Here is a 56,049-nt window from a genome sequence, read left to right on the forward strand (position 1 = left end):
ATCTCACCGCCGATGAGTAGCAGTGCACTCGCGGTCGCGAGCGCGCTGTAGGTCGTGAAACCGCCGAGCAGACCGGTGCCGAGCAGGAGTCGCAGGCTGCGGCGGCCACCGGCATCGTGTCCGCTGCGCACGAGGGCCTCGAGCAGGAGGCCAAGCAACAGGGCACCGAGTAGGTTGATTCCGAGCGTGGTCAGCGGTAGGCGACCGTCAGGAAGCACGAGCGAGAGAGCTTCGCGCAGGGCGGTGCCCGCCGTCCCGCCGAGAAACACCAGGCCGAGGTAGCGCCAGCGCAGATGCGCGGCGCGCGGCGTGATTTCGTCGATGGTGTCCTGCCCGGTGTGATTCCGTCGCAATGAGTAGGAACCATCAGCGCGGGCAGTTTGAGCGGATGCTCCGGCGGGATCCATCGCCGAGGCCAGAATACACGCCTGCACCCGGGTAGGCCTCCGGCACGTGGCGACTGCGGCAGGTAATCGCTGCGGCGCGAGATACCCGCGCGGCTGGACGGCTACCGCTCCGACTCCCACGGCAGCTCGTCGCGGAACGCTACCGGGGCGAGCGGAACGACGACGACCGGCCGGTGCTGCCGGTGGGCGAGGTGTACGGCCACGGAGCCGCCGAAGAATTCCTGCACGCTGGCCCGCACGCCGGATTCGCGGGTACCGACCACGATCATCGCGGCGTCGAGCGTGTCGGCGAGGTGGGCGAGGGCACGGGCCGGATCGCCCGCCACCGCCCGGGCAGACCAGACCAGGTTGCTGCCATCGAGCAGGGTCGTCAGATGAGCGCGGAGGGCCACGCTGAATCCGTCGTCATCGGTGTCGTCAAGGTCGGGGTCGACCGGCAGGGAGATAACGCCTCCATCGGCGAACTCATCCACGAAATATCGGCCAGCATCGACCGTGGCGCAGACCAGCTCGGCCTGAAACCGGGCCGCAAAGGCAGCGGCCTCCAGCACAACGGCGTCGGGCTGGCCCGGAATCACGCCGATGATCACATAGGTGCTCACGGGTGGCTCCTCTCCCCTGGCGTCAGCTTGACAGCAATTGCGCCGAGCGCATAGGGCCAGAACAAACCGAACAATTCGAAAAACGACACACGACACAAACGGATGCCCCGGCGCCGGCCATCAGCACGAACGGCGGCCTGACAGGACGGCTCAGGTCCCGGACGCGATCAGGCGGCCGACCTCAGACGGCGGCGAGCACGCCCGCGACGGAGTCGAGCGAGCCGGGCACCAAACTGTAATACGACCAGGTTCCCCGCTTGGCCCGACTGAGAAAACCCGCGTCGACGAGCACCTTCAGGTGGTGCGAGATGGTTGGCTGGCTCAGCGTGAGCTGGTCGGTGAGGTCGCAGACACAGGCCTCGGCGTCGGCGTGGGCTGCCACGATCGAGATGATGCGCAGTCGGGCGGGGTCAGCGAGGGCCTTGAGCGAGCGGGCCAGGGAGTCTGCATGGTCCGGGGCGATGGCTGCGCGCGCCAGCGGGGAGGAGCAGGCATCCGCTTGAGAAATGTCGGTCAGGGGCAGGGTCCGGGTAAACGCCATCTGAACAGATCCTCCTTAGATTGACATTGGTCAATGTATTGATCTAGCGTGGACATCGACAACGATCAATGTTACCGCGAATCGCTGTCGTCAAGACTTGGAGATTCGTGAGCATTACGGCACCTGCCCCCACCCGACTCGGCGCGATGGACCGGCTGTTGCCAGTCTGGATCCTCGCCGCCATGGGCCTCGGCCTGCTGCTCGCCGTGTTCGTTCCGGCCGTCGGCGATCTGCTGCACGCGTTCACGATCGGCTCGATCAGCGTGCCGATCGCCATCGGGTTACTGATCATGATGTACCCGGTGCTCGCCAAGGTGCGTTACACGGATGCCCGTTCCGTCGCCTCCGACAAGCGCCTGCTGATCTCTTCTCTGCTGTTGAACTGGCTGGTCGGTCCAGCGCTCATGTTCGCCCTGGCCTGGATCTTTCTGCCCGACCTGCCCGAATACCGCACCGGACTGATCATCGTCGGCCTCGCCCGCTGCATCGCCATGGTGCTGATCTGGAACGACCTCGCCTGCGGCGACCGCGAAGCCGCAGCATTTCTCGTGGCCGTGAACTCGGTGTTCCAGGTCGTCGCGTTCGGTGCCCTTGGCTGGTTTTACCTGCAGGTACTGCCGGCCTGGCTCGGTCTGCCCACCACGAGCGCCGAGTTCTCGATCTGGGCGATCACAGCGAGCGTGCTGGTGTTCCTCGGAATTCCCCTGCTGGCCGGGTATTTGTCTCGCCGCATCGGTGAGGCCCGCCGCGGCCGCGACTGGTACGAGGCGCGCTTTCTGCCCCGGGTCGGCCCGTTCGCGCTCTGGGGACTGCTGTTCACGATCGTCATGCTGTTCGCCCTGCAGGGCCAGCAGGTCATCGACCACCCCGGCGACGTGGCCCGCATCGCACTGCCTATGCTGGTCTACTTCGCGATGATGTTCCTCGCCGGTTTCCTCACCGGGCGCCTGCTGCGCCTGAGCTACGAACGCACCACGACGCTGGCCTTCACCGCCGCCGGCAACAACTTCGAGCTTGCGATCGCCGTCGCGATCGGAACCTTCGGCGCCCTCAGTGGCCAGGCCCTCGCCGGCATCGTCGGCCCGCTGATCGAAGTGCCGGCGCTCGTCGCGCTCGTTTACGTCGCGCTCTGGCTGAAACCGCGACTCTTTCCCGAACGGATGCCGGCGGCCGACTCTGCGCCGGCCGCAGCATCCACTCGTACCCTCGTCTAACTGAAGGAACTTAGAAATGAAACCCTCCGTACTGTTTGTCTGCGTACACAACGCCGGACGCTCGCAGATGGCCGCTGGCTTTCTGACCGCACTGTCGCAGGGCCGCGTCGAGGTGCTCTCGGCCGGCTCGGAGCCGAAGGATCAGATCAACCCGGTCGCGATCGCCGCGATGGCCGAAGAGGGCATCGACATCGCCGGCAACGTGCCGAAGATCCTCACGACCGAGGCCGTCAAGCAGTCCGACGTCGTCATCACAATGGGCTGCGGCGACGCCTGCCCGATCTTTCCGGGCAAGCGTTACGAGGACTGGAAGCTGGACGATCCGGCCGGCCAGGGCATCGAAAGCGTGCGCCCCATTCGCGATGAGATCAAGGCGCGCATCGAGGCGCTGCTCGCCGAGATTCTGCCGGTCGAGGCTTAGGCATGCTTCCCGGCCTGACCTACCCGGAAGAGTCGCTCAAGCGCCTCGCCGGTGAGCTCGCCGAGCAGTTTCAGGGCATCTTCGCCGCCGAGACCGTCGAACGTTACGTGCTCGAGTCTTATACCGGGCTGCTGCGCACGTCGAGCGTGAAGGCTCATTTGACGACCCGCACGGCACGCTTTGCTCGCGAACGCCTGAACGCGCTGGGCCAGGCCAAGGGTGCGATCGAGCGACCGGTGCCCGAGGTTCTGTTCGTCTGCGAGCAGAATGCCGGCCGCTCGCAGATGGCCGCGGTGTTCACCAATGCCCTGTCGGGCGGTGCCGTGCACGTGCGTTCGGCCGGATCGATGCCCCTGCCCGAGCTGAACCCGACCATGGTCGCGGTCATGGCCGAACTGGGCCTGTCGCTCGACGAGTCATTTCCGAAGCCGCTCACGGACGACGTGGTGCAGGCGGCGGACGTCGTGATCACCATGGGCTGCGGCGATGCCTGCCCGATCTACCCGGGCAAACGCTACGTCGATTGGGAGCTCGTCGATCCGGCCGGCCAGCCGATCGAGGAGGTGCGGCGCATCCGCGACCAGATCCGGGCGAACGTCACGGAGATGCTGGCCGGTCTCGGAGTGACCCCCGCCGTCTGAGTCCCCTTCTGGCCCGGGCCGAGAAACGGGGCCCCGGACAGATCCCGGGGCCCGTTTTTTTCAGGTGGCCCCGGCGAGCTGAACCCAGCCCGCACGCCCTACGCGAGCGTCAGGAACAACTTCTCAAGCTCGGGGACCGTCAGCGAGTTCTCGTTGTCGGGGTTCGCGATGCAGTCGCGCATCGCGGTCGACACGATGACGAAGCCGGCCTTGTCGAGGGCACTCGACACGGCAGCCAGTTGGGTCACGACGTCGCGGCAATTGCCGCCGCCCTCGACCGCGGCGATGACGGCGGTCAGCTGCCCCTGCGCCCGGCGCAACCGGTTCAGGATCTTTTTCTGCTCGGCGGCGCGAACGTCGTCCATCTCAGGCCCCCTGCTCGGTCGCCAGACCGGCCTGCTGCCAGGCGGTGGTGCCGCCGGCAATGTTCACGGCGTCGTGGCCGTGCGCGGCCAGATACTCCGCCACCTGCGCGCTGCGTCCGCCGAGGGCGCAGATGACGTGCACCGGAACATCCGCTGGAATCTCGCTGATTCGCCCGACGACCTCGCCCATCGGAATGTGGATCACGCCGGGAACGTGGGCGGCTTCGTACTCCCACGGTTCGCGCACGTCGATGACAACGGGTGCGGTGAGCGCGGACAGCTCGGTGACGGTGATTTCTTTCATGCGAGGGCTCTTTCCAAAATGGGTGAAGTGACGGTTCCGGCCAGCCAGGTGCGGTAGCCGCCGTCGAGGTTGCGCACGTCGAATCCGTGCTGGGTGAGAATGCGCGCGGCGGTGTGGCCGCGCTGACCGACCTGGCAGTGCACGATCAGCGGCACCGGCGGAAGGTCAGCGAGTCGGGCTCGCAACTCGTCGAGTGACACGTTGAGTGCGCCCGGAATGCTGCCGGCGGCAAATTCGCCCGCCGACCGCACGTCCACGAGCACAGCGCCGGCCGCGCGCGCCGCCTCCAGCTCGTGCCACTGCAGGTTCACGCTCGTTCCCTGCGCGAGGTTGTCGGCGACATATCCAAGCTGGTTGATCGGGTCTTTTGCCGAGGCATACTGCGGCGCGTAGGCGAGTTCCAGACGCGTCAAAGCGGATGCCGTCATCCCGGCCGCCATCGCGACCGCGAGTACGTCGATGCGCTTGTCCACCCCCGCACCGCCCACGATCTGCGCGCCGAGAATTGCATCGGTCGCGGCATCGATGAGCAGCTTGATCGACATCCCCTCCGCGCCCGGGAAGTAGCCGGCGTGGTTGGCGGGGTGCGTGTGTGCGATGCGGTGGGCGCGCCCAGCGGCGATCAGGTGCTTCTCGTTCCAGCCGACGGTGGCCACGGTGAGGCCGAAGATGGCGACGATTCCGGCGCCGACGGCCGGCTCCGCCTGCTCGGGAGTGCCGGCGATGCTGTCGGCGACGGAGCGGCCGTGGCGGTTCGCGAGGCCGGCCATGGTGACGAGCGTGCCGGAGCCGTCGACGGCATCCGTTTTCTCGACGCCGTCGCCGACCGCGAAGATGAGTGGATCGCTGGTGGCCTGGGTGCCGTCGACCCAGACGCCGCCGCTCTCGCCGATGCGCAGACCAGCCTGCTCGGCGAGGGTCACGTCGGGGCTCACGCCGCTCGCGTCGATCACGAGGTCGGCGGGTACGGTCGTTCCGTCACTGAGCGTGACGCTCTGCCCCGACGCTCCAGTCACGACGGTGCCCAGGCGCACGTCGACGCCGCGTTCGCGCAGCCGGTCAAGCACGGGCGCGGCCATTTCGGGGTCGAGGGGGGTGAAGATCTGGCTGCCGCGCTGCACGAGGGTCACCTGCACCCCGCGGTGCACGAGGTTTTCGATGGCTTCGAGGCCGATGAATCCGCCGCCGATGACCACAGCGGATGCCGTTTCGACGCCCGCGAGCACCGCGGTGATGTGGTCGACGTCATCGACCGTGCGCAGCGTGTGGGTGGGAATGGTGCTGTCGGTCGCACCGGAACGCGCCGAGGCGCCGGCGGCGAGCACGAGGCGGTCGTAGCTCTCGATGCTTTCTTCGCCGGTGAGCAGATTACGCACCGAAACGGTCTGTTCGACGCGGTCGATCTGCACGACCTCGGTGTCGATGCGCACGTCGAGCGCGAAACGACTTCCGAGAGATTCGGGGGTCTGCAGCAGCAGATCACTGCGCTTACGGATGATTCCCCCGACGAAATACGGCAGGCCACAGTTCGCGAACGAGACGTAGTGTCCGCGCTCGAACACGATGATCTCGGCGCTCTCGTCGAGCCGGCGCAACCTGGTAGCCGCCGACATTCCGCCGGCGACGCCGCCCACAATGATGATTTTCACGTTTGCCTCCATTCAAATTAAACCCTAGAGGGTATCCAGGGCACAAGCCTGCGGGCGCGGCGGCGGCATCCGCTTGCCCGGGCCCACCTTGCGGAAGCGGGCCCATGATCGATCATGGGCCCAGCGACCGGGCCCGGGCCCGGAAACAAGAAACCCGAAAGCCCGAACCCGGAAACACAGGAGGTCCGGAAGGAAATACTCAGGCGACCGGCAGCGCGCGGAAGCCGCGCAACCGCAGACTGTTGGTCACCACGAACACCGAAGACAGGGCCATCGCAGCGCCGGCGATCAGCGGATTCAGCAGCCCGGCCATCGCGAGCGGAATCGCCGCGACGTTGTAGGCGAAGGCCCAGAACAGGTTCGCCTTGATCGTCGTGAGGGTGCGCCGAGACAAGCGGATGGCATCCGCTGCGGCGAGCAGATCACTGCGCATGAGCGTGAGGTCACTCGCCTCGATCGCGACATCGGTGCCCGAGCCCATCGCAATGCCGAGGTCAGCGGTCGCCAGGGCGACGGCGTCATTCACGCCGTCACCGACCATCGCCACCACGTGCCCCTCCGCCTGCAACCGCGCAATCACCCGGGCCTTGTCGGCGGGCAGCACCCCGGCGGTCACGTCGGTAATGCCGACCGAGGCGGCGACATTCTGCGCCGCCGCGAGATTGTCGCCCGTGACCAGCATCGGCGTCAGCCCGAGCGCCCGAAAGCGCTCGACCGCCCCAGCGCTCGTCGGCTTCACTGTGTCGGCGACGGTCAGCACGCCGCGCACCTGGCCCTCCCAGGCCACCATGACGGCGGTCTGGCCGAGCCCCTCGGCGGTGCCCAGCACGGCCTGCAGCTCAATCGGCACCCTAAGCCCCCACCGCTCAACCAGCCACGCGGGCCGGCCGACCAGCACCAGGCGGCCGTCTACCTCGGCCTGCACCCCGAGCCCCTGCTCCGACAGAAACGCCGACGACGGCAACAAAGGGCCGAGCTTCGACACCGCACCCGCCGTGATGGCGCGGGCGATCGGATGCTCCGACCCGCTTTCCGCCGCCCCCGCCAGAGCCAGCAACTCATCGACAGAGCCGCACTCGTGTGGCACAACGCTCGACAGCGTCATACGCCCGGTCGTGATCGTGCCGGTCTTATCGAGAACAATGGTGTCGACCCGGCGGGTGGATTCCAGAACCTGCGGCCCCTTGATCAGAATGCCCAGTTGCGCGCCGCGCCCGGTTCCCACGAGCAGCGCGGTCGGCGTGGCGAGCCCGAGGGCACACGGGCAGGCGATGATGAGCGTCGCGACGGCCGCGGTGAACGCCATCGTCGCGCCGGCACCGACCAGCAGCCAGCCGGCCAGGGTCGCCAGGGCGAGCCCGATCACGATCGGCACGAACACGGCGGAGACCCGGTCCGCCAGACGCTGCACCTCGGCCTTGCCGGTCTGCGCCTGCTCCACCAGTCGGCCGATATGGGCCAGCTCGGTGTCAGCGCCGACCCGGACGGCCCGCACCACGAGGCGCCCGCCGGAATTCAGGGTTGCCCCCACAACGTTGTCGCCCGGTCCGACTTCGATCGGCACCGATTCGCCGGTGAGCAGGCTCGCGTCAATCGCACTCGAACCGTCCACGATCAGGCCGTCGGTCGCGATCTTCTCCCCCGGCCGCACCACAAACTCGTCGCCGACCACGAGCAGCGCGGTGCTGATCCGGCTCTCCACGCCATCCTTCAGCAGCGTAGTTTCCTTCGCGCCGAGTTCGAGCAGCGCCTGCAGCGCCGCCCCGGAGTTGCGTTTGGCCCGCGCCTCCGCGTAGCGCCCGGCCAGAATGAACACCGTGACAGCGGATGCCACCTCGAGATAGATTTCATCGGCGCCGCCTCCCGGGGTGGCCGAGAAAGTGAAGCTCATGGTCATGCCGGCCATCCCGGCCATGCCGAAGAACAGGGCATAGAGCGACCAGCCGAGGGCGGCGAGCACGCCGACGCTGACCAGGGTATCCATGGTCGCGGCGCCATGGCGGGCGTTCACCCAGGCGGCGCGGTGGAACGGCCAGGCTCCCCAGATGGCGACCGGGGCGGCGAGGGTCAGGGCCAGCCATTGCCAGTTCGTAAACTGCAACACCGGAATCATCGACAGGGCGGCGACCGGCACGGTCAGCGCGGCCGAGACGAGCAGGCGCTGGCGCAGGGTGGCCAGCTCGGGGTCGCCGGTGTCCGCCACGGGCGCGGCTGCGGGCCGCACGGCCGTGTAGCCGGTGGCTTCAATCGTCTTGATGGCGTCGTCGACGCTCGTGCCGGCCGGCACGAAAACGCTCGCCTTTTCGGTGGCGTAATTAACCGTGGCGGCGACCCCGGGCATCCGGTTGAGCTTCTTCTCGATGCGGGCAGCGCACGAGGTGCAGGTCATCCCACCGACGAGGAGGTCTACCTGTTGACCATCCGACATCAGGCCTCGGACACCAGCTGGTAGCCCGCCTCCTCAACGGCTGCGGCAACCAGAGCACGGTCGAGCGGGGCGGCGCTCGTGACGGTCACCTGCGAGGTGCCACCCTTAACCAGTTCCACGGTGACGTTCTCAGCCCCTTCGAGAGCTGCAATCTCTTCGGTCACGCTCGCGACGCAGTGACCGCAGGTCATTCCGTCAACGCCGTAGGCGGTGGTCGTGCTGTTCATGGTCAGAACCTTTCTGTCTCCCCGCGAAGGGGTCTCATTCGAGCATACCCCTTGGGGGTACTCAGAGCACTACTATACCCCGAGGGGGTACACTGGGACACTAACGACGACGCAGAGGATAACCGTATGAACGAGTCAGAGTCGACCCACGACGGGCCGCACGGCTACATCTCCAACAAGGATGCCTACCTCAAACGTCTGCGCCGCATCGAAGGTCAGGCCCGCGGGCTGCAGGGAATGGTCACCGACGACAAGTACTGCATCGACATCCTCACCCAGATCTCCGCCATGACGAGCGCCCTCGAATCGGTCGCACTCGGCTTGCTCGACGATCACCTGAATCACTGCGTGCTGCACGCCGCTGTCGCTGGCGGCGCCGAAGCCGAGGCCAAGCTCCGCGAGGCTTCCGCCGCCATCGCACGTCTGGTGCGTTCCTAAAGGACCGGACCTTTGGCCCTAGTCCCCGAGTGCAGCCCGGCGCGACACTTAACAGTCAGCAATACGCACCGGCCAGCATCCGTGCCGACAGCATCCGTGCCGATTGAAGAGGGACCCCCATGAACAGCAATGCCGCCACGGCCGCTCCCGTGCGGGTCTTCATTCTCGACGATCACGAGCTGGTCCGGCGCGGACTGCGTGAGCTGCTCGAGGGCGAGGGGTTCGAGGTCGTGGCCGACTGCGGCCTGGCCGCCGAGGCAACCCCGCTCATTCTCGAGCTGCGTCCCGACGTGGCCATTCTCGATGCCCGTCTGCCCGACGGCACCGGCATCGAGGTCTGCCGGGACGTGCGTTCGGTCGACGAGGCCCAGCAGTGCCTCATTCTCACCAGTTACGACGACGAGCAGGCGCTGCGCGGTGCGGTTCTGGCCGGCGCGGCCGGCTATCTGCTCAAGGAGATTCGCAGCACCGACCTGCTCGGCAAGATTCGGCGCGCGGCGGCGGGCGAATCCCTCTTCGACCCGGCGATCAAGGCGGGCATCATCGCCGGCCTGGCCGACCCCCAGGATGCCCGGCTCGCCACGCTCACCGCGCAGGAACGCAAGGTGCTCGACCTCATCGGCGCGGGGCTGACCAATCGCGAAATCGGCCAGACCATGTTTTTGGCGGAGAAGACCGTCAAGAACTACGTGTCGTCGATGCTCGCGAAGCTGGACTTTCAGCGCCGAACCCAGGCTGCCGTGTTCGTTGCGAAACGTGGAGACGAACACCGACTGTAATTTCCGGCACCGGCACAGACCAGCGCAGCCGGGTTCCCTCGCCGAGGGTGCTGCGCACCGAGAATTTACCGTCGAGCAGCGCCGCGCGTTCCTTGAGGTTGTCCAGGCCGCTGCGCCGCGCCGGCTTGCTGAAACCGATGCCGTTGTCGGCGATGACGAGCTTGATCCGCTCGTCCTGGGCGTCCACCGAAATGTCAATGCTGGTCGCCTGCGCGTGGCGAGCAGCATTGCTCAGCCCCTCCGAGATCACAGCGAGCAGGCTGCCGCTGAGGTCATCGGCGAGCGGTCCGTCAATCGGCCCGGACAGGCGGATGCGCGGGGCGAACGGCAGACCCTGCGCGCCCTCCTTGATCACGGCGAGAATGCGACTGCTCAGCGTGCCGGTGTCCTGAGCCATTCCGCGCAGGGAATAGATCGTGTCACGCAGTTCACGAATGGTCTCATCGAGCTCGGTCGTCACCGCGTTGATGCGGTCCAGCGCAACCGGATCGTTCGTGAACCGGCGCAGGCTCTGCATGCTCAGCCCGGCGGCGAACAGCCGCTGAATGACGAGGTCGTGCAGGTCGCGCGCGATCCGGTCGCGGTCGCCGAGCACCGCCTGCTCCTCGCGCATCCGGTGCACCGTGGCCAGCTCGAGCGCGAGCGATACCTGGGTGCCGAACACCGCGCTCATCTCCACATCGGTGCGGCTATAGGCAGCGGATGCCGGTGCTCGCGACAGCAGAATCACGCCCTGCCCGTCGCCGGCCGGCCCCAGTGCGGCCACCAGTGTGGGACCCAGGAGCGACCACTGCGCCGCGGAGGCCGGGGACGCTGCATCCTGTCTCAGAATAGGCGGATTGCCGAGGGCTGAGGACGCACCGGTGTCGTGCAGTTCGTCGAGCGTGCCGGGGCGCAGCAGTACCGTGCCGCCGACCAGGCGGACGGCGACTTCGGCCGAGGCGTCCACGCCGGCAGCGGCCGCACAGTACAGGCTGTCGTCGGTGGGAAACCCGATCACGGCCAATTCGGCACCGGAAGCGACGAGGACGCGCTGCACCACCAGATCGAGGCCGTTGTTCTCGTCACCGTCGTCCGGGCGCAGCAGGTCGCGGCCCATCGCCGCGACCGCCTCCAACCAGCGGCTGCGGCGGCGGGCCTCGTCGTAGAGACGGGCGTTTTCGATCGTCACGCCGGCGGCCGCGGCGAGCGCGACGGCCAGTTCCTGATCTTCGTCGGTGAAGTCGCCGCCGCCTTCTTTTTCGGTGAGGTAGAGATTGCCGAACACCGTGTCGCGCACCCGAACCGGAACGCCGAGGAACGACTTCATCGGCGGGTGATGGGCCGGAAACCCGAAGGAGTCGGCGTGCTCGTGCAGATCGTGCAGCCGGATCGGGCGCGGTTCGCGAATGAGCAGGCCGAGGACGCCGTGGCCGGTCGGCAGCGCCCCGATCCGGTGAACGGTTTCCTCATCGAAACCGACGGTGACGAAGTGGCTCAGGACGGGACCACTGCCGATCACTCCGAGGGCACCGTACCGGGCCTGCACTAGCTGGCAGGCCGCGGTCACCACACGCTCGAGCACCGCTTCGAGGCTGAGGTCCTCAGCAACCGACACGACGGCATCAAGCAGGCCACGCATGCGGTCCTGGGTGAGCGCCAATTCGGCGATACTCTGATCCGACACCGTGTTCCCCCCACCCAGTCAGCGATCTGTGCTCTTACCTTGGCACGGTTTGGTGGGAGGTGATCTTACTTGTGGGTGGTTCTCGTCACAATTGTCGGGCAGGTGATGTGCAGCAGCACCTCGTGGCTGACCGATCCCATCAGCAGACGGGTCAGCGACCCGCGGCCACGGCTGCCGACCACGAGAAGTTGGGCGCGCCTGGCGGCAGCGACAAGCGCCCGGGCCGGCGACTCATCGGTCTCCAGAACCTGGTGCACGGTGAGGTCGGGGTAACGTGCGGTCAGGCCGGCCACCGACTCGGCAAGCACAATGCGTTCCTCTTCCATGCGCTCGGTCACGGCGTCTGCCGGGATGCTGCGCAGCACGCGGCGGTTCGGCAGGTGCACCGCGTACAGGGCGTAGAGCTCCTGGCCGGTGCGGTCGGCCTCGGCGGCGGCGAACGCGACGGCCGCCACGGAATCGGCTGAGCCATCCACGCCGACGTACACGCCCGAGCGCTCAATTTCGGGCAGGGAGGGGATGACGGCGACGGGGCAGGTGGCGAGCGCGGCAATCTGCAGGCTCACGCTGCCGAACAGTTCGCCCTCGACCCGGCCCTTTCGATCAGTGCCGACCACGATGAGCTCGGCTTCCTTGGACAACTCGCTGAGTACGCGCGGCGCGCTGCCGGTGCGCAACTCGGTGTGGGTGGTGACGGTGGGGGCCAGGGCGGCGGCGCGGGTGCCGGCGTCGGTGAGCAGCTTCTTCTCGGCGTCGAGAATGGAATCGTAGTAGCCGTAGCCATCGGCCAGCCAGGTTTCGTACACGGTGTGCATGAGGGTCACCGGGCTCTTCACGTTCTCGGCTCGCTGCATGGCCCACGCGAGGGCGGTCTCGCCGGCGGCAGAATCATCAATGCCAACCACAATCATCCGGTTCATTGCTCTACCTCTTCTGATAGCTCAGGTCACAGCGGTGTAGTGCACCACCTACGCCTCATCCTCCCAGTGCGCGCAGAATAATAGAAGGGCCGGAAGTCCCGATTAGGTGGGTTTTTCCCAACGGGACTTTCGGCCCTGTTGGGCGCAGGAGCTCCAGAACTAGCGTGGCTCTGACGGGTCGTTTGCCCGCCCACGAACCAAGGAGATACCCCGTGAAGGCACTTGTCTATGGCGGCCCCGGCCTGAAGAGCTGGACCGACGTTCCGGATCCGACGCTGCACAGCCCGACCGATGCGATCGTGCGCGTGGACACCACCACGATCTGCGGCACCGACCTGCACATTCTCAAGGGCGACGTTCCCGCCGTCACCGTCGGCCGCATCCTCGGCCATGAGGGCGTCGGCACAATCACCGAGGTCGGTTCAGCCGTCAGCAATCTGAAGGTCGGCGACCGGGTCATCATCTCCTGCATCAAGAGCTGCGGCCACTGCAGCAACTGCAGCAACGGGCTCTACTCGCACTGTCTCGGCGATGAGGGCGCCTCCGGCATCGGCTGGGTCTTCGGCCACCTCATCGACGGCACCCAGGCCGAGTTCGTGCGCGTTCCCTACGCCGACAATTCCCTGCACAAGCTGCCGGAAGGCGTCAGCGACGACCAGGGCGTCATGCTCAGCGACATCCTGCCGACCGGTTTCGAGATCGGCGTGCAGTACGGCCGGGTCAAGCCCGGCGATGTCGTCGCCGTGATCGGTGCCGGCCCGGTCGGCCTCGCCGCCATCGCGACCGCGGGCCTGTACGGCGCCGCGACCATCATCGCGATCGACCTCGACGAGAACCGCCTCGAGCAGGCCCGCTCCTTTGGCGCGACCGACACGGTCGTCTCCGGTGCCGCCGACTGGAAGGAGCAGGTTCTGGCCCTCACCGACGGCGCCGGCGTCGACGTGGCCATCGAGGCCGTCGGCATTCCGCAGACCTTCACCATGGCCACCGAAATCGTGCGCCCGGGCGGCAACGTCGCCAACGTCGGCGTGCACGGCAAGCCGGTCGACCTGCACCTGGAGAACCTCTGGATTCAGAACATCAACATCAGCATGGGGCTGGTCAACGCCAACACCACGAAGATGCTGCTCAAGCTCGTCGCGAGCAAGAAGCTGCCGGCGGAGAAACTGGCCACGCACCACTTCAACTTCGACCAGTTCCTCGAGGCCTACGACACCTTTGCTCGCGCCGCCGAAACCAAGGCCCTCAAGGTCGTCATCACCCGCTAACAACGTTTCCCCGGGAGGTTTCATGCGCGCCCTGATCGTCTACGAATCGATGTACGGCAACACCCGTCTCGTCGCGGAGGCGATCGGGAATGGCCTGGCCCCGGCCGAGGCGTGCGGGAATGGTTCGGCTCCCTGCCCGATCTGGCTCCGCCCCAATCGCGACGTGTCCCGAAATCTACCGGCGTTGCGTACCGTGCTGAGCGGATGTCGTCGCTAATCTCGTGACTTTCGGCCCTACTTGGGGATGATCGCCGTGGCTAACCTAAAAAGTAGAAGTCGGCGACGGTCACCCGAGCATCCACTCACGGCCCAGCACCGCAGAAAGGGTTGGGCTCATGACTGACACGCTCACTACCGCCAAGATGGTGGTTGCCTGGGACGGAACGGAGCCGGCCCGAGCGGCCCTGAACTGGTCGCTGGCCCGTGCAACCGGCGGGGACCTCACGCTGGTACAGGTGCTCGATCGCACGGTGTCGTCGGCGGACTATTTCGCGCTGGAGTCCACGACAGCACGCGCCCGCGAGGTACTCAGCGATGATGCGGAGCGGGTCAGCGCGAAGTACCCGGCGCTGACGGTGCACTCCGAATTGCTCTCCGGAGACCCGATCTCCGAACTGCGCGCGCTGAGCGGAACGAACACCCTCGTCGTCGTCGGAACCCACCGTCGCCGCGGGTCGACCCTGCGCTACGAATGGTCGTTGGGGGCACGCCTGGCCGGTTCGGCCAACGGACCCGTCGCGATCATTCCGGAGGGCGACAGCGCTGTGCCGTTCAACACCGGGCACACCGGCGTTGTGGTCGGCGTCGACGGTTCGGCTGCTTCCAACGCCGCCATCGAATTCGCGGCGGCCGAAGCCGAGCGTTCCGGCGAAGACCTCATCGCGATCCATGCCTGGCAGGAACCGCTGGTCTGGCGCGACACGACCGAACCTGACGCCCGGTTTCTGGAGACCCTGGAGACCTCGCACCGGCGCATCCTGGACGAGTCGCTGCGTATCGTCGCCGCGCGCTACCCGATGGTGCGTATCCGTCCGTCGCTGGTGCGCGGCCCGGCCCAGTCGGTGCTGCTCAACGCAGCCCGCGGGGCTGCGCTGCTGGTCGTCGGCGACCACGGCTTCACAGGCCTGTCGAAATTGCTGCTCGGCTCCGTGAGCCACTCGATCGTGCTGAACATCCAGTCGCCGATGGTGGTCATCCCGGCTCCGACGGCCTGACCCGCACAGGGCAGCGCCTCGCGGCACTCGTGCGAGACGCTGGCACCCCTGGGAACGAGTGCCCGCTTCCGTCCTGAGTGCCGCGAGCTGGCCGCCCGCGGTTAGGGTTTTGGTATGAGCACATTTGCGCTGCCCCCTCGCCGACTGCGCATTTTGGCGACCGGCGTAGCTCTGCTGGGGCTGCTGGCGACCCTGGTCACCTCTCCGACGCCACCGGTTACCGCAGCCCCGCTGCCGACCGCGGTGACGGAACCCGCTCCGTTCGACCCCGGCCTCATCATCAGCGACTACAACTTCTTCAACCCGGATGCCCTCACCGAGAGCGAGATCCAGGATTTTCTCGAAGACCGCTCCTGCGCCCCGAGCGACGGCGTGCCGTGCCTCTGGGAGTACCGCGAGACGACGACCAGCCAACCGGCCAAGGGCGCCGGGCACTGCCTGCCCTATACCGGCGGCGCGAACGAGACCGCCGCCCGCATTATCGCGAAGATTGCGGCGGCCTGCACGATCAGCCCCGAGGTGCTGCTGGTGCTGCTGCAAAAGGAGCAGTCCCTGCTGACCCGGCCGAGCGAATCGGGCTACCTGCGCGCCACCGGCTACGGGTGCCCGGACACCGCCGACTGCGACGCCCAGTACTTCGGGTTCTTCAACCAGGTCTACAACGCGGCCTGGCAGTTTCGGCAGTACACCCAGGAACCCGACCGGGCATTCAAAGTCGGCACGGTCGACGTGGGTTTCAACCCCAACGCCGAGTGCGGTTCAACCCCAGTCGCCATCGAAAACCAGGCCACGGCTAACCTGTACAACTACACGCCTTACCAGCCCAACCCGGTGGCCGTGCAAAACGCTGGTGACGAGGGCGATGCCTGCTCGACCTACGGCAACCTCAATTTCTGGCTGTTCTACAACGCCTGGTTCAGAGATTCCGCGTTCGTACCGTTCTCCGTCGTGTTCGACGAGTGCTTGAACTTCGTCGGAGGCCAGAACTGCCGCGTGCCGTCGCTGATCCCCGTCGGCCCGGCCGCCTGACCCGGGCGCCTTACCCGGGCGTCCGAGCGTTCCGTTCAGCAAGCGCTCAAATCGAACGGCCAGACGAGCGGCTGAGGCGTTACGCCCGATCGCTCGCCGTGTACACCCACGGGACCTGGCCGATCTCCAGCCGATGCCGGCCCCCTTCCTGCTCGATGTGGGCCTGGTCGTCGTAGGCCACATCGCCCGCCCAGAACAGCACTTGCCCACGCTCGCTCGCTCCGAGTCGGGTCTCGTAGTGCGCCAACCCACGCCCGGTGAAATGCGCCACGATCGCGGCCACCGACTCGAACCCCTGCAGCCCGTGCAGCGTCACCCAGGTCGGTGCCACGAGCGTCATCACAGCGGATGCGTGCCGCTCCAGCGCGATCGCGGGCCGAAGCCAGGCGTAGTCGATGACCTCATCTTCGGCGAGCACAATGATGCCGGCCGGTGCGGTCGTGAGGTAGAACCAGGTGCGCATGCGCTTCGGCGCGATCGAGGGCGGAATCCACAGCGCGGTCGAGACGAGCGCATCCGCCGACACCGTAAGCCCGGTCTCCTCCCGCACCTCGCGCACGGCGGCCCGGCGGGCGGCGAGCTGTTCGACGGCCTCGGCTGCCGCCGGGGCGATAGGGTCGTCCGAGTCAGCAGAACCACCAGCATCCGCGCCGCCGATCATACCCTCGGTACCCGCAGCGGCGGTCGCTGCGCTGCCACCCGACGCCGCGACGTCCGTTAGTAATCGGTCCTCCGGATCAACGCCACCACCGGGAAACACCCAGGCACCGGCAAACGACCCGCGATGGCGCGGACGTTCGAGCAGCAACACCTCGGGCCCCTCGGCACCGTCACGCAGCAACACCACCGTCGCGGCCACCCCGAGAGGCGCAGCCGGGCTCGCACCATCCCCGATCAAAACCGGGCCGGTCTGTGCATCTCGCGTCATCGCGTCGTCCTCATCGATCGGGTTCCCCCACCCTAACGCCGACCCCCGACATCGGCACCGACACCGACACCGACACTAAGCTGCGAGCTATGCCCGACCACGACGCACAACCGCAGCGCACGAGCCCATTCACCCGCAGCCTGCTCGCTCCGAACGCGGGGCCGATGACCCTCGACGGCACCAATTCGTACATCATTGCCGCGCCCGGCACGACCGACATCGTCGTGGTTGACCCCGGTCCCCTCGACGATGGCCACCTCGCTGCCCTCGCCGCGGCTGGGCGGGTCACACTCGTGCTCGCGACCCATCGGCACGCCGACCACACGGCCGCGAGCGCACGGTTCGCCGAACTGACCGGAGCCCCGGTGCGGGCGTTCGATCCGGCGTATTGCCTGGGCGGCGACCCCCTCGTCGACGGTGAACTGATCGACGCTGGCGGCACCAGCATCCACATCGTGCACACCCCCGGGCACACCGACGATTCCGTCTGCCTGCACCTGCCGGACGACGGCCCGACCGGCTCGGTGCTCACCGGCGACACCATTCTCGGCCGCGGAACCTCCATCATCGACGGCACCCTCGCCGACTACCTCGCCTCACTCGAATGTCTGCGCGCGCTCGGCCCGGCCATTGTGCTGCCGGCCCACGGCCCGGTGCTGCCCGACCTCGCCGCCAGCTGCGACACCTACCTCGCCCACCGGCGCGAGCGTCTCGACCAGGTGCGTGCCGCCCTGCGAGAGCTTGGCGACGATGCGAGCACGGCTCATGTTACCGACGTGGTCTACGCCCAAACGGATGCCGCGGTGCGGTTCGCCGCCGAGGCATCCGTTCGCGCGCAGCTGGCCTACCTGCGCGGCAGCAGCTGACCCGCAAAGCTACTTGCCGGGCTTCTTTTTCTCCAGGTGGCTGGCCCTCAGGGCGCGGGCTCTTGCCGCGGCGGTATCCGCTTCAGCGCTGAACCGTGCGTTCCGCATGCCTGAGCTTGCCGCTCGGGCAACCTTGTTGCTCTGTTTGGGATTTTGGGCCATGGTGCTGTTTCCAATCACGTGTAACCGGGAGGCGACTCCTTTCTGCCCACCATATCCGCCCGAAGCACGCCGCGGCTGTGTGGCGCACGCGCCGAGATCGACGAGTCGAGTTTCGACCCGGCAGCAGAAGAGGCCTGCACGCGCAAAACTGAGGCCTTGGCCGCAAACAAGACGCAACCCACCGAAACCTCCGTCGAGGATTTCCTCGACGCGGCAACGCCCGCCCGCCGCCGCGACGACGGCAAGACCCTCGACGTGCAGCGCCGGCTCATTGCCATCGCGTGGACCCGCGGCGATGACCCGGCGGCCCCCGCGGGGTAGCGCCCAAACGCTCGAGGTCGGCTGCGCCCGAAAACCCACGTTGCGCGAACGGATGCCGCCGCACCCGCCCGCACCGCAGCATCCGTTCGCCCGCAGCTGGCCCAGCCTGCACTCCGTACGCAGCTCGCCATCCCTTCCCTGACTTTGCGTACAAAACAGACCGAGCGGTATGGTTCTTGTACTGCTGCAAAGCGGCGTTCACCCCCAAGCGGCCACAGCAATGCGGTACCTTATGGGGAAACGGGCATCGTCGCCATCGTATTAAAAGGGGAAATTCATGCGCCAACGCTCGCTGTTCACGGTCATCGCCGCTGCCGCCCTACTCTCGCTGACCCTCGCCGGGTGCAGCTCCGAGAAGGCGGCCGCCAAGCTCGACCCGGCCGAGAGCCCGCTGTCGAAGTACATGTCGGGGGCGTACGGGGACTACGACGAAGACTCGATGCTTGCCCAGCAGAACGAGCAGGAAGAGCTCGTCGCCACCTGCATGGCCGACGAGGGCTTCGACTACCTCCCCGTCGACAACTCGCAGTACAGCGGCATGATGAGCGACAGCGGCGATCAAAACACCGAGAAGTGGGTGGCCGAAAACGGTTACGGCATGAGCCAGTCCCCCGAGCAGCTCGCCGAACAGCAGGAGCAGAGCGAAGAGTTCGTCGATCCGAACCAGGACTACGTCATGTCCCTCTCGGAGGGTGAGCAGGCCGCGTACTACGAGGTGCTCTACGGCGTTCAACCCACCGAGGAAGAGATGGGCGAGGACGGCTCCTACGAGTACACCTGGGAGACGTCGGGCTGCCAGGGATTTGCCAGCCACGAGATCACCGGCGACCAGCCGTCTCAGGAAGACCACGCGGCGCTGTACGAGGCAATGAGTGCGCTCTACGAAGACGCCCAGAAGTCCCCCGAGCTCGTGGCGCTCGACGCCGAGTGGGCCACCTGCATGGCCGACGCCGGCTACGCAGACTTCACGAAGAAGGCCGAAGCCGTCGATTCGATCATGAACGCGCAGAATGCGCTCTACGAAGAAGGCTCCGAGACCGGCCCCGACGAGAAGGCGCTCGCCGACATGCGCGAGAAGGAACTCGCCCTCGCCATGGTCGACTTCACCTGCTCCGAAGACCTCGACTACACCGACGCATCGATGAAGGTGCAATTCGACCTCGAAGAGCAGTTCATCATCGACCACAAGTCCGAGCTCGACGCGCTCATCGCGGACTACGAGCAAGGCAAGTAGGTGTCGCGCCGGTTCGGTCGACGACAGAGCGCGCCCGACGCGACCGAGGTGCTCGACGTGGTGAGCGGCGATGTCACTGACAGCGACGCCACCCCGAAAACACACTCGCGCAGCCAGGGTTGGCGCCGCCTGTTCGCCGGCAACCGGGTGATCTGGGTTATGGCCACGGTGGCCATCGTCGCGCTCGTGGCCGGCCTCGGGCTCGGCCAGCTGATCGTCTCGCCCGGGCAGGCGGCAGCGGATGCCGACGCTCCCGCCGCCGGCCTGATCACCGTTCCGGTCGAAAACCGGCAGCTGGCCAACGATGTCACCATGCGCGGCGACGCGACCTATGCCGATTCGGTCGAGGTTTCCATCGAAACCGGCGAACTCGCCGGCGCGCCCATCGTCACCGGGCAGGTTCCCGAGGTGGCGGCCATCTTCGACACCGCCTCGATCGCGCTCGAGGTCACCGGTCGCCCGGTGATCGTGCTGCCCGGCGACCTGCCGGTCTACCGCACCCTGCGCGTCGGCGTCTCCGGCCCCGATGTGCTGCAGTTCAAGCAGGGCCTGAGCGCGGCCGGAATCGACGCCGGCGCGCTCGACTCCGACGTGTTCGACGCGCAAACCGCGAGCGCGGTCACGGCGCTCTACGCCAAGGTCGGCTACCCGGCCCCCACCGGCGGCGACGAGGTCGCCGGCGCAGTGAGCAGCGCCGAAGCCGGAGTCACGAGCGCGCAGGCATCCGTTGACAGCGCCACCGGCGCGCTCACCGTCGTGCAGGGCGCCGCGTCGAACGTCGACGTGGTCGAGCAAGGCAACCTCGTGCGCAGCGCCCAGCGGGCGCTCACCCTGGCCCGAGCCGAAGGAACCCCGAACGAGATAGCGGATGCCGAGGATGCCGTCACCCTGGCCGTGGCGCGCCAGGCCCAGGCGCTGGCGCCGCGGGACTCGAGTGCCGAGAAGGCAGCGGTCACCGCGGCCAAGGCCGAACTGACCCGCGCCGGCGAAACCCTGAGCGACGCCCGCGACGGCGCCCTGGCCTACCTGCCGGCCGGCGAGGTGCTCTACCTGCCGGGCCTTCCCCGCCGGGTCGACGAGATCAGTGTGAAACGCGGATCGAGCATCACCGGCCCGGTCATGCGCGTCTCCGGCGCGACCCTGGTCATCTCCGGTTCGGCGACCGCGAGCGATGCCGCGCTGCTCGAAGTCGGAGCCCCGGCCATTCTCGCCATGCCTGACGGAGACCAGCCAGCCACGATCAGCTCGATCCTGCCCGCCGAACCGGCCAGCGGAGAGACCGCGAGCGGCCGCTTCACCGTTCTGTTCGCCCCCGACGCGCTCACTGACGAGCAGATCCAGGCCGTGCAGGGCAGTAACGTGCGCGTGCGCATCCCGGTCAGTTCGACCGAGGGCGAGGTGCTCGCCGTTCCGCTCGCCGCGCTCACCGCCGGTCCCGGCGGCGAATCCCGGGTCGAATTCGACCCCGGCGAGGGCGCGGAAACCGTGCTGGTCGAGGTCACCACCGGGCTCGCCGCCGAAGGATTCGTTGAGATTACCGCCGTCGACGGCTCGCTGGCGGTCGGGGATCTCGTCGTGGTGGGCCGGTGATCGCGGCCCCGGTCGTCGAACTGGTCAACGTCACGAGGTCGTTTCCCGGCCCGCCCGAGGTGCAGGCGCTCAAATCGGTCAACCTGCGGGTTGAACGCGGCGACTACCTGTCGATCGTCGGTCCGAGCGGATCCGGCAAGTCCACCATGCTCAACCTGCTCGGACTGCTCGACCGGCCGAGCGTCGGCGAATACCACCTCGACGGCACCTCTACCAGCCTGCTCGACGAAAAGCAGCGCGCCATCGTGCGCGGCGGCACCATCGGCTTCGTCTTTCAGGCCTTCCACCTGCTGCCACACCGCACCGTGCTCGACAACGTACTCCTCGCCACGCTCTACAGCGGAGTTCCGCGCGGCGAGCGCGAAGACCGGGCCCGAGCCGCCCTCGATCGGGTGGGGCTCAATCATCGGCTGGACTTTCTGCCCGGCACCCTCTCCGGCGGCGAGCGCCAGCGGGTCGCCGTGGCGCGCGCCGTGGTCGCGTCGCCCGAGCTGCTGCTCGCCGACGAACCCACCGGAAACCTCGACGAAACCACCGGTAGCGAGGTCATGGACCTGTTCGAAGAGCTGCACGCCGACGGCCTCACCCTCATCGTCATCACCCACGACCAGGCCGTCAGCGATCGGGCCGACCGCCGCGTGCGCATCACCGACGGTCGCTTGAGCGAGCTGTCATGACGTTCTCCTTTAAGCGGATGCTGCGCCGCCGTTCCGCAGGCACCGTCGCGGTCGACGCGGCGGTCGCCGCGCCCCTCGCCGACGAGTCCCCCGGCCCCCTCAGCGCGGACCTACCCGCGGGCTCGGCTTCCACCGCGGTCGACCGCGCCAACGTGGCGTCCACTGGAGTAGCGCGCACCGAATCGCAGCCCGCCGGCTCAGCTTCCACCCCCACCGGACTCGCCAACGCAACCGGCACCCCGACCGCCGCCGCATCCGCTGCCCCCGGCCCTACCGCCGACGAACAGGCCGCCGCAGAGGTCGCCGCACCATCCGGCACCCCGAGCATCGTGCCGGTCATTCGCCGGACCGACCGGTTCTCGGTGCAGGACCTGCTGGTCGAGGCGAGCTACGGCGTCGGCGCCCGGCCCAGCCGGCTCGTCATGACGACCCTCGGTACCGTGCTCGGCATCGCCTCCCTGGTGGTCACCATCGGATTCGCGCAGACCGCCGCCGGGCAGATCTCCAACCAGTTCGACGCGGTCTCGGCGACCCAGATCATGATCGAACCGGCCTCGACCCGCAATTCGAGCGGCGCTGAGCAGGCCACCGGCCGGCTGCCGTGGGATGCCCCGGAGCGGGTCGATCGGCTGGCCGGGGTGGAACGCGCGGGTCTCGTGGCGGATGTCGATGTTGCCGGCCAGGCCGTGACATCCGTTCCGGTCAATGATCCTTCGGCCGCGCAAACACTGAGCCCCGCCGTCATCGCTACCTCATCTGAACTGCTCGCCGCGGTGCGCGGGCAGGTCGTCACCGGACGCTTCTTCGACGCCGGCCACGACGAGCGCGGCGACCGGGTGGCCGTGCTCGGGGAGCGGGCCGCCGAAACGCTCGGCATCAACCGGGTCGACAGCCAGCCGTCGATCTTCATTGGTGAGGTGTCGTACACCGTCATCGGCATCATCGACGGCGTCGAACGTCGTGCCAACCTGCTCGACGCCGTCATTGTGCCGCTGAACACTGCCCGCGTGCAGTTCGGCCTGACCGCCCCAGCCGAACTGCACGTGCAAATTGAGGTCGGTGCCGGCGCTCTGGTGTCGCGGCAGGCGCCGATCGCACTCGACCCGAGCGCTCCGGAGAATTTCACGGTGCAGGCGCCCGCCGCGGCGTCATCGCTGCAGGACAACATTCAGGCCGACATCAACATCGTCTTTCTCACCCTCGGCATTCTTGCGCTGCTCGCCGGCGGCCTCGGCATCGCTAACGTCACCCTGCTCTCGGTAATGGAGCGGGTCGGCGAGATCGGCCTGCGCCGGGCGCTCGGCGCGACCCGGCGCGACATTGCCCGGCAGTTCATCGTAGAGTCGGCCGTGATCGGCCTGCTCGGCGGGTTGATCGGCTCGGCCCTCGGGGTCTTCGCGGTCGTCGCCGTCTCATTGCTGCAGAACTGGACCCCGATTCTCGACCCGGTCGTCGCAATCGGGGCCGCCCTGCTCGGAACGGTCGTCGGCCTCGCAGCCGGCGCCTATCCCGCGATGCGCGCCTCCAACATCGAGCCGATCACCGCCCTCCGCGGTGGCACGTAGGCCGCCACACACAGGTTTTCCGAGGTCGAACGGCTAAACTCGCCGTCTACGGGGTGGGGACTGGATCCATGAAACAACCGGGCGTGTTTCTCAGCCTCGTGACGGCAGTCATTGTAACGACCAGCGTCACCACGAGTTCGGCCGCCGCCGTCGACGATTACCCGACCTGGGACCAGGTGGAAGCCGCCAAGAGCAGCGTCGCCGCCACTCTCGCCGAGGTGGCCGCGATCGAACTCTCGCTCGACGAGTTGCAGACCCGCACCGCCACCCTCGGCGACGACGCCGTAGCGCTCAGCGCCGCCCATGAACAAACACAGGCGGATTACAGCGCAGCCGCAGCCCAGCAGAGCGTGCTCTCCGTTCAAGCGGATGCCGCATCCGCTCGCTCTGTCGACAGCGGCACCCGACTGGGCGCGTTGGGGGCCCAGCTTTATCGCGCCGCAGGCACCGATTTGAGTCTGGGCGCCTTCTTCGACAGCACGCACTCCGACGACCTGCTGTTTCGGCTCGGCACAATGGAGCGGCTCACGGAGCAGGCGGGGCGGCTCACCGCGGAGGCTGATGCCGAACGCAACTCGGCCGAGGCGCTCAGCGCGCAAGCCGAAGCGATGACCACGGAGCGCGACCGATTGCAGGCCGCAGCACTGGCCGGGCTGACTGCTGCGCGCGCGGCCCAGCAGGCAGCCGACGCGGAGGTCGTCGTAAAGCAGTCCGCGAGCGAGGTGCTCTATGCCCAGCTCGCGTCGCTGAAGAACTCATCCGCCGACGTGGAGAGGCAGTATCGAAACGGCGTGGCCGCCCAGCAGCAGTATCTCGAACACCAGCGCCAGGCTGCGGCCACCGCGGCGGCTGAGGCGTCCGCGTCATCCGGATCACCCGCGTCGTCGCCCGTACCGCCCGCCGGAGCCGTGATCGATCGCAGCGGCGCGCAGGCGATCGCCGCCACCCAGGTCGCCGCCCGGGGCTGGGGCACCGCCGAATTCACCTGCCTGGTTCAGCTCTGGCAACGGGAGTCAGGTTGGCGGGTGAGCGCCTACAACGCGTCCAGCGGCGCCTACGGAATTCCCCAGTCGCTTCCTGGGAGCAAGATGCAGACCGCGGGCGACGACTGGCAAACAAACCCCGCCACCCAGATCACCTGGGGCCTCGGCTACATCGCTTCCCGCTACAGCACCCCCTGTGGCGCCTGGGCACACTCCGAGGAGTACAACTGGTACTGAGCCCGGCTGCTGCTACGGCGTCCACCACGGCCGCAACGGCAGATCCCCGGCCGCGCCACCCTCGTGGGGCCTGGTCATCAGCACCTGGTGCAACTGGATCCCATTGCGCTCGAAGCCGAGCCTCGAACCCGCCATGTACAGCCCCCACACTTTCGCGGTGGGCAGCCCGACCTCCGCGACGGCCTCGTCCCAATGCTCGACCAGGTTGGCGCCCCAGTCGCGCAGAGTGAGCGCGTAGTGCTGGCGCAGGTTTTCCTCGTGCAGCACCTCGAGGCCTGTATCCTGCGCTTCGCTAATGATCCGGCCCGAGCCGGTGAGCTCCCCATCGGGGAAGACATAACGATCGATGAACCCGCGAGTCGCCGGTTCGGTCTGATTCTCCGGCCGGGTGATGCAGTGATTGAGCAGCAAGCCGCCGGGGCGCAGCCTGTCCTGCAGAAAGCGGAAGTACGACGCATAGTTGCGCACGCCGATGTGTTCGAGCAGCCCGATGGACGATATCGCATCAAAGCCGGTTTCCGTGACGTCGCGGTAGTCGCCGAAGCGAACCTCCGCCAGATCGCTCAGGCCGTCCTCGGCGACGGCCCGCTGCGCCCACGCGGTCTGCTCGATCGAGAGCGTGACTCCGGTGGCGCGCACACCGCGCCGGGCGGCGTAGCGCACCATGCCGCCCCAACCGCACCCGACGTCGAATAGCCGGTCGCCCGGCCTCAGCCGCAGCTTCTCAAACACGAGTCGGTATTTGTTCTCCTGCGCCTCGTCCAGGGAGGCGTCGCCGCTCGGGTAGCAGGCGCAGGTGTAGGTCATCGACGACCCAAGCACCCACTCGTAGAACCTGTTCGAGACGTCGTAGTGGTGGTGGATCGCGTCGGCGTCACGAGTCTTGCTGTGTCGTAGCCCTCCCGCAACGCGGCGCCAGCGGGGTTCCGCCTCCTCCGGCGGCGGCTCGATCGGGCGCAGCTGCCTGATTCCAATAGAGCGGATGATGTCCACCATCAGCCGCGCCGGTGGCCGGGTGAAAACCAGACTCTCGGAGAGTGCCTTGAGCAGTTCGTACGGGTCCCCAGGGTGCACCCCGCGGAGGTCGAGGTCGCCGGCGATATAGGCACGGGCCAGTCCGAGGTCGCCACGGCCCGTGGCGAGATAGTGGGTGCCGCGCGGCGTCAACAGGTCCAGCCCGAGCGGGACGTCCGGGGGTCCGGCCGAACTCCCGTCGTAGGCGGTGAACCGCACCGGAAGGCGTCCGCCGGCCAGAATTTCCAAGACCTGCGCGATGGTGAACGTGCCGGCCGAAGCATCCGTTTTACGATCTTTGAACGTCGTCATTGTCGTTGCACCGCCTTGGCATAGAGGTCGAGGAGACGTGAATCGGGGTCGTAGCGTTTTTTCGCGGCCCGGTAGGCTTGCCCGCCGTAGAGTTCGTCGAAGTCTTCACGGGAGTAGAACGAGTCGGAGTACAGCGACTTGTGCCCGTCAAGCTCGCCGACCTTGCGTTCGATGCGCCGGTTGGTCTCCCCCTCGATCGACCCGACCGGCACCGTCGACCAGAACCCGACGTTGACGTAGCTCTGCCGGGGTCGCATCGGGTAGAGCGGCCAGCGGTCATCGCCCCGCAAACGCAGCGGGCACAGCCAGATCGGTGCAATCGGCACCGTGTCGAGGAACCAGTCCAGAAATTCCGCGCACCGCTCCAGAGGCACCTCAACGTCTTGCACCACTCGCTCGAGCGGCGGCCGGCCGTGCAGTTTCTCGAGGAGGTCGCCGATCTGAAACCGCCGTTCAAGCCTCATCAGGGTTCCGTAAAAGCTGCTGCGCCGGTAACGCCCGGGCCAGCACCGGCGAATAAGCGGATGCTGCGCGCCGAACGCCTCGGAGCACCAGAACCAGTCGGTGTCCCAACGCCAGAGGTAGTCGTGAATCGTGAGGCGGTCGATTGGAACACCGCGCTCGTGTCGGATGGAGCGGTAGTAGATCTGTTGGCCGGTGTAGTCACTGACGGGGCCGGGCTCGCTGGTCTGCCGGCCCACGCAGAGGTAGCTTTCGTCGACGCTGAACACGACACCGTCGAGATAATCGACGGCGACACCGTCGAGACTGCCGGTCAGCAGGATGCCGTTGATCGCCGCGACCAGGTCGACGGACGCGTGGAACCGCACGTGCGTGAGAGCGACGAAGGGCTGGACAGGTTCGAGTTCGATGCGTAGCCGTACCGCGTAGCCCAGAGTTCCGTAGGAGTTGGGGAAGGCATGGTACAGCTCGGGGTTCTCGCGGCGCGATGCGGTGAGCAGTTCTCCGGCGCCGGTGAGGATGTCCAGTTCCAGCACGGATTCGTGGGGCAGGCCGTTGCGGAACGATGTCGACTCGATGCCGAGGCCGGTGACCGCGCCGCCGAGGGTGATGGTCTTCAACTGCGGCACGACCAGCGGCGCCAACCCGTAGCGCAGCGTCTCGGCAACGAGGTTTTCGTAGGTGCACATGCCGGCCACGTCGGCCGTTCGCGCCTCCGTATCAACAGCAATGACGCCGGTCAGTCCGGACGGGTCGAGCCCTGCGACCCGGGCTTTGGTCCGGGTCCGAAACAGATTCGAGGTGGACTTGGCCAATCGAATCGGGGCCGCCACCGGGACAGCGCGATAGCTCTGCAGTAGGCGCTGCACGCCGGCGGCGTGAGCGCTCCGGGCGTCGAGCACAACAGCGGGCACGCCCTCACGTTAGTCCCCGGTGAAGCGATCACACCAGTGCTCGTTGCCACCGATATCGCCCGCGTTCTGGCAGGCTCAGGCCAGGACCACGACGATCGGCATGCCGGCCGGCACACTAGAGCGGCCAGCAATCTTCTTCGCCAGGCCCGACGAGTTTCGCGCAGCCGACGCGGCGCGAGCTGCGGCATCCGCTTCATCAACCGGCTTCGAACAGCTATGAGCGCATAGCATTTCCCGAGGTCGTGTGTGTGGTTAGAAGTCCCAGTCGTCGTCTTCGGTCACGACGGCCTTGCCGATCACATACGAGGAGCCCGACCCGCTGAAGAAGTCGTGGTTCTCGTCGCCGTTCGGTGAGAGCGCGGAGAGAATCGCCGGGTTCACGTCGCAGACGTCCTTCGGGAAGATCGCCTCGTAGCCGAGGTTCATCAGCGCCTTATTGGCGTTGTAGTGCAGAAACTTCTTGACGTCTTCGGTCAGGCCGACCTCGTCATAGAGGTCCTGCGTGTACTGCACCTCGTTCTCGTACAGCTCGAACACGAGATTGAAGGTGTAATCCTTGATCTCGTCGCGACGCGCCTGCGTCTCTTTTTCGAGCCCCTTCTGAAACTTGTAGCCGATGTAGTAGCCGTGCACGGCTTCGTCACGAATGATCAAACGGATGAGGTCGGCCGTGTTGGTCAGGCGGGCGCGGCTGGAGAAATACATCGGCAGGTAGAAGCCCGAGTAGAACAGGAACGACTCGAGCAGCACCGAGGCGACCTTGCGCTTGAGCGGGTCGTCACCCTGGTAGTAATCCATGACGATCGATGCCTTGCGCTGCAGGTTCTCGTTCTCGGTCGACCAGCGAAAAGCTTCGTCGATCTCCTTGGTCGAGGCCAGCGTCGAGAAGATCGAGGAGTAGCTCTTGGCGTGCACCGACTCCATGAAGGCGATGTTCGTGTAGACGGCCTCTTCGTGCGGGGTGATCGCATCGGGGATGAGCGAGACAGCGCCCACTGTGCCCTGGATCGTGTCGAGCAGGGTCAGCCCCGCAAAGACGCGCATTGTGAGCTGCTGCTCCACCGGCGTCAGCTGGTTCCACGACTGGATGTCGTTGCTGAGCGGAACCTTCTCCGGCAGCCAGAAGTTATTGGTCAGGCGGTTCCAGACGTCGACGTCTTTATCGTCTTCGATCTTGTTCCAGTTGATCGCGTCAACGTGCGACACCAGCTTGAGCTTGTCAATCATGGGAGGTCCTCTTCGGATACTGCTTATTGGGTATTGCTTGGGTCGTTACTCGTCGGTGCCGGTGTGCGAAACCCAGCCAACCGCTGGTCGAGCTTGCCGAGACCGCCACGGTATTTCGATGGCGGTCGGGGCAAGCTCGACCAGCGGATTTAATCCATCATTCGATGCGCAAGATTAAAGCGCGCACGAGACGCAACCCTCAATTTCCGTGCCTTCGAGGGCCATCTGGCGCAGACGGATGTAGTAGATCGTCTTGATGCCCTTTTTCCACGCGTAGATCTGCGCGCGGTTGATGTCACGAGTCGTCGCGGTGTCCTTGAAGAACAGCGTCAGCGAGAGGCCCTGGTCAACGTGCTGGGTCGCCGCGGCGTACACATCGATGACCTTCTCGTAGCCGATCTCATAGGCGTCCTGGTAGAACTCCAGGTTGTCGTTCGTCATGAACGGCGCCGGGTAGTAGACGCGGCCCAGCTTGCCTTCCTTGCGAATCTCGATCTTGGCCGCGATCGGGTGAATCGACGCGGTCGAGTTGTTGATGTACGAGATCGACCCGGTCGGCGGCACGGCCTGCAGGTTCTGGTTGTAAATACCGTGCGCGACAACGGATGCCTTCAGCTCGGCCCAGTCCGCCTGCGTCGGAATCGACACTCCGGCCTGGGTGAACAGCTCGGCGCCGCGGTCAGTCGTCGGCTCCCACACCTGGTCGGTGTACTTGTCGAAGAACGCACCGGAGGCATAGGTGCTGTTTTCGAAGCCCTCGAAGGTGCGACCGCGCTCGATGGCGAGGGCGTTCGAGGCGCGCAGCGCGTGGAACAACACCGTGTAGAAGTAGATGTTGGTGAAGTCGATGCTCTCTTCACTGCCGTAGTAGATGCGCTCACGGGCGAGGTAGCCGTGCAGGTTCATCTGGCCGAGGCCAATGGCGTGCGAACGGTCGTTGCCGTCTTCGATGGAGCGAACCGAGCTGATGTGGCTCTGCTCGGACACCGCGTTCAGGCCACGAATGGCGGCGTTGACGGTGCGCCCGAGGTTGCCGGAGTCCATCGCCAGGGCGATGTTCATCGACCCGAGGTTGCAGGAGATGTCCTTGCCGATCTCGTTGTACGAGAGGTCCTCGTTGTACGTGGTCGGGGTGTTCACCTGCAGAATCTCGGAGCAGAGGTTCGACATGTTGATGCGACCGTCGATCGGGTTGGCCTTGTTCACCGTGTCTTCAAACATGATGTACGGGTAGCCGGACTCGAACTGAATCTCGGCGAGGGTCTGGAAGAACTCGCGCGCCTTCATCTTCGACTTCTTGATGCGGGGGTTGTCGACCATCTCGTGGTACTTCTCGGTCACCGAGATATCGGCGAAGGGCACTCCGTAGACCTTTTCCACGTCGTAGGGCGAGAAGAGGTACATCCACTCGTCATTCTTGGCGAGCTCAAAGGTGATGTCGGGAATGACGACACCGAGCGAGAGCGTCTTGATGCGAATCTTCTCGTCGGCGTTCTCCCGCTTGGTGTCGAGAAAACGCATGATGTCGGGGTGGTGCGCCTGCAGGTAGACGGCTCCGGCTCCCTGCCGGGCACCGAGCTGGTTGGCGTAGCTGAAGGAGTCTTCGAGCAGCTTCATCACGGGGATGATGCCGCTGGACTGGTTCTCGATCTGCTTGATCGGGGCGCCGGCCTCACGAATATTGCTGAGCAGCAGCGCCACGCCGCCGCCGCGCTTGGACAGCTGCAGCGAGGAGTTGATGCCGCGGCTGATCGACTCCATGTTGTCTTCGATTCGCAGCAGGAAGCAGGAGACGAGCTCGCCGCGCTGGGCCTTGCCCGAGTTCAAAAAGGTCGGCGTCGCGGGCTGAAAACGGCCGGCGATGATTTCTTCGACCAGTTCGACGGCAAGCTTCTCATCACCGGATGCGAGACCGAGCGCCGTCATGACGACGCGGTCTTCGAAACGCTCGAGATAACGCTTGCCGTCGAAAGTCTTCAGCGTGTACGAGGTGTAGTACTTGAATGCGCCGAGGAAGCTCTGGAAGCGGAACTTCTTGGAGTAGGCGAGGTCGTTCAGGCTCGTGATGAACTCGAACGAGTACTGGTCGAGCACGGCCTGCTCGTAATATTCCTTCTCGACCAGGTAGTCGAGGCGCTCGCGCAGCGAGTGAAAGAACACCGTGTTCTGGTTGACGTGCTGCAGAAAGAACTCCCGCGCGGCTTCCTGGTCTTTGTCGAACTGGATCTCCCCGTTCGGCCCGTACAGGTTGAGCATGGCGTTGAGCGAGTGGTAATCCATGCTCGGCGCATCCACTGGTGTGACTTTCACGGCTGTTGTTTCCAAAATTCTTCCAATCCGTCGTGAACGATGCGTACATCATCCGGTGTTCCAAATACTTCAAAGCGATACAGGTGCGGCACCTTGCACTTGGCGGCGATGATGTCGCCGGCCAGGCAATAGGCCGTGCCGAAATTCATGTTGCCGGCGCCGATGACGCCGCGAATCAAGGACCGGTTGGTCTCGTTGTTCAAAAACTTGATGACCTGCTTGGGGACAGCCCCGCCGTCACGGCCCCCACCATAGGTGGGCACGCACAGCACGAACGGAGCCTGGACGACGAGCGGCTCGTCGCGGGCGTGGAGCGGAATGCGTGCGGCCGACCGGCCCAGTTTTTCGACAAACCGATGGGTGTTGCCCGAGGTGCTGGAAAAGTACACCATGTCAGTCATCCGTGCGAGTCAATCCTGAGTTTGTGGGTGTTGGCGCGAGGGTGCGATCTGAACTACGCGAGGCGAGCGGCGAGCGCGTTGATCTTGTCCGGGCGAAAGCCGCTCCAGTGCTCTTCGTCGGTAATGACGACGGGCGCCTGCAGGTAACCAAGGGCCTTGACCGCGTCGAGAGCGTTCTCGTCGACCGAGAGATCGCGCACCTCGTACTCGATGCCCTTGTTGTCGAGGGCACGGTAGGTGGCCGTGCACTGCACGCAGGAGGGCTTCGTGTAAACGGTGATTGCCATGATTATGGCCTCTCTTCTTGGCTGATTCAGTCTAATTCTGCTCGCGATACTTCGCAAGTATGTTCTATAAAAAACTTCGACCTCGAGCCGGAATTCGTCGGAAATCGCAGTGTAAAGTGAGCAAGTTTTCGCCTGGCAATACTGCCTGGCTAGAGTCTCAATACTACATCTAGTGATCAAAGAAGAACAGAGCCACTACATACGGTAATTACATTTATGTAGTTATCCACCGACATTCCACAAGCCGCACACCGCCGACCGGCCCCAGACCGCCCGAATTCCGCGGAACCCCGGACAGTTATCCACAGGGCCTTGCCCTGACTATATTTTGCCTGTGGAATGTCCGACGGCGTGTCGCGGCCGGTCCCCACAGCGCGCGCGCACGGCACACAGAAAGGCCGGAACGCTCACGCGTTCCGGCCTTCGGGTGGGTAGTGCTAACGCAAGAACGGTCAGTGACCGCCCGACCGGCGCTTGTTGTACACGTCAAAAGCCACAGCGAGAAGCAGCACGAGGCCTTTGACTGCCTGCTGCCACTCGATGCCAATGCCGAGAATCGACATACCGTTGTTGAGCACACCAATGATCAGACCGCCAATGATGGCGCCGCCGACCGTACCGATGCCACCCTGCACGGCCGCACCACCGATGAACGCTGCCGAAATGGCCTCGAGTTCGAAGCCATCACCGGCCTTCGGGCCGGCGAGATTAAGCCGGGCGGTGAAGATGAGGCCCGCCAGGGCGGCGAGAATACCCATGTTCACGAACAGGTAGAAGTCGACCTTGCGGTTCTTGATGCCGGAGAGTTCGGCTGCGTGGCGGTTGCCGCCGATCGCGTAGATGTGGCGGCCGAACACCGTCCGGTTCATCACAACACCATAGATGAGCACGAGCACGGCGAGCACGATCAGGGTGACCGGGATGCCCTTATAGCTCGCAAGCGCGTAGGCGAAGAAGCCAACTGCCGCGGTGATCAGGATGAGCTTGGTCACGAACCACACCAGGGGCTCGACCTCTTGGCCGTACTTGGACCGTCCCAGGCGCGTGCGCACCTGCTGCACGATCAGAGCAATCACGGCGATCAGTCCGACTCCGAGGGTGAGCGGGTCGAGGTCGAACTCGCCGAACACGTCGGTGAGAAAGCCGTTGCCGAGCGCACGGTACTCGGCCGGGAAGGAGCCGATATTCGTATTTCCGAGCACAACGAGCGCCAGGCCGCGAAAGATGAGCATGCCCGCCAGGGTCACGATGAACGCCGGGATTCCCACATAGGCAATCCAGAAGCCCTGCCACACGCCAACGAGAGCGCCGATACCGAGCGACATAATGATGGCCAGCCACCACGGCAGGCCCCACTGCACGGCGAAGACACCGGAACATGCGCCGACGAAAGCGGCCACCGATCCCACCGACAGGTCGATGTGGCCCGCAACGATCACCATCACCATTCCAATGGCGAGAACGAGAATGTAGCCGTTCTGCACGATCAAGTTGGAGATATTTTGCGGGCGTAAAAGGATGCCGTCGGTCAGGACCGTAAACAGCACCACCACCAGAACGAGGGCAATGAAAATACCGTTCTTGCCCAGGTCGGCCAAAACGTGACTCAGCCAAGACGTGGCTTTGTTCTCACTCGGGTTGACCAGGCCTCCCGTGGCCGGCGTGGTCTCTTGATCACTCATTGGGGTTCTCCTTTTCCGCTAGCGCCGGCGCTAGCGGGCCTTTTCCATGGTCATGTGCTTAATAAGGGTCTCCGGCGTGGCGGTCTCAATCGGGAATTCCCCGGTGATGGCACCCTCAGCCAGGGTATAAATGCGATCGCAAATGCCGAGCAGTTCCGGCAGCTCCGAAGAGATGACAATAACGCCCTTACCGGCCGCGGCAAGTTTGTTGATGATTGTGTAAATTTCGTATTTGGCCCCCACGTCGATCCCGCGGGTGGGCTCGTCAAGAATCAAAACGTCGGGGTTGGAATAGATCCACTTCGACAGCACCACCTTCTGCTGGTTGCCACCAGAAAGTTTGCCAGTCTTGACGAGCACGTTCGGAGCCTTGATATTCATGCTCGTGCGGTATTCGTTGGCGACCTGATACTCCTCGTTGTCATTCACGAGGCCCTTGCGTACCAGCCGATGCAGCGCCGCCATAGAGACGTTGCGCTTAATGTCTTCGATCAGGTTCAGGCCGTAGGTCTTGCGGTCCTCAGTAGCGTAGGCGATGCCGTTGTCGATGGCTTCGGTCACGGTGCGGGTCTTGATCTCGGTGCCGTGCTTGAATACCTTGCCGGTGATGCGGCTCCCGTAGGAACGCCCAAACAGGCTCATTGCGAATTCCGTGCGGCCAGCCCCCATGAGGCCGGCGATTCCCACAATCTCACCGGCACGTACGCTGAGGTTGACGTGGTCAACCATCATGCGCGTCACGTCTTGCGGGTGAAAAGCGGTCCAGTCCTCAACCCGAAGGATCTCTTCCCCAATGTCGGGAGTGTGATCCGGGTAGCGGTGCTCGAGGTCACGACCGACCATGTCTTTGATGATGCGTTCTTCGGTGACGTCGAGCTTAGCGATGGTTTCAATGGCCCGGCCGTCACGGATGATCGTGACCGCGTCGGAGACTTTCTTGATCTCGTTGAGCTTGTGGCTGATGATGATCGACGTGATGCCCTGACCCTTGAGGTGCAGGATGAGATCGAGCAAATGGTCGGAGTCGTCATCGTTGAGGGCCGCCGTTGGCTCATCCAGGATCAGCAATTTCACTCGTTTCGAGAGCGCCTTAGCAATCTCGACGAGCTGCTGCTTGCCGACGCCGATGTCCATGATCCGCGTCGTTGGATTTTCGCGCAGCCCCACCCGGGCAAGAAGCTTGGCAGCCTCAGAGTTGGTCTTGTTCCAGTCAATGAGACCGAAGGCGCCGCGCTGTTCGTTGTTCAGAAAGATGTTCTCGGCAATAGAGAGGTACGGACTGAGCGCGAGCTCCTGGTGAATAATCACGATTCCCTTGGCCTCGGAATCGCTGATGCTCTTGAACTCAACGATTTCGTCTTCGAAGACGATGTCGCCGGTGTAGGTGCCGTGCGGGTAGACGCCGCTGAGCACCTTCATCAGGGTTGACTTTCCGGCACCGTTCTCGCCGCAGATGGCGTGGACCTCCCCGCGACTGACGTCGAGTGTCACGTCAGAGAGCGCCTTTACTCCGGGAAACGTCTTGGTGATGCCGCGCATCTCAAGGATGTTCGTAGTCACGTGAGCACCTTCTTTATTCCTCTATTGCATGGTCAGAACCCGGGCGATTTCGGCGACCGGTAAAAATGTGGGGGGCACAACGGCCGGTGGGGTAAAACTACCCCACCGACCGTTGGGCACGGGCTAAACAGGGGCAGCGAAACCTAGCCGTTGATTTCTGCTTCTGTCCAGTAGCCCGAATCAATCAGCACGGACGGGATGTTGTCCTTGACCACGATCGTCGAGTCGAGCAGGAACGACGGAACGATCTTCACACCGTTGTCGTAGTCCTCCGAGTTGTTGGTCTCGGGGGTCTCGCCATTCAGCAGGGCGACGGCCATGTTCACGGCGACGGATGCGAGCTCGCGCGTGTCCTTGAAGATGGTGCCGTACTGCTCACCCGAGTTGATCGCCTTGACCGAGTCGATCTCGGCGTCCTGGCCGGAGATGATGGGCCAGCCGTCACCGACGGAGTAGCCAGACCCCTCGAGGGCAGAGATGATGCCACGAGAGATGCCGTCGTATGGCGACAGGATGGCGTTGACCACGGTGCCGTCCGAGTACTGCGCGGTGAGGAGGTCCTCCATGCGAGCCTGTGCTTCTTCTCCGGCCCAGCGGAGGGTAGCGACCTGCTCGATGTCGGTCTGGTTGCTCTTGACCACGAGGACGCCGTCGTCGATCAGCGGCTGGAAGGCATCCATTGCACCGTTGAAGAAGAAGAATGCGTTGTTGTCATCGAGCGAACCGGCGAAGAGCTCAAGGTTGAACGGACCGGCCGGCGCGCCCTCGATGGGCGTTCCGTCGAGTTCGGCAAGTCCGAGTCCGTTCAGGACCGACCAGGCCTGCTGCTGTCCAACCTTGAAGTTGTCGAAGGAGGCGTAGTAGTCGACGTTTTCGGTATCGCGGATGAGTCGGTCATATGCGATGACGGGAATGTCTGCGTCAGCGGCGTCCTGCAACACGCTCGTGAGCGTCGTGCCGTCGATCGAGGCCACGATCAGGGCTTCAGCACCCTTGGTGATCATGTTCTCAATCTGCGAGACCTGCATGGGGATATCGTCCTCGGCGTACTGGAGGTCGACGGTGAAGCCCTGTTCCTCGAGCTGGCTCTTGACGGCGTTACCATCGGCGATCCAACGCTCGGAGCTCTTGGTCGGCATGGCAACACCGATCAGTCCCTTGTCGCCACCTCCGTCGGTGCCGGTGGATGTGGCGCCGGATGAGCAGGCTGCCATCGATACCGCGAGGGCACCCGCGGCCACGACTGCGAAGAATACGTTCTTTTTCACTGTGTTACCTTTCATTCTGTTTATCGTCATTGATGTGAAATTGCAGGATTGTGGAGCAGTTACAGGCCTCGTGCCAGACGGTAGTAGGCCTGATTCCAACGCACTTCGCGGGTGAAATCGCGCAGGGTGGTGGTTTTATCGATCACGAGAAGCTCGGTGCGAGCGATCTCGGCGAAATCGTGGAGCACCTCGGTGCCGCCGGCAGACGACGTTGCGGTGGTGCGGTCAGCTGCCATCACTGCAACGCCCCCTGCGGTGCTTGTCCGTAGACATTCTGGTAGCGGGCGAACAGGGAATCGATAGATTCCTGTGGGATCGGGACGAGTTCACCACCCACGCGGGCAAGCTGAACCGTGCGGGCAACGTCCTCCACCATGACCGCGGCCTTCACAGCATCGCGAGCGTCCTTGCCGATCGTGAAGGGCCCGTGGTTCGCCATCAAGACGGCACGAGAACGGTGGCCGGTGAGAGTCTCCACGATGCCGCGGCCGATCGAATCGTCGCCGATAATGGCGAAAGGTCCGACCGGGATCGGGCCGCCGAATTCGTCGGCCATGGCCGTGATAACGCACGGGATGGCTTCATTGCGGGCGGCCCAGGCCGTGGCGTAGGTGGAGTGCGTGTGCACGACACCGCCGACATCGGGCATGTTCCGGTAGACGAAGGCGTGTGCTGCGGTGTCACTCGACGGCGAGCGGTCCGCGCCCGGCGTGCCGGGGATGACATTTCCGTCGAGGTCACAGAGAATCATGTTCTCCGGCGCCAGGTCGGCGTAGTCGACCCCGCTGGGCTTGATGACGAACAGGTCGGCGCCCGGCACCCGGCCGGAGACATTGCCGCCGGTCCAGACCACGAGCCCGTTGCGAAACAGCTCCGCGTGCAGGCGGGTGATTTCAGCGCGAACGCGGGCGACCGCGACCTCGATCTGGGGGCCGTAGGTGCTCATGCGAACACCAGCGTGGCGCGGTCCGTGGCCGCGGCCGGACGGCCGCCGGCAGCGCGCACCATAACGGCCCGGCTCGGATTGGCCACGCTCAACGCGCGCGGCCCGCCGTCGACCGAGGTCAGGGACTCGGCGCAGGAGATCGCATCGGTTGTACTCACGGAATCGACTCCTATGTCAGGTCTGAGCGCGGACGATACCGCGAGTGGTTCGGGTGTGGTGACAGGGCAATCGCTTGACTCGATCTGCATGTTCCGACCGAATGTGATCGGTCACATTGCTGTGTGTTTATGTTAGCGGCATTGGGACACACTGTGTCAACAGCGACTGTGTCTCGTTTGAATAACGCTCGAAATCGCGCATCCCGCCGATCGAAATCGCTACAAAGGATCGATCGACCCGCAGGCCGACCCTCAGAACGCCGGGCGCGCGGTCGAGCCGCGAACGATGAGCTCCGGCATGATGGCGCCCTGATTTTCCGCGGTGGTGCCCGCGATGTTGGCCAGCAGCAGCGCGACGCAGCGCCGGCCGAGCTCGGCGAAGTCCTGGCGCACCGTCGTGAGCGGTGGCCAAAAGTGAGCCGCCTCCGGGATGTCGTCGAAGCCCACGATGCTCACGTCGCGGGGGACCTCGAGCCCGGCTTCCCGGATCGCGTGCATGAGGCCAAGGGCCATCTGGTCGTTGGACGAGAAGATTGCAGTGAAGTCCCGCACGTGCAGCAGTTCGCGCCCGGCGTGATAGCCGAATTGCGCAGTCCAGTCGCCGAGGATCGGCGCCGTGGTCGGAACTTCCCTGGCCCCCATCTCCTCCAGGAAGCCGTGCATGCGAGCCTCGGCCTCGATCCAGTCCTGCGGCCCGGCGAGATGATAGATGTCACGGTGCCCGAGGTCGATGAGGTGCCGAGTGGCCAGTCGTGCACCGGCGATCTGGTCCACGGTGAGGGCGTTGACGCCCACGTTCCCGGAGGACTGCAGCGTCACGAACGGCACATCGATCGACAGTAGCTTGAGGGCATTGAACACCTGCACCTGCGGTGCGATCACCACGATCCCCTCCACGGACTGGGACATCAGGTGGTCGACGGCCGCCGCGATGGACCCGGGCTCCCCACGATTGAGGTTCGCCGTGTTCACAAAGTATCCGGCGTCCCGCGCCGCGTCCTGGATCGCGGCGATGCTGCTCGCCGGGCCGTATTCGGCGCTCGACGCGGACAGCACACCGATCGTGCGGGATCGTCCGCGCGAGAGTGCGCGGGCGGCCCGATTGGGCCGGTATTGCAGTTCTTCGATGACCGCGAGCACCCGGGCTTTGGTGGAGTCGCGGATGCTGGCGTGATTGTTGAGCACGCGCGATACGGTCTGGTGGGAGACCCCGGCGAGGCGCGCGACGTCGCGGATGCTCGGCGCACGCTCTTTCGTTGAGTCGTCCGACACGGTCACCCCCGAAGTCATGTGCACGGTCACAATTTGGCCCGCGGTTACATTATGCAGGCACAGACCGCGATGTGACAGTCACATTGTGACGGTCACATTCGCCCGGCCCGACTCGTGTCGCAAAGCACGGCACACTGGAGTTATGCCCATTCTCAACAAAGACATGACCCTGTGCATCTCACTCGCGGCCCGCCCGAGCAACCTGGGCACCCGATTTCACAACTATCTCTACGAAGAATTCGGCCTGAACTACATTTACAAGGCCTTCGCCCCGGTTGATCTGGCGAATGCGATCGCCGGCGTGCGCGGATTAGGCATCCGCGGTTGCGCCGTGTCGATGCCCTACAAAGAAGACGTCATCGCTCTCATCGATGAAATGGATGCCTCGGCGTCGGCCATCGACTCGGTCAACACGATCGTCAACAACGCGGGGCACCTCACGGCGTACAACACCGACTATTCCGCAGTGCAGCGTCTGCTCGCCGAGCACGCCGTGCCGCGGAACTATTCGGTCATTCTGCGCGGCAGCGGCGGCATGGCCAAGGCCGTCGCAGCGGCCCTGCACGATGCCGGGTTCGCCCAGGGCACGATCGTGGCACGCAACGAGGGCACCGGCCGGGCGCTGGCCGCACTCTACGGTTACGACTGGGCACCCGAGGTCGGCCCGCTCACCGCCGACCTCATCGTCAACGTCACGCCGGTGGGTATGACCGGAGGCGCGGGATCCGCTGAAACGTCATTTCTGCCCGAAACGATAGCGGGGGCACGCCTGGTCTTCGACGTTGTGGCCTCCCCCGCCGAAACTCCGCTCATTCTGGCGGCGCAAGCGCTCGGCAAGCCGGTCATCACGGGAGCCGAGGTCGTCGCGCTGCAGGCCGAGGAGCAGTTCTTTCTCTACACCGGCATCCGCCCAACTCCCGATCAGGTGCGCCGGGCCTCCGCTTTCTCCCGCGAGCCCTGACCCCGCTCTCTGCACCGGACCGGGCCCCGTCCCGGGGCCCAGCTTAGAAACTGGGCCCACGTTCATAAGCTGGGCCCGCACGCGCGATACCCCGCAAGTCTTTCCGGGCCCGGGCCCGGGCCCGGAAAGCGGGCCCATGATCGATCATGGGCCCGCTTTCCTAACCTGGGCCCGCAACAAACGCGTCGGTCCAGATCAGGCCCCGGGCAGCGCACCCTTCAGATCGGCGATGAGGTCCTCGACGTCTTCGATTCCGACCGAGAGGCGAATGATATTGTCGGGCACTTCGAGCTCGGTCCCGCGCACCGAGGCGTGCGTCATTTCCGAGGGGTAGTTCACGAGCGACTCCACGCCGCCAAGCGATTCGGCCAGCTGGAACAGGTGCATCGACTCGGCGAACTGGCGTGCGGCCGCGGCGCCACCGGCGAACGCGATGGAGATCATGCCGCCGAAGCCGGACATCTGCTTCTTGGCCAGCTCGTGCCCCGGATGGCCGGGCAGCCCCGGGTAGTAGACCTGCTCGATGGCTGGGTGGCCGTCGAGAAATTCGGCGATGGCCTGGGCGTTCTTGCAGTGCCGTTCCATGCGCACCGAGAGTGTCTTGATGCCGCGGACGGTCAACCAGGAATCGAGCGGGGCCGACACCGGCCCGGCCGCGAACTGCAGAAACTTGGCCTTCTCGTGCAGCTCGTCATCGTTGATGATGAGCGCGCCGCCGAGCACATCAGAGTGGCCGCCAAGATATTTCGTGGTCGAGTGTACGACGACGTCAGCGCCGAAGGCAAGCGGATGCTGCAGGGCCGGCGACGCAAACGTGTTGTCGACGATCGCGATGACACCGTGCCGGTGCGCGATCTCGGACAGTGCCGCGATGTCGCTGATCTTCATCAGCGGGTTGCTCGGCGTCTCCACCCAGAGGATTTTGGTTTCGGGGCGGATGGCCGCCTCAACCGCCGCAAGGTCGCTCATCTCAACGGTCGTGTTGAGCACGCCCCAGGCTCCGTGCACCTGGTTGATGAGCCGGTGGGTTCCTCCGTAGACGTCGTTGCCGAGCACCACGTGGTCGCCCGGCTTGAGGATGGCACGCAAAATGGTGTCTTCCGCGGCTAGACCACTCGCGAACGACAGGCCGTGCTTGCCGCCTTCCAACGCGGCGAGCAGGGATTCGAGCCCGGTGCGGGTGGGGTTGCCGCCGCGGCTGTACTCGTAACCGCCGCGCAGGTTGCCGATGCTCTCCTGCACGTAGGTGGAAGTCTGGTAGATCGGCGGAATGACGGCGCCGGTCGTCGGGTCAAATTCCTGACCGGCGTGGATGGCGATCGTGTCGAACTTGTTAGCCATGGGTGCTCCCTGTGTAGAAATGATTAGACGCTCAGGTAGCTGAGCAGGTCGTGCCGGGTGATGACGCCGAGTGGTTTGCCGCCGTCGGTCACGAGCAGCGCGTCGTGAGTGGCGAAGGCGGCGCGGGCGGCAGCGACGGGCTCGTTGACGCCGATCAGTGGCAGCGGCACGCCCACGATCGCCCCGATCCGGTCGGTGAGCTGCGCGTCGCCGGAGAAGACCCGGTCCATCAGAGCTCGCTCATCGACCGAGCCAAGCACCTCCCCCATGACGACGGGCGGCTTGGCGCTCAGCACGAGCAGCTGCGACACACCCTGGTTGGTCATGGTTTCGATGGCGTCACGCACGGTGTCGCTCGGGTGCACATAGACCAGAGCCGGCAGTCGCCCCGTCTTCGATTCGAGCAAATTGGCGACCGTGTGACCGGTGGGGGCTGCGCTGAAACCGTAGCTGCGCATCCACTTATCGTTGAAGATCTTGCCGAGATAACCGCGACCGCCGTCGGGCAGCAGGACCACGATGGTGTCGTCGGGTCCGAGCTTTTCGGCTGCACGCAGGGCGGCAACGACGGCCATTCCGCTCGAGCCGCCGACCAACATTCCCTCTTCGAGCGCGAGCCGCCGGGTCATCGCGAAGGAGTCGGCGTCGGAGACGGCGATGACCTCGTGCACGACGGCGGGATCGTAGGCGCCCGGCCAAAAGTCCTCACCAACACCCTCGACCAGGTAGGGCCGGCCGGTGCCGCCGGAGTAGACCGAACCTTCCGGGTCCGCTCCGATGATGCGCACGGCGTCGTTCGACACCTCCCGCAGGTAGCGGCCGGTTCCGGTGATGGTGCCGCCGGTGCCGACTCCGGCGACGAAGTGCGTGACCGCGCCGTCGGTGTCGCGCCAGATCTCGGGGCCGGTGGTCTCGTAGTGGCTGAGCGGGCCGTTCGGGTTGAAGTATTGGTTGGGCTTGAAAGCACCCGGAATGTCCCTGGCCAGCCGGTCCGAGACGCTGTAATACGATTCGGGGTCCTCCGGTGAAACGGATGTCGGCGTCACCACGATCTCGGCGCCGTATGCCGTGAGGACGTTGCGTTTGTCCTCGCCGACCTTGTCCGGCAATACGAACACGCACTTGTAGCCGCGCTGCTGCGCCACCAGGGCCAGGCCCACCCCGGTGTTGCCGGAGGTGGGTTCAACGATCGTACCGCCGGGTTTCAAGAGTCCATCGCGCTCGGCGGCGTCGATAATGCGCACCGCGATGCGGTCCTTCGCCGAGCCGCCCGGGTTGAGATATTCCAGCTTCACCAGCACCGTCGCGGTCAATCCCGCGGTGACCTTGTGGAGTTTGACCAGCGGCGTGTCACCGATGAGGTCGAGAATGGTGTTAGCGATTTTCATGGGAATTCCTTCTGTCGAGCCGCGCGCCAGTGGGCAGGCGCGGCCTCGGGTTGCACCGGCGCGGCGCGTTCCGGGCGGTGGCCGGGCGCGTTCGTGGAGGGTCGGCTAGCGACAGCAGCAACACAGCGAGTGAACGGGCACGCCTCCACTCTAACGGGCGGCGAGACCTGGCGACCAGCCTGAGACATGTCTGTGAGAGCGAGATCAGAGGGAAGCTGCAGGGGCGACTGATACGTTCGATTGGAAGTAGTTCCCACAGAGAGGCCGTCGTGACCCCCCAGCCCGGATCCCCAGTCAATAAAGCGTCGATCAAGGAAGAGCGTGCTGCGAAGCGTGCGAAGAAGCTGGAGGAATATCACCGCCAGCAGAAGCGCAGCAAGCGCAACCGACGGATCGGCATCATCGGCGGCTCGGTCGCCGCGGTCGCTGTCATCGCCCTCTTGGTGGCCACTTTTGCGCTCGCCCCGAAAGCGGCGAACTACGCGGGCGGCGGCGCCGGCGACGCGTCGACGATCGACGGCGTGGAGACCTTCACTAACACGGCCGGACACGTCGAAACGGCGGTGACCTACGAGCAGACGCCGCCCGCCGGTGGCGAACACGCCCCGGCCTGGCTCAATTGCGGCGTGTACGATCAGGCGGTTCCGAGCGAGAACGCGGTGCACTCCCTCGAGCACGGCGCAATCTGGGTTACCTATGACCCGGCGATCGCTGACGCCGAGCTCGACCTGCTCAAGACGGCGCTGCCCTCCAGCTACGTCGTGTTGTCGCCCTTCGAGGGAATTCCCGCACCGATCGTGCTGAGCGGTTGGAATGCCCAGCTGCAGATCGACAGCGCAGACGACCCCCGCATCGCCGAGTTCTTCACCGAATTCTGGAAGAGCACGAACGTGCCCGAAGACGGCGCCTCCTGCTCGGGCGCAATCGACGCCCCCGGCAAGGTTTCCTAGAGCGCGGGACAGCGTGCAGCCCATAATGCCTGCGCGACCAGCTGATGCCCCACCGTCGCGACCGCGCCGCACCCTGATTCGTGCGATCGCGGCATCCGTTCTGGTGACGGCGCTCGTAGTCGGAGCCGTGGCTTTCTCAATCGGGAGATTGAGCACGATCGTCGACGCGACGCCCGAGACGACGAGCGCCGAGGCCGGTTTCGCGCGGGATATGCAGGAGCACCACAACCAGGGGGTCGAACTCGCCCTGATCATCCGCGATCAAACCGATGATGAACCGGTGCGGCTGCTCGCCTACGACATCGCCACGACGCAGGCCAAGCAGAGCGGGCAGATGTCGGGCTGGCTCGCCGTGTGGGGGCTGCCGCAATTCGCCCCGGAGCCGTCGATGACCTGGATGACCCGACCCGGCCTCTCCGGCGAGACCCACGACGGACCGCACACGGCCGGTCCCGACGCCGTGCACGTCGCCGGGGAGCCGATGCCCGGGCTCGCGACCGCCGCCGAAATTGCCGCGCTCACCGCGGCCTCCGGGGTCGAAGCTGAACGCCAGTTTCTCGCCATCATGATCGCTCACCACCGGGGTGCGATCGGGATGGCCGAGGCGGTGCTGGACCGCAGCAACAACGCGACCGTGCAGTCGTTTGCGACCTCGGTCGTGCTGAGCCAGGAGTCCGAAATCGATCTAATGACCGGGATGCTCGCCGACCGTTCGTAGCCCTCCCCGGTGCGCGACAGGCGCCGGGCCCACCCTATGAACCGGGGCCCAGTCTATGAACTGGGCCCACGTTCCGGGCCCGGGCCCCGTGCACGATGGCGTCAGGGGTGGCGCGATAGGTCAGAATTTCGGTGCCGTTGCCTTCGTCGTCGTCGTCGGGGGCCACCCGAATCGTCACGCAGCCCGAGTCGAGCGAGATCGAGAACGGGTTTCGAGTGACCGTGTGCCCGGCCGTCGAGTACAGGCCGATCGGAAATTCCCGAGCGATCGTGCGCTGTGCGGTATCGATGAGTGCCAACCCGCCCAGCTCAAAGGCTCCGGATGCCCCGCTCAGCACCGCGATTCCGCTCGCGGCGATGAGACCCTCACCGAGAAAGCGGCAGTCCTGGTAGTCGATGAACCCGCTCGGATTCGGCCAATACGCGACCAACGCCCCAGCAACAGTCCAGGTGTAGAAGAACCGTGAGCCCCAGCTGGCGCCGTGTACGAGGCCATTCACCCGGTCGCAGACCACCCAGCTCACGTGGTCGGCGACCCGAAAGCGCTCCCGAACCTCGCCGGACGCCGGGTCGATCGTCATAATCATGCTCTGGCCGCCCGGGCGGTACTGCGCCACCGACACCCATACCGAACTGCCGTCGAAGTCGATGCCGCCCGGGTGGTATATCTCGCCGTCGCCCACGATCACATCCCGCTGCAGCGCTCCGCGCTCGTCGATGATGAACACGTGACCCACTCCACGGGTTTCGGCCTGAATCTCCACCGAAGACAGAAAGGTGAGTCCCGCGGCGAAGGCCAGCCCCTGCGGGTGGAAGGTGGCAAAGTTGAGCGGTAACCGATCGACCAGGTGCCAGGGCGTCTGCCGGTCGAGGCCGTCGAGTGCGTCGAGTGTGGGCATCAGCTCGCGCGCACGGCGGCGCGCCACAGGCCATACACTTCCGTCGCGGCCTCGGGGGCGGCCACCACGATGCCGCCGCGCCGAGGAAACGCGTTCGGAATCCCGTCTTCGTCAAGCACGACGCCACCGGCCTCCTGCACGATCAGGGTGCCGGCCAGATGATCGACGGCGCTGAACTGGCCGATCACCGAGGCTGCTCCCCGTCCGGCGGCGATTCCCACGACGGTCAGCGTGGCTGAGCCCATCACCCGCATGATGCTGAACCGCTCGCCCAGCGCGGTCAGGAGTTCGATCATGCCCGGCCACGGCAGGTGCCCGGCGAGTTCCGTGTTTACGACCCGTCCGGCCAGCGACAGTGGTCCCTCGCCGGCTCGGGGCAGCGCCAGGGCAGCGCCATTGAGCCGGGCGCCCTGCCCGGCCACCGCTTCGAACAGGTCGCCGCGCCAGGGTTCGGACACGACGGCGACGTAGGGAACGTGATCCACCGCCAGGGCGAGTGAAAACGACGTCCATGGAATCAGGTTGGCGTAGTTTGTCGTGCCGTCGACCGGGTCGAGGTACCAGCACGGCACACCGGCCTGCGCCTCGCCGCCCATTTCTTCGCCGACGAAGTTGTGGCCGGGAAACTTGGCAGCAATCCGCGCGCGAACATGGGCCTCGACGGCAACGTCCACCTCGGTCACGAGGTCGCCGGGGTTCGCCTTGGTCGAAATTGTTCCCTTGTCGGCGGATCGGCTGTAGTCCTGCGCCCAGATCGCGAGTTCCCGGGCAATCGCACTGGCCTCGCGCAGCTCGTCCGCCGAAAACGCCGAAACCGCAGAGAAAGCCGCCGGCTCAGGCCCGACGGCCTCGCGCACGGTCTCGGCGAGCAGAGCCAACCGATTGGAGGTCACGGAATCCACGCCCAGCGCGAGCACCCACCGCATGATCGCGGCGCTATCGACCGTCCAGCAGGCGACCCGCAAGCCCAGAGCATGAATGTCGTCCACGAGCTTTCGGCTGAGCACGACATACTCTGCGTTCACAAAATCCGGCCGGAGCTCATCGAGCAACTCAAGCGGTGGCGCCTCGCGCCGGTCCCACGGCAGCCAGATGCTAGCCGCAGCATCCAGAGAACGGATGCGCCGCATCCCGGCCAAACTTCCACACCACGCGACGTCCAGGCCGCTTTCTCGCACTACGTCAAAAGCCGGTGCGGCCGGCGCTTCCTCGTCCATGTCGATAAGCAGCAGGGCGGGGGAATCTTCGAACAGCTTCAGCGCGTCTCGCAACAACGGGACACGAAGATCGTCGCCGCCCAACAGGGCGACCTGCGCGTAGGTCAGGTCCGAGATGGCGGCGTCGAAGCCCCACAACCGAAGGAGGCTCGCATCGTGCAGCAACACCACCTGGCCGTCACGGGTGACCCGAACGTCGACCTCGACGTAGTCCGCCCCCGCCGCAATCGCCGATCGAATCGCTGCGAGGGTATTCTCCCGAAAATTCTGGGAATCCCCGCGGTGAGCGGTGACGGCGGCGACCCGCTGGGCGGCCGCGCTGGGCGCGCTCATGCCGCCACCCCGGCGGTCGTGACGAGCCGGCCCTGCCGAAAGGTAAGCGCCTTCTGGATGGCGGCGTGACCGCGATCGCCGGGCGCCGGTGGCAGCCCGGAGGCGAAGGAGCGAAGAGTGGCGTCATCGCGCTTCAGGTAGATTTCGTGAAAATGCCCGTGGGGCACGACGCGCTCGACGACGGCCGGGCGTGCATCGAATGATGCGTGCAGGGTGAACACCACGTCTTCCGGGCGAATGCCGATGACGTCGTCACCGGGCACGATGGCGCCGTTCAACAGCGAACCTTCGATCCGGTTCAGGCTGCCGATGAAGGTGGCGACGAATTCGGTTTCCGGCCGGGAATACAGCTCGGCCGGCCGGCTGAACTGCTCAATCTTTCCGGCGTTCATCACGGCGATTCGATCGGACATCGACATCGCCTCCTCCTGGTCGTGCGTCACGATCAGCGTCGTGATGCCCAGGCGCTGCTGAATTTCACGGATGTCCTCACGCACTTTCACCCGCAGCTTCGCGTCCAGGTTGCTGAGCGGTTCGTCCAGCAACAGCAGCTCCGGCTCCTGCACCAGGGCGCGCGCCAGGGCAACGCGCTGCTGCTCACCCCCGGAGATGCGGGCCGGCCGTGAGTTTTTGTGGTGCAGCAGGTTGACCAGCGCGAGGACAGCATCCACTCGCTGCTCGATCTCCTTTTTGCCGAGTCGACGCAGTTTGAGGGGGAAGCCGACGTTCTTCACGACCGTCATGTGCGGCCACAGCGCATAGTTCTGAAACACCATGGCACTGGGCCGTTTCTCGGCACCGAGGGCGGACACCTCGCGGTCGTGCACCTGGATCGAGCCGGCGTCGGGCGCGAGGAATCCGGCGATCATGCGCAGGGTCGTGGTTTTTCCACAGCCGGAGGGGCCAAGCAGGGAGACCAGCTCCCCGTCCTGCACGGTCAGGTCGAGATTGTCGATGATGGTGCGACCGCCGAGCACCTTGTGGAGGCCGCGCACGCGCAGACCGCGCGAGCCGCCGGCATCCGTTTCACGGTGTGTGGGTGTCGTGGAATGTATTTCTTCGATCAAAGTCATGGTCTTCTCTACACTTCTTGCGATTGCCGGAGCGGAGCTATTTGATTTGGAATCCCTCGGCGAGCGTGCCGCCGACGATGTGTTTGTGCGCCGCCAGCAGCAGGGCGACCGAGGGGATGGCCAGCAGAATGGAGAACACAGCCGCCACCTGATTCGGGTAGTTGAGCACGAGGGTGTACATCTGCGTTGGCATGGTCATAATGTCGGGTGCGCCAATGAGATAGGTACCCTGCGCCTCGTCGAACGACGCCAGGAACGACATCACCGCGGCCACCAAAATTCCGGGCAGGGCCAGGGGAAAGGTCACGCTGAGGAACACTCGCAGTTTCGAGGCCCCGGCATCGCGCGCCGCTTCCTCGAGACTGCGTGGCACCGCGGCGAAGGCCGCCGCGGGAATCCAGGTCATGAACACTACGGTTCCCAAAACGTGCACTATCAACACGCCCAGCACGGTGCTCATTAGGTTGAACGCGTAAAACAGCGAGGCGATGGTGACGTACAGACCCATTTTCGGGAAGGCGTTGAGGGCGAACAGCCCGATCAGAAAGGTTCGCCGACCCCAGAATTCGTAGCGCGCGAAAGCATACGCGGCCGGCAGACAGATGCAGGCCGACACCAGCACGGTCAACGCGGCGAGCGCGAGCGAATTCTGCACCGCACGGCCGAGCGTTTCGTCGCCGAGCACCACGCTCCACCAGCGCAGGGTCCAGCCGTCCGGGCCGAGGTTGGGGAAGGTCCAGGATTCGGCAAATGCTCGAATTCCCAGCCAGGCCAGCGGGCCGAGAATGAAAACGACCATGAGGACGAAAAAGAGCCCGCTGAGCGGACCGCTGAAGTTGAGCCGCGCTGCGTCCTGGCGCGCGCGCTTGGTGATCATCGTCATCAGACTTTTCCCTGATCCTTTGCTGATCGAAAGTTGGCCCAGACATACGCTGCAGCGATACCGGATGCGATCACAAAGACGATGAAGGCCATCACGACGGATTGCTGCGGCTGGTTGAAGGCCGAGAAATAGTTGGACATGCTCACGCCGAGCATGTTGGGCGCATTGGGCCCGGTGAAGTACGGCACCGTGAAGGAGCCGACCACGCCGATCGCGGTGAACGTGACCGCGATCAGGATCGGTACGAAGGCCATGGGAATGAGAATGGATACGACAATGCGCAGAAACCCGGCACCGGCGTCCCGCGCCGCTTCGATCATGGCGTTGGGAATGGCCTGCAGGCCGGAGGTGATCATGAGTACCGCGAACGGCAGCGAGGTCCACACAGATCCGATCACTACGGCGACCATGGTGAAGGCCCACACCGGTGCCTCGACACCGAACTGCGCAAAGACGCTGCGCACGAAGCCGTCACCGGAGTAGAACGTGACGATTGCCCAGGAGGCGATGACCACCGGTATAAACAGCGGGATGATCGCCAGACCGGACAGCAGCCGGGCCATCCGTCCGTCACGGAGCTTGAGGAACAGCCCGATGCCCAGGGCCAGAAAAATGACGATGACCGTGCTGAGCGCTGTCACGCCGACGGTGACCGAGAGGTCGCGCAGGATGCGGGAGTTCGAGAGCACCTCAATATAGGCCGCCGGTGTTCCCCACCAGTTCTCGGCTTCGTGCACGTTCAGGCCGATCGAGGCGATCACGTGGTTCAGGCCACCGGTCAGGCCGATGCTGAACGCAAATGCCAGGACGATCGGGAATCCCACGAACAGCAGAATCAAAATGATCGGGGGGAGGGCAAGGAAGAAGCCCAACCGGCGACGCGCCACAGCCGGGGTGGCTATGGCGCGTCGCTTTGAGCCCCTGGTCGGGGCGAGAGTCACTGTCCCGGAACTTCCTGATCCCACAGGTTGCTCAAGTCACTGCCCATCTGAGAGAAGTAGCCCTTGCGCAGGTTGCCGGTATCGGCATCCTCGAACTCGTTCTGGATGTCGGCCGAAAGCAGGTCGAGGCTGATTGCCGGGAAGCCGGCGATCTCGTTCACGATCATTTCCTGAGCGTCGGGGGTCAGGACGAAGTTGGCGAGCTTGAGCGCACCCTCCTGGCGGGGGCTGGCAGCCGGAACGCCGAGGTAGGCCGCGCTTCCGGTGAAGGACGGGTCGGCGATCTGCGTGTAGTTCACGGACTCGCCAATCGCGCCGTTCTTCTTGCCGGAGATGAACATGTCGGACCAGACCGGCGCCATCGAGATTTCACCGCTCGCCAGCAGGTCCAGCGTCTGCTGGTTGCCGTTGGGGTAGAAACCATTCTGGTAGATGTACGGGTTCAGGCTGCGGAGTGTTTCGAACCCTTCGGTCCACTCGCTTTCCAGTTCCTTCTCGTAGCCGACGGTCATTTTTGCGCGGGCATCCTCAGAGACGTACTTGTCGAGGACCGTCGCGACGAAGGCCGAGCCGGATCCGCCGGACTTCGGGGAGTTGTAGGTGAATTCGCCCGGGTTCGCCTCAATCCATGCCAGCAGCTCGTCGAGGGTCTTCGGCGGTGTCGGGATGGTGGCGGTGTCGTATGCCAGCAGAACGACGGAGCCGCGGTAGGCGATCCCGCCGGCGCCACCGGCCTCGACGACGTCACCGGGAATGTCGTTGAAAGCAGGGATTTCGTCCGGGGTCATCGGCGTCAGCAGTCCGGCCTCGGCGGCCATGGGCACGAATCCACCGTCAACGAGGTCGAAGCCCGGGTCCTTTTCCTGCTCCGTGGCACTCGTCAGCTTGGCCATCGTCTGGGCATCGTGCTCGCCGTGCAGATCGAGGTTGACCGCGACGGTGTAACCGGGGTTCTCCTCTTCGAAGGCAGGAATGAGGTGGTCTTCCCACAACGCCTGGATGTTTTCACCGCCACTGATGAGTACCGTGAGGGCCTGATCGGCCGACCCATCGGTGTCCAGCGATGTTGCGGCGCTGCTCTGCACGCATCCGGCTAAGGCCAGGATCGCGACTGATGCTACGGCTGTGGCGGCAAGGAGCCGAGTTGTTTTCATTACTGTCCGTCTGCTATTTGGGCGATGGGTAAGCCCCACTCTGGAGCACACCGATCTTCCAAAATACGGGTGACCAGCACATTGCCTGACGGTAAACACGAAACATTGCCCCGTTAACGCGAAGGTGAACAACACCCTGTCGTAAGTTACTTCTCGGTAATGGTGAGCCGCGAGTGCCGTCGCAGATTTCTGCGCGGCCGGCGCTACCTCACAGTGACTCCGCCTGATCGGCGGAGTCAGAAACGATGGATATGATTTCGCGCAGTGATTCAACGATGTGAACTGCACCTGCTTCCCACAGCACATCCTCGGTAGAGTATCCGCCCGCAACTCCGATGGGAATGTAGCCTGCTGCGGTGGCGGAGCGCATATCATACGCAGTGTCTCCAACATAGAAAGCACGGTTCCGACGATCCCGATGCTTGGAAAGTTGCACTACTTTGTCAGCGACCTCAGAATCTACGGCGTCCAACACTGAGGGCACCGAAAGTGATCGTTGGTCGAATTGAACAGCTGCAGCCGATGCAGCAGACACAACGCCCAACCATGCGCCTGCTGCGGAGAGTTCCAGGAAAGCAGCGTTGACTCCGGCGCGAAGACAGGTAGACGTCTGGGTCATCTGGTAGTTCCATTCCGCTTCGGCCTCATCGAGGTCTAGTGGCTGCACGCCGAGGTCGCGAAACATTCTTCTCATGGGGAGTCGGAATCGTTGGGAGAACTCTTCACTGTTGAGCGTTCCTAACGATCGCGCCGCCAGCACTGAATTCAGCGACGCGCGGGCACGGTCGGCGTCGAGCACGACCGTGCCATTCCAATCAAACATCACGATCGTGTCGGCCAACGCCAACGTGTTCGACGGTGCATCCATCACGCGGCGACCGGCTGACGGAGCGTGATCCCGACAGATTCTGCTGTTCCGACTCGATGTCCGGTTTTTTGCGAATAGACGTGCACGAGGCGTGGATCACACTGCACAGTCACCCGTGTGCCCGGTGAGGGAGTGTCTGCAACCTCGCAGCGAAACGTGACCGCATGACCGGAGTCGCTGGTCAACCGTACGATGCGATCTTTCCCCGTTGGTTCGACGAGCCCGACAACTCCGGATATCGCCCAGGCACCGTAGGTGGCGGAGTCAGTCGTGAGTGTGAGGTGTTCGGCACGTACGCCGAGCGTCAGCGCATCCGTCATCACAGCGGTGGAATGTTGGCCAAAAGCCGACTCGCCGGTCAGCTCATCGATTTTCACGAGGTTCATCGGCGGTGACCCAATGAACGATGCGACGAACAGCGTCTGGGGCACGGCGTACAGCTCATCGGGTGTTCCGAGCTGTTCGATGTGTCCCAGGTTAATGACGGCGATTCGATCGGCCATGGCCATCGCATCGAGCTGGTCATGGGTGACGTTGATGCCGGTGGCCCCAACCGAACGCAGTAAGGTGGCGATTTCGAGTCGGAGCACGGCATGCAGCTGGGCGTCCAGGCCGGATAGCGGCTCGTCCAGAAGAACGATTCCGCTTTGCCTTGCCAAAGCTCTGGCGAGAGCGATTCGCTGGCGCTGACCGCCTGACATCTCTTTGGGTTTTCGGTCCAGGAGATGCTTTACCTGCATCCGGTCTGCTACATCAACGGCCCGATTGTTCGCCACTTGCTTAGTTAAACCGAGTCCGTGACGGAGGCCAAGCGTGATGTTTTCTAAGGATGAGAGGTGCGGGTACAGCGCGAAATGCTGGAACACGATCGCAGCGTCTCGCTTATGCGGGGGGATGCCATTCTGAGGGACTCCGTTGAATGCGACTGTTCCCTTGTCGGGCTCCTCCAGCCCCGCGATGATGTGCAGCAACGTGGACTTGCCCGACCCGGACGGTCCGAGGATGGCGAAGTTCTCGCCATCCTCGATGTTCAGGTCGATCCCGTCAAGGGCTTTCACCTCGGCAAAAGACTTGTGAATTCCGAGAATCTTGACCGCGGTCATGTTGTTACTCGCTCACGATCAGGTCGATGTTCGTGACGGCCTCATTCACCGTTTCCGTGGCATCGGCACCCGACTGGAGTTTCTGAGCCATCAGGCGAACCGTGTCGAAGACCTCCATGGTGTCCTTTCCGGCGAATCCACCCCACGGAGTAAGCGGCTTGTCGTAGCTCCACGCGTAGGTCAGCTGCTTCGTCGCGGCGTCGCTGGCCAGGAGCGCGTCTCCCGCTTCATTATCGACCGGGATGTAGCTGTACGAAGTTCCACTGGCGGCGGAGACGGCCTCCGGGGAGAGCAACTCGGCGATCAAGGCATTGGAGTACGCTGCGCGGCAGGCGTCTTCGCTGAGCACGATCCAGCCGTTGCCGCCGGCGGGTAGGGCGCCTTCTTCATCTCCTTCGACACTGGGCAGGTCAACCGGCATCCAGTTGAATGCATCGCCGATGCCTTCCTGAATCGTGGCGATACCGGAGGTCGTCCAGACGAGGAACGCTGCATTTCCTCCGACGAACTGAGCGATTGCGTCCTGGTTGCCAGCGACGCCGAGCTCAAGATCCTTGTTCTTGAGGGTGGACCAGATGGAGAGTGCCTCGATGGCCTTCTCCGAGCCGAAGCCGGCGGTACCGTCGTCATTCACGTACGTTTCTCCCGAACCCTGCACCAAGGCCTGGCTAAACCAATCGGGCAGACCTTCGGTCGGGATAGTCACCGACGGCTTGCCTGTGTCAGCGGTGACTTTTTCTGCCGCCGCGACGAGGTCGTCCAGGGTTTCGATGTCCTTCGCGTCGCCAGCATCCGCGGAGTCGAGTGCATCTTGATTGACCAGCAAGACCGTGGCGGAGATTTGGTTGGTAGCTAGGTAAACCGTTCCATCGACCGTGCCAGCACCCAAGAATTGGGTTTTGTAGCTGGGGCGCAAGGCTGACACATCAATGGCTGCCGGAGAGTAGGTGTCAACCCAGAATTGCAGCTGGCCCAGCCCTGTCATGATGAGGTCAGGGCGGTTGCCCACAGCGATGTCTGCAACGACGGTTTTGGTGAGCTCGTTATAGTCAGACGTTGAGGGCGGGGTGGCATCGATGGTGAGCTCGGGATAGGTCTCCTGCAAGTTGGCCGTGGCGATCGCCATGGCCTCGGCTGCCATCAGCCCGTACGTTGCGGTGATGGTGTTTTCTGCCGGATCACAGTCGGCGATGTTGGCTGCCGCAGCGACGGAGGCTTCGGGGGCTGAAGCGGCCGACGAAGCGGCGCATCCTGACAGCAGAATTGAACCGGCGGCGAGAGCCCCGAGTGCGAGAGGGAGACGGTTTGGCATCATGATATGAACTCCTATGTGTGTGAAGGGCCGTGCTTGGGAAAGATTGCGGAAAAAGTGACGAGTCTCGTATTTATTGCGCATGATCAGCCTGGAATTTCGGCTCCGCTCATTCCTTGAACGAAGCGCTTCTGCGCCACGAGGAAGAGGATGATTACGGGCGCGGTTACGATCGCGGCACCCGCAGCCAGGGCGGAGTAGTCGAAACCAACGTCGGCCTGTTGAAAGACAGCAAGCGCGAGGGGCGGAGTGGCAAGTTCGGGGCTACGGGCGATCAGGAGCGGCCACATGTAGTCGTTCCAGTGGGTGAACACGGAGAACACGCTGAAAGCCGCGATACCGGGTGCTGCCATGGGAACGACCACGTTGTACAGAGTTCGTACGTGGCCCAACCCATCGGTGCGTGCCGCGTCCATGAGGGAATCGGGAATGGCCATCATCTGCTGGCGGAGGAGAAAGATCCCGAACGCGCTGGTCATATAGGGCAAAACGAGACCGGGGAGGGAATCGGCGAGGCCAACAGTATTAATTCCAATGAAGATGGGAATCAGGCTGACTTGTCCGGGGACGAGCAGGCAACCGATGACGATCGCGAGAGCGATTCCGACCCCGCGCATGCGAACCTTTGCGAGCACATAGGCCGCGGGAATGCAGGTGATGAGTTGGAGAGCGAGAATCGACAGCGTCATGGCAGATCCGATGAGGATCGCCAGGCCGAGGTTAGCGTCTGTCCAAGCACGGGCGAAATTCGACCAATCAAGGCTCGACGGGAGGAAGGACAGGCCGTCGAAGAACACTTCGTCTACAGGCGAAACGGCGGTCCGCATCATCCAATAGAACGGAAAGAGCGACACCAGAACGGCCAAGGCAATTACCAGCCACCGTCCGGTTCGAAACACGTGAATCATTTGCGACCTCCTGCGAGTACGCGTCGCTGAATGAGCCCGATGCCTACGAGCACGACAAGGAGCAGGAACGAGAGTGCGGAGGCTGCACCGAGATCGAAGTAGCCGAAGCCGAGTTTCCAGGTCATGGTGAGAATCGTTTCGCTGGATCCTTGCGGTCCGCCCTGTGTCATTACGTTGATGGTGTCGAAGACCTGCACTGAGCCGAGCACGGCGACGACCGTGGCAAAGACAACGGTGGGTTTCATGATGGGAAGCGTGATGCGGGTGAGTTTTGTCCAGCCCAGAATGCCCTCTGCCCTGGTGGCCTCATGGATGGTGCCGGGAACTGTGGCGAGTCCGGCGAAGAAGATCATCATGCTGAAGGAAGCGCTACGCCATACGCCGACCAAGGCGAGGGTGAGCAGCGAGGTGTTCGTGTCGCCGAGCCAATTGACGGCACCGAATCCGGCGAGACCCAGCATTTGGTTGATGAAACCTCCCTGAAAGGCGAACAGCCAACGAAACACGACTGCCATTGCCACCAGGTTGGCGGTCATCGGCAGGAACAATGCTGTTCGCACAAAAGCGCGCCCTCTGACCACTGAATTTGCCAGGAGTGCCAATCCCAGCCCGATCGCGAGGCTGGGCACGATGGTGATCACCGAGTAGACGAAGGTGTTGCCGATGGCCTGAAGTACGGCAGAGTCGGTCAGTACCCGTTCGTAGTTGGCCAGACCGACCCAGCGCCATGCGCCGCCGGTGAGCGGCACGGAGAAGAAACTGGCCGCGAGCGACAGAATTGCAGGAACGATCACAAAGGTGCCGATGCCGATGCCGGCCGGCAGCAGAAAGAGAACCGGAACAAGGTTCGTTCGGGCGAGCCTGGGCGGCCGCAGCGGCGAGTTGTCCGAGGAAACAATTTTCTCGTCGCGGGTCCGAGTCAGTGTAGTCATGACGCAATGTCTCGGGATAGAGCGAGCACATTGCCATCAACGCCAACGGCGATGACGCGGTCGCCCGCCTCCACGAGACTGGCGGCGATCGGTGAGGCGAGTTGGCTCTGACCGATAATGTTTCCGTCAAGGTCGATGCGGCGAACGATCCCGTCGAGGCCGGGCAGTATCAGGTGCGCTCCAACGAGGATTGGTGCAGCTATTACCGGGTGCGGAATTTTTGTGTACGACGCCATGGGGAAGGGGGCGGCTCCCGTGATTGGCCGGTCCCAGAGGGTCTGTCCGGTTTCGCGCTCCAGCAGTCGCAGCCCGTGACCCGTCACCGTAACGACGTAGCCCGCATCCGTGATGACCGGCGTCGCCGGGCTGAACCCGCCCTGGTGCGGCTGGGTCCAGATCGTTGCGCCTGTTGTCCGATTTACGCGGGTGGTGTTGCCATACGCCGGCATGAGTACCGTGTCAGTTTGTGAATCGTAGCTGGCCGTGCCCATGATGAGCATCCGCTTCAGTGCGAGGAAGGGATCCGTGCCATCCCAGTCGCCACGGTTCCACACGGACTCGCCCGTTCGAGCATCGAGAC

Annotated in this window: 58 protein-coding genes and 1 riboswitch (2 of these 59 only partly in view); of the genes, 20 read left to right on the forward strand and 38 right to left on the reverse strand. The window is 64.7% G+C overall.

The annotated features are described in order from the left end of the window. The 3 genes from E3T43_RS04730 to E3T43_RS04740 form a co-directional block, all read right to left on the reverse strand. Positions 1-353: the 5' portion of a CrcB family protein gene (locus tag E3T43_RS04730; RefSeq protein WP_241978814.1), read on the reverse strand. 112 nt of this gene lie to the left of the window's left edge; only the first 353 of its 465 coding nucleotides appear in the window; its start codon is at positions 351-353; the stop codon falls past the left edge of the window. After that, positions 351-420: riboswitch (Fluoride riboswitch) on the reverse strand. (Overlaps the previous gene by 3 nt.) 88 nt (positions 421-508) lie before the next feature. Beyond that, the gene (locus E3T43_RS04735; protein ID WP_134471528.1) at positions 509-1,009 is read right to left on the reverse strand and encodes a universal stress protein; all 501 of its coding nucleotides are present in this window, start codon (positions 1,007-1,009) and stop codon (positions 509-511) included. A gap of 181 nt (positions 1,010-1,190) precedes the next feature. Beyond that, the gene (locus E3T43_RS04740; RefSeq protein ID WP_134471529.1) at positions 1,191-1,550 is read right to left on the reverse strand and encodes a helix-turn-helix transcriptional regulator; all 360 of its coding nucleotides are present in this window, start codon (positions 1,548-1,550) and stop codon (positions 1,191-1,193) included. Positions 1,551-1,696: 146 nt separating this feature from the next. On the opposite strand from E3T43_RS04740, the gene arsB reads away from it, so the two are divergent. Genes arsB through E3T43_RS04755 form a run of 3 tightly spaced genes read left to right on the forward strand, consistent with a single transcriptional unit; the run spans position 1,697 to position 3,826 of the window. After that, entirely contained in the window at positions 1,697-2,764 is a 1,068-nt protein-coding gene (arsB, locus tag E3T43_RS04745) for an ACR3 family arsenite efflux transporter (RefSeq protein ID WP_198414315.1), read from the forward strand. A 16-nt stretch (positions 2,765-2,780) separates the two neighbouring features. Next, positions 2,781-3,185, forward strand: a complete 405-nt coding sequence (locus tag E3T43_RS04750; RefSeq protein WP_104131561.1) for an arsenate reductase ArsC — start codon at positions 2,781-2,783, stop codon at positions 3,183-3,185. Positions 3,186-3,187: 2 nt separating this feature from the next. Then, the gene (locus tag E3T43_RS04755; RefSeq protein WP_134471530.1) at positions 3,188-3,826 is read left to right on the forward strand and encodes an arsenate reductase ArsC; all 639 of its coding nucleotides are present in this window, start codon (positions 3,188-3,190) and stop codon (positions 3,824-3,826) included. Between the two features lie 98 nt (positions 3,827-3,924). Here the strand turns inward: E3T43_RS04755 and E3T43_RS04760 are convergent, their stop codons facing one another. From E3T43_RS04760 to E3T43_RS04780, 5 genes are all read right to left on the reverse strand, one after another. Continuing rightward, the gene (locus E3T43_RS04760) at positions 3,925-4,191 is read right to left on the reverse strand and encodes a metal-sensitive transcriptional regulator (RefSeq protein ID WP_105033762.1); all 267 of its coding nucleotides are present in this window, start codon (positions 4,189-4,191) and stop codon (positions 3,925-3,927) included. A gap of 1 nt (position 4,192) precedes the next feature. After that, complete coding sequence (locus tag E3T43_RS04765; RefSeq protein WP_134444051.1) at positions 4,193-4,495, reverse strand: rhodanese-like domain-containing protein; 303 nt, start codon at positions 4,493-4,495, stop codon at positions 4,193-4,195. Further along, positions 4,492-6,144 (reverse strand): FAD-dependent oxidoreductase, encoded by a 1,653-nt coding sequence (locus tag E3T43_RS04770; protein ID WP_134471531.1) that lies wholly within the window; start codon positions 6,142-6,144, stop codon positions 4,492-4,494. Before E3T43_RS04770 ends, E3T43_RS04765 begins: the two co-directional genes overlap by 4 nt. A gap of 199 nt (positions 6,145-6,343) precedes the next feature. Next, positions 6,344-8,533: a cation-translocating P-type ATPase gene (locus tag E3T43_RS04775; protein WP_241978815.1), complete on the reverse strand. Its 2,190-nt coding sequence runs from the start codon at positions 8,531-8,533 to the stop codon at positions 6,344-6,346. Between the two features lie 38 nt (positions 8,534-8,571). Next, the gene (locus E3T43_RS04780; protein WP_134471533.1) at positions 8,572-8,799 is read right to left on the reverse strand and encodes a heavy-metal-associated domain-containing protein; all 228 of its coding nucleotides are present in this window, start codon (positions 8,797-8,799) and stop codon (positions 8,572-8,574) included. Between the two features lie 126 nt (positions 8,800-8,925). Between E3T43_RS04780 and E3T43_RS04785 the strand changes: the two genes are divergently transcribed. Both E3T43_RS04785 and E3T43_RS04790 read left to right on the forward strand, forming a co-directional pair. Beyond that, positions 8,926-9,237 carry a metal-sensitive transcriptional regulator gene (locus tag E3T43_RS04785; protein ID WP_104131557.1) on the forward strand — a complete coding sequence of 104 codons (312 nt, stop codon included), beginning with the start codon at positions 8,926-8,928 and terminating at the stop codon, positions 9,235-9,237. A 119-nt stretch (positions 9,238-9,356) separates the two neighbouring features. After that, positions 9,357-10,016 carry a response regulator transcription factor gene (locus E3T43_RS04790; protein WP_092448320.1) on the forward strand — a complete coding sequence of 220 codons (660 nt, stop codon included), beginning with the start codon at positions 9,357-9,359 and terminating at the stop codon, positions 10,014-10,016. On the opposite strand, the gene E3T43_RS04795 is transcribed toward E3T43_RS04790, so the two are convergent. Together E3T43_RS04795 and E3T43_RS04800 are read right to left on the reverse strand one after the other, a co-directional pair. Beyond that, the gene (locus tag E3T43_RS04795) at positions 9,916-11,682 is read right to left on the reverse strand and encodes a GAF domain-containing sensor histidine kinase (RefSeq protein WP_241978816.1); all 1,767 of its coding nucleotides are present in this window, start codon (positions 11,680-11,682) and stop codon (positions 9,916-9,918) included. The genes E3T43_RS04790 and E3T43_RS04795 overlap by 101 nt on opposite strands. Before the next feature lie 65 nt (positions 11,683-11,747). Further along, positions 11,748-12,602, reverse strand: coding sequence for a universal stress protein (locus tag E3T43_RS04800; protein ID WP_134444055.1), 855 nt, complete (start codon positions 12,600-12,602; stop codon positions 11,748-11,750). Between the two features lie 212 nt (positions 12,603-12,814). On the opposite strand from E3T43_RS04800, the gene E3T43_RS04805 reads away from it, so the two are divergent. The 4 genes from E3T43_RS04805 (at position 12,815) to E3T43_RS04820 (ending at position 16,113) form a co-directional block, all read left to right on the forward strand. Continuing rightward, positions 12,815-13,870, forward strand: coding sequence for a zinc-dependent alcohol dehydrogenase family protein (locus E3T43_RS04805; RefSeq protein WP_134471534.1), 1,056 nt, complete (start codon positions 12,815-12,817; stop codon positions 13,868-13,870). Positions 13,871-13,892: 22 nt separating this feature from the next. Then, positions 13,893-14,087 carry a flavodoxin family protein gene (locus tag E3T43_RS18990; RefSeq protein ID WP_134471535.1) on the forward strand — a complete coding sequence of 65 codons (195 nt, stop codon included), beginning with the start codon at positions 13,893-13,895 and terminating at the stop codon, positions 14,085-14,087. A 118-nt stretch (positions 14,088-14,205) separates the two neighbouring features. Then, complete coding sequence (locus E3T43_RS04815; RefSeq protein ID WP_134471536.1) at positions 14,206-15,084, forward strand: universal stress protein; 879 nt, start codon at positions 14,206-14,208, stop codon at positions 15,082-15,084. A 114-nt stretch (positions 15,085-15,198) separates the two neighbouring features. Beyond that, positions 15,199-16,113: a hypothetical protein gene (locus tag E3T43_RS04820; RefSeq protein WP_134471537.1), complete on the forward strand. Its 915-nt coding sequence runs from the start codon at positions 15,199-15,201 to the stop codon at positions 16,111-16,113. Between the two features lie 79 nt (positions 16,114-16,192). On the opposite strand, the gene E3T43_RS18660 is transcribed toward E3T43_RS04820, so the two are convergent. Next, on the reverse strand, positions 16,193-17,041 hold the full coding sequence (locus E3T43_RS18660; protein WP_166791232.1) for an NUDIX hydrolase: 849 nt from the start codon (positions 17,039-17,041) through the stop codon (positions 16,193-16,195). Positions 17,042-17,130: 89 nt separating this feature from the next. Here E3T43_RS18660 and E3T43_RS04830 point away from each other — a divergent pair, with 89 nt between their 5' ends. From E3T43_RS04830 to E3T43_RS04855, 7 genes are all read left to right on the forward strand, one after another. After that, positions 17,131-17,907: an MBL fold metallo-hydrolase gene (locus tag E3T43_RS04830; RefSeq protein WP_134471538.1), complete on the forward strand. Its 777-nt coding sequence runs from the start codon at positions 17,131-17,133 to the stop codon at positions 17,905-17,907. Positions 17,908-18,225: 318 nt separating this feature from the next. Then, entirely contained in the window at positions 18,226-18,390 is a 165-nt protein-coding gene (locus E3T43_RS18665; protein ID WP_166791233.1) for a hypothetical protein, read from the forward strand. A 277-nt stretch (positions 18,391-18,667) separates the two neighbouring features. After that, a complete protein-coding gene (locus E3T43_RS04835; RefSeq protein ID WP_134471539.1) occupies positions 18,668-19,624 on the forward strand; it encodes a hypothetical protein in 957 nt (318 codons plus the stop codon). Next, a complete protein-coding gene (locus E3T43_RS04840; protein WP_241978817.1) occupies positions 19,625-21,214 on the forward strand; it encodes a hypothetical protein in 1,590 nt (529 codons plus the stop codon). Further along, entirely contained in the window at positions 21,211-21,891 is a 681-nt protein-coding gene (locus E3T43_RS04845) for an ABC transporter ATP-binding protein (protein WP_134444069.1), read from the forward strand. Before E3T43_RS04840 ends, E3T43_RS04845 begins: the two co-directional genes overlap by 4 nt. Beyond that, positions 21,888-23,456, forward strand: coding sequence for an ABC transporter permease (locus E3T43_RS04850; RefSeq protein ID WP_370449871.1), 1,569 nt, complete (start codon positions 21,888-21,890; stop codon positions 23,454-23,456). The genes E3T43_RS04845 and E3T43_RS04850 overlap by 4 nt, the downstream gene beginning before the upstream one ends. 68 nt (positions 23,457-23,524) lie before the next feature. After that, positions 23,525-24,676 carry a lytic transglycosylase domain-containing protein gene (locus E3T43_RS04855; RefSeq protein ID WP_134471540.1) on the forward strand — a complete coding sequence of 384 codons (1,152 nt, stop codon included), beginning with the start codon at positions 23,525-23,527 and terminating at the stop codon, positions 24,674-24,676. Between the two features lie 12 nt (positions 24,677-24,688). Here the strand turns inward: E3T43_RS04855 and E3T43_RS04860 are convergent, their stop codons facing one another. Together E3T43_RS04860 and E3T43_RS04865 are read right to left on the reverse strand one after the other, a co-directional pair. Beyond that, positions 24,689-26,002: a class I SAM-dependent methyltransferase gene (locus tag E3T43_RS04860; RefSeq protein ID WP_134444071.1), complete on the reverse strand. Its 1,314-nt coding sequence runs from the start codon at positions 26,000-26,002 to the stop codon at positions 24,689-24,691. After that, positions 25,999-27,378, reverse strand: a complete 1,380-nt coding sequence (locus E3T43_RS04865; RefSeq protein ID WP_134471541.1) for an FAD-binding oxidoreductase — start codon at positions 27,376-27,378, stop codon at positions 25,999-26,001. Before E3T43_RS04865 ends, E3T43_RS04860 begins: the two co-directional genes overlap by 4 nt. A 43-nt stretch (positions 27,379-27,421) precedes the next feature. On the opposite strand from E3T43_RS04865, the gene E3T43_RS18670 reads away from it, so the two are divergent. Beyond that, positions 27,422-27,598: a hypothetical protein gene (locus E3T43_RS18670; protein ID WP_166791234.1), complete on the forward strand. Its 177-nt coding sequence runs from the start codon at positions 27,422-27,424 to the stop codon at positions 27,596-27,598. A gap of 32 nt (positions 27,599-27,630) precedes the next feature. On the opposite strand, the gene nrdF is transcribed toward E3T43_RS18670, so the two are convergent. The 11 genes from nrdF to E3T43_RS04915 form a co-directional block, all read right to left on the reverse strand. Beyond that, positions 27,631-28,605 (reverse strand): class 1b ribonucleoside-diphosphate reductase subunit beta, encoded by a 975-nt coding sequence (nrdF, locus tag E3T43_RS04870; protein ID WP_104132179.1) that lies wholly within the window; start codon positions 28,603-28,605, stop codon positions 27,631-27,633. A 174-nt stretch (positions 28,606-28,779) separates the two neighbouring features. Beyond that, a complete protein-coding gene (gene nrdE, locus E3T43_RS04875; RefSeq protein ID WP_134444248.1) occupies positions 28,780-30,885 on the reverse strand; it encodes a class 1b ribonucleoside-diphosphate reductase subunit alpha in 2,106 nt (701 codons plus the stop codon). Between the two features lie 26 nt (positions 30,886-30,911). Then, a complete protein-coding gene (gene nrdI / locus E3T43_RS04880; protein WP_092448337.1) occupies positions 30,912-31,316 on the reverse strand; it encodes a class Ib ribonucleoside-diphosphate reductase assembly flavoprotein NrdI in 405 nt (134 codons plus the stop codon). A 53-nt stretch (positions 31,317-31,369) separates the two neighbouring features. Continuing rightward, positions 31,370-31,603: a glutaredoxin-like protein NrdH gene (nrdH, locus tag E3T43_RS04885; protein WP_092448338.1), complete on the reverse strand. Its 234-nt coding sequence runs from the start codon at positions 31,601-31,603 to the stop codon at positions 31,370-31,372. A 452-nt stretch (positions 31,604-32,055) separates the two neighbouring features. Next, positions 32,056-33,285 carry a multiple monosaccharide ABC transporter permease gene (gene mmsB / locus E3T43_RS04890; RefSeq protein WP_134444077.1) on the reverse strand — a complete coding sequence of 410 codons (1,230 nt, stop codon included), beginning with the start codon at positions 33,283-33,285 and terminating at the stop codon, positions 32,056-32,058. Between the two features lie 30 nt (positions 33,286-33,315). Beyond that, positions 33,316-34,845 carry a multiple monosaccharide ABC transporter ATP-binding protein gene (mmsA, locus tag E3T43_RS04895; RefSeq protein WP_134444079.1) on the reverse strand — a complete coding sequence of 510 codons (1,530 nt, stop codon included), beginning with the start codon at positions 34,843-34,845 and terminating at the stop codon, positions 33,316-33,318. Positions 34,846-34,988: 143 nt separating this feature from the next. After that, the gene (gene chvE, locus E3T43_RS04900; RefSeq protein ID WP_370449877.1) at positions 34,989-36,059 is read right to left on the reverse strand and encodes a multiple monosaccharide ABC transporter substrate-binding protein; all 1,071 of its coding nucleotides are present in this window, start codon (positions 36,057-36,059) and stop codon (positions 34,989-34,991) included. Positions 36,060-36,172: 113 nt separating this feature from the next. Beyond that, positions 36,173-36,352, reverse strand: coding sequence for a hypothetical protein (locus E3T43_RS04905; protein WP_134471542.1), 180 nt, complete (start codon positions 36,350-36,352; stop codon positions 36,173-36,175). After that, positions 36,349-37,059: an L-ribulose-5-phosphate 4-epimerase gene (locus E3T43_RS04910; protein WP_134471543.1), complete on the reverse strand. Its 711-nt coding sequence runs from the start codon at positions 37,057-37,059 to the stop codon at positions 36,349-36,351. Before E3T43_RS04910 ends, E3T43_RS04905 begins: the two co-directional genes overlap by 4 nt. Further along, positions 37,056-37,217 (reverse strand): hypothetical protein, encoded by a 162-nt coding sequence (locus E3T43_RS18675; protein ID WP_166789509.1) that lies wholly within the window; start codon positions 37,215-37,217, stop codon positions 37,056-37,058. The genes E3T43_RS04910 and E3T43_RS18675 overlap by 4 nt, the downstream gene beginning before the upstream one ends. 252 nt (positions 37,218-37,469) lie before the next feature. After that, positions 37,470-38,507 carry a LacI family DNA-binding transcriptional regulator gene (locus tag E3T43_RS04915; protein WP_166789520.1) on the reverse strand — a complete coding sequence of 346 codons (1,038 nt, stop codon included), beginning with the start codon at positions 38,505-38,507 and terminating at the stop codon, positions 37,470-37,472. A 124-nt stretch (positions 38,508-38,631) separates the two neighbouring features. Here E3T43_RS04915 and E3T43_RS04920 point away from each other — a divergent pair, with 124 nt between their 5' ends. Next, positions 38,632-39,450, forward strand: coding sequence for a shikimate 5-dehydrogenase (locus E3T43_RS04920; RefSeq protein WP_134471544.1), 819 nt, complete (start codon positions 38,632-38,634; stop codon positions 39,448-39,450). Between the two features lie 195 nt (positions 39,451-39,645). Here E3T43_RS04920 and E3T43_RS04925 read toward each other — a convergent pair whose 3' ends face one another. Both E3T43_RS04925 and E3T43_RS04930 read right to left on the reverse strand, forming a co-directional pair. Next, positions 39,646-40,791, reverse strand: coding sequence for a cystathionine gamma-synthase (locus E3T43_RS04925; RefSeq protein ID WP_134471545.1), 1,146 nt, complete (start codon positions 40,789-40,791; stop codon positions 39,646-39,648). Positions 40,792-40,814: 23 nt separating this feature from the next. Next, entirely contained in the window at positions 40,815-42,179 is a 1,365-nt protein-coding gene (locus E3T43_RS04930; protein ID WP_134471546.1) for a cystathionine beta-synthase, read from the reverse strand. Between the two features lie 269 nt (positions 42,180-42,448). On the opposite strand from E3T43_RS04930, the gene E3T43_RS04935 reads away from it, so the two are divergent. Then, entirely contained in the window at positions 42,449-43,129 is a 681-nt protein-coding gene (locus E3T43_RS04935) for a DUF3105 domain-containing protein (protein WP_134471547.1), read from the forward strand. A gap of 25 nt (positions 43,130-43,154) precedes the next feature. Further along, complete coding sequence (locus tag E3T43_RS04940; protein WP_134471548.1) at positions 43,155-43,847, forward strand: DUF305 domain-containing protein; 693 nt, start codon at positions 43,155-43,157, stop codon at positions 43,845-43,847. A 34-nt stretch (positions 43,848-43,881) separates the two neighbouring features. On the opposite strand, the gene E3T43_RS04945 is transcribed toward E3T43_RS04940, so the two are convergent. The 12 genes from E3T43_RS04945 to E3T43_RS05000 form a co-directional block, all read right to left on the reverse strand. Continuing rightward, entirely contained in the window at positions 43,882-44,745 is an 864-nt protein-coding gene (locus E3T43_RS04945; protein WP_134471549.1) for a DUF6454 family protein, read from the reverse strand. After that, entirely contained in the window at positions 44,745-46,295 is a 1,551-nt protein-coding gene (locus E3T43_RS04950; protein ID WP_134471550.1) for an inositol monophosphatase family protein, read from the reverse strand. The genes E3T43_RS04945 and E3T43_RS04950 overlap by 1 nt, the downstream gene beginning before the upstream one ends. Continuing rightward, positions 46,292-47,368, reverse strand: coding sequence for an ABC transporter ATP-binding protein (locus tag E3T43_RS04955; RefSeq protein WP_134471551.1), 1,077 nt, complete (start codon positions 47,366-47,368; stop codon positions 46,292-46,294). Before E3T43_RS04955 ends, E3T43_RS04950 begins: the two co-directional genes overlap by 4 nt. Before the next feature lie 37 nt (positions 47,369-47,405). Beyond that, on the reverse strand, positions 47,406-48,251 hold the full coding sequence (locus E3T43_RS04960) for an ABC transporter permease (RefSeq protein WP_241978819.1): 846 nt from the start codon (positions 48,249-48,251) through the stop codon (positions 47,406-47,408). Continuing rightward, entirely contained in the window at positions 48,251-49,192 is a 942-nt protein-coding gene (locus E3T43_RS04965) for an ABC transporter permease (RefSeq protein ID WP_241978820.1), read from the reverse strand. The genes E3T43_RS04960 and E3T43_RS04965 overlap by 1 nt, the downstream gene beginning before the upstream one ends. Then, complete coding sequence (locus E3T43_RS04970) at positions 49,189-50,346, reverse strand: extracellular solute-binding protein (protein ID WP_134471552.1); 1,158 nt, start codon at positions 50,344-50,346, stop codon at positions 49,189-49,191. The genes E3T43_RS04965 and E3T43_RS04970 overlap by 4 nt, the downstream gene beginning before the upstream one ends. Positions 50,347-50,554: 208 nt before the next feature. After that, positions 50,555-51,214, reverse strand: coding sequence for an HAD family hydrolase (locus tag E3T43_RS04975; protein WP_241978826.1), 660 nt, complete (start codon positions 51,212-51,214; stop codon positions 50,555-50,557). After that, the gene (locus tag E3T43_RS04980) at positions 51,214-52,317 is read right to left on the reverse strand and encodes an ABC transporter ATP-binding protein (RefSeq protein ID WP_134471554.1); all 1,104 of its coding nucleotides are present in this window, start codon (positions 52,315-52,317) and stop codon (positions 51,214-51,216) included. The genes E3T43_RS04975 and E3T43_RS04980 overlap by 1 nt, the downstream gene beginning before the upstream one ends. 4 nt (positions 52,318-52,321) lie before the next feature. Next, positions 52,322-53,632 (reverse strand): extracellular solute-binding protein, encoded by a 1,311-nt coding sequence (locus tag E3T43_RS04985; RefSeq protein WP_166791235.1) that lies wholly within the window; start codon positions 53,630-53,632, stop codon positions 52,322-52,324. An 83-nt stretch (positions 53,633-53,715) separates the two neighbouring features. Continuing rightward, positions 53,716-54,537 (reverse strand): carbohydrate ABC transporter permease, encoded by an 822-nt coding sequence (locus tag E3T43_RS04990; protein WP_166791236.1) that lies wholly within the window; start codon positions 54,535-54,537, stop codon positions 53,716-53,718. Further along, positions 54,534-55,469 (reverse strand): carbohydrate ABC transporter permease, encoded by a 936-nt coding sequence (locus E3T43_RS04995; protein ID WP_134471556.1) that lies wholly within the window; start codon positions 55,467-55,469, stop codon positions 54,534-54,536. The genes E3T43_RS04990 and E3T43_RS04995 overlap by 4 nt, the downstream gene beginning before the upstream one ends. Continuing rightward, positions 55,466-56,049, reverse strand: the end of a protein-coding gene (locus E3T43_RS05000; protein WP_198414312.1) for a PQQ-binding-like beta-propeller repeat protein. The gene runs 1,552 nt beyond the window's last position; only the last 584 of its 2,136 coding nucleotides appear in the window; its start codon lies off the right edge, out of view; its stop codon occupies positions 55,466-55,468. Before E3T43_RS05000 ends, E3T43_RS04995 begins: the two co-directional genes overlap by 4 nt.

The organism is Cryobacterium sp. Hh7, assembly GCF_004403155.1.
GTDB classification, from domain to species: Bacteria; Actinomycetota; Actinomycetes; order Actinomycetales; family Microbacteriaceae; genus Cryobacterium; species Cryobacterium levicorallinum.

Excerpts from the sequence above, each read along its gene's own strand:
- E3T43_RS04740 (WP_134471529.1), bottom strand. The coding sequence starts at position 1,550 with ATGGCGTTTACCCGGACCCTGCCCCTGACCGACATTTCTCAAGCGGAT.
- arsB (WP_198414315.1), top strand. The coding sequence starts at position 1,697 with ATGGACCGGCTGTTGCCAGTCTGGATCCTCGCCGCCATGGGCCTCGGC.
- E3T43_RS04750 (WP_104131561.1), top strand. The coding sequence starts at position 2,781 with ATGAAACCCTCCGTACTGTTTGTCTGCGTACACAACGCCGGACGCTCG.
- E3T43_RS04755 (WP_134471530.1), top strand. The coding sequence starts at position 3,188 with ATGCTTCCCGGCCTGACCTACCCGGAAGAGTCGCTCAAGCGCCTCGCC.
- E3T43_RS04760 (WP_105033762.1), bottom strand. The coding sequence starts at position 4,191 with ATGGACGACGTTCGCGCCGCCGAGCAGAAAAAGATCCTGAACCGGTTG.
- E3T43_RS04765 (WP_134444051.1), bottom strand. The coding sequence starts at position 4,495 with ATGAAAGAAATCACCGTCACCGAGCTGTCCGCGCTCACCGCACCCGTT.
- E3T43_RS04775 (WP_241978815.1), bottom strand. The coding sequence starts at position 8,533 with ATGACCTGCACCTCGTGCGCTGCCCGCATCGAGAAGAAGCTCAACCGG.
- E3T43_RS04780 (WP_134471533.1), bottom strand. The coding sequence starts at position 8,799 with ATGAACAGCACGACCACCGCCTACGGCGTTGACGGAATGACCTGCGGT.
- E3T43_RS04785 (WP_104131557.1), top strand. The coding sequence starts at position 8,926 with ATGAACGAGTCAGAGTCGACCCACGACGGGCCGCACGGCTACATCTCC.
- E3T43_RS04790 (WP_092448320.1), top strand. The coding sequence starts at position 9,357 with ATGAACAGCAATGCCGCCACGGCCGCTCCCGTGCGGGTCTTCATTCTC.
- E3T43_RS04800 (WP_134444055.1), bottom strand. The coding sequence starts at position 12,602 with ATGAACCGGATGATTGTGGTTGGCATTGATGATTCTGCCGCCGGCGAG.
- E3T43_RS18990 (WP_134471535.1), top strand. The coding sequence starts at position 13,893 with ATGCGCGCCCTGATCGTCTACGAATCGATGTACGGCAACACCCGTCTC.
- E3T43_RS04815 (WP_134471536.1), top strand. The coding sequence starts at position 14,206 with ATGACTGACACGCTCACTACCGCCAAGATGGTGGTTGCCTGGGACGGA.
- E3T43_RS04820 (WP_134471537.1), top strand. The coding sequence starts at position 15,199 with ATGAGCACATTTGCGCTGCCCCCTCGCCGACTGCGCATTTTGGCGACC.
- E3T43_RS18660 (WP_166791232.1), bottom strand. The coding sequence starts at position 17,041 with ATGACGCGAGATGCACAGACCGGCCCGGTTTTGATCGGGGATGGTGCG.
- E3T43_RS04830 (WP_134471538.1), top strand. The coding sequence starts at position 17,131 with ATGCCCGACCACGACGCACAACCGCAGCGCACGAGCCCATTCACCCGC.
- E3T43_RS04835 (WP_134471539.1), top strand. The coding sequence starts at position 18,668 with ATGCGCCAACGCTCGCTGTTCACGGTCATCGCCGCTGCCGCCCTACTC.
- E3T43_RS04850 (WP_370449871.1), top strand. The coding sequence starts at position 21,888 with ATGACGTTCTCCTTTAAGCGGATGCTGCGCCGCCGTTCCGCAGGCACC.
- E3T43_RS04855 (WP_134471540.1), top strand. The coding sequence starts at position 23,525 with ATGAAACAACCGGGCGTGTTTCTCAGCCTCGTGACGGCAGTCATTGTA.
- E3T43_RS04860 (WP_134444071.1), bottom strand. The coding sequence starts at position 26,002 with ATGACGACGTTCAAAGATCGTAAAACGGATGCTTCGGCCGGCACGTTC.
- nrdF (WP_104132179.1), bottom strand. The coding sequence starts at position 28,605 with ATGATTGACAAGCTCAAGCTGGTGTCGCACGTTGACGCGATCAACTGG.
- nrdE (WP_134444248.1), bottom strand. The coding sequence starts at position 30,885 with ATGGATTACCACTCGCTCAACGCCATGCTCAACCTGTACGGGCCGAAC.
- nrdI (WP_092448337.1), bottom strand. The coding sequence starts at position 31,316 with ATGACTGACATGGTGTACTTTTCCAGCACCTCGGGCAACACCCATCGG.
- nrdH (WP_092448338.1), bottom strand. The coding sequence starts at position 31,603 with ATGGCAATCACCGTTTACACGAAGCCCTCCTGCGTGCAGTGCACGGCC.
- mmsB (WP_134444077.1), bottom strand. The coding sequence starts at position 33,285 with ATGAGTGATCAAGAGACCACGCCGGCCACGGGAGGCCTGGTCAACCCG.
- chvE (WP_370449877.1), bottom strand. The coding sequence starts at position 36,059 with ATGGCAGCCTGCTCATCCGGCGCCACATCCACCGGCACCGACGGAGGT.
- E3T43_RS04910 (WP_134471543.1), bottom strand. The coding sequence starts at position 37,059 with ATGAGCACCTACGGCCCCCAGATCGAGGTCGCGGTCGCCCGCGTTCGC.
- E3T43_RS04915 (WP_166789520.1), bottom strand. The coding sequence starts at position 38,507 with ATGACTTCGGGGGTGACCGTGTCGGACGACTCAACGAAAGAGCGTGCG.
- E3T43_RS04920 (WP_134471544.1), top strand. The coding sequence starts at position 38,632 with ATGCCCATTCTCAACAAAGACATGACCCTGTGCATCTCACTCGCGGCC.
- E3T43_RS04925 (WP_134471545.1), bottom strand. The coding sequence starts at position 40,791 with ATGGCTAACAAGTTCGACACGATCGCCATCCACGCCGGTCAGGAATTT.
- E3T43_RS04930 (WP_134471546.1), bottom strand. The coding sequence starts at position 42,179 with ATGAAAATCGCTAACACCATTCTCGACCTCATCGGTGACACGCCGCTG.
- E3T43_RS04940 (WP_134471548.1), top strand. The coding sequence starts at position 43,155 with ATGCCTGCGCGACCAGCTGATGCCCCACCGTCGCGACCGCGCCGCACC.
- E3T43_RS04945 (WP_134471549.1), bottom strand. The coding sequence starts at position 44,745 with ATGCCCACACTCGACGCACTCGACGGCCTCGACCGGCAGACGCCCTGG.
- E3T43_RS04950 (WP_134471550.1), bottom strand. The coding sequence starts at position 46,295 with ATGAGCGCGCCCAGCGCGGCCGCCCAGCGGGTCGCCGCCGTCACCGCT.
- E3T43_RS04955 (WP_134471551.1), bottom strand. The coding sequence starts at position 47,368 with ATGACTTTGATCGAAGAAATACATTCCACGACACCCACACACCGTGAA.
- E3T43_RS04960 (WP_241978819.1), bottom strand. The coding sequence starts at position 48,251 with ATGACGATGATCACCAAGCGCGCGCGCCAGGACGCAGCGCGGCTCAAC.
- E3T43_RS04970 (WP_134471552.1), bottom strand. The coding sequence starts at position 50,346 with ATGAAAACAACTCGGCTCCTTGCCGCCACAGCCGTAGCATCAGTCGCG.
- E3T43_RS04975 (WP_241978826.1), bottom strand. The coding sequence starts at position 51,214 with ATGGATGCACCGTCGAACACGTTGGCGTTGGCCGACACGATCGTGATG.
- E3T43_RS04980 (WP_134471554.1), bottom strand. The coding sequence starts at position 52,317 with ATGACCGCGGTCAAGATTCTCGGAATTCACAAGTCTTTTGCCGAGGTG.
- E3T43_RS04985 (WP_166791235.1), bottom strand. The coding sequence starts at position 53,632 with ATGATGCCAAACCGTCTCCCTCTCGCACTCGGGGCTCTCGCCGCCGGT.
- E3T43_RS04990 (WP_166791236.1), bottom strand. The coding sequence starts at position 54,537 with ATGATTCACGTGTTTCGAACCGGACGGTGGCTGGTAATTGCCTTGGCC.
- E3T43_RS04995 (WP_134471556.1), bottom strand. The coding sequence starts at position 55,469 with ATGACTACACTGACTCGGACCCGCGACGAGAAAATTGTTTCCTCGGAC.